The 53,889-nt window shown below is 66.6% G+C and carries 59 protein-coding genes and 1 tRNA gene (2 of these 60 cut by a window edge); 24 read left to right on the plus strand and 36 right to left on the minus strand.

Going from position 1 to position 53,889, the window contains the following annotated elements:
* Positions 1–851: the 5' portion of a DMT family transporter gene (locus LIX00_RS12565; RefSeq protein WP_227353529.1), read on the minus strand. It extends 34 nt beyond the left edge of the window; 851 of the gene's 885 nt are visible here — the first part of the coding sequence; its start codon is at positions 849–851; the stop codon falls past the left edge of the window.
* Positions 852–937: 86 nt separating this feature from the next.
* Here LIX00_RS12565 and LIX00_RS12570 point away from each other — a divergent pair, with 86 nt between their 5' ends.
* From LIX00_RS12570 to dacB, 8 genes are all read left to right on the plus strand, one after another.
* The gene (locus LIX00_RS12570; protein ID WP_227353530.1) at positions 938–2,200 is read left to right on the plus strand and encodes a diaminopimelate decarboxylase family protein; all 1,263 of its coding nucleotides are present in this window, start codon (positions 938–940) and stop codon (positions 2,198–2,200) included.
* Between the two features lie 36 nt (positions 2,201–2,236).
* Positions 2,237–2,725 carry a DUF7974 family protein gene (locus LIX00_RS12575; RefSeq protein WP_227353531.1) on the plus strand — a complete coding sequence of 163 codons (489 nt, stop codon included), beginning with the start codon at positions 2,237–2,239 and terminating at the stop codon, positions 2,723–2,725.
* Between the two features lie 81 nt (positions 2,726–2,806).
* Positions 2,807–4,504: an ABC transporter substrate-binding protein gene (locus LIX00_RS12580; RefSeq protein ID WP_227353532.1), complete on the plus strand. Its 1,698-nt coding sequence runs from the start codon at positions 2,807–2,809 to the stop codon at positions 4,502–4,504.
* Between the two features lie 39 nt (positions 4,505–4,543).
* The gene (locus LIX00_RS12585) at positions 4,544–5,494 is read left to right on the plus strand and encodes an ABC transporter permease (protein WP_227353533.1); all 951 of its coding nucleotides are present in this window, start codon (positions 4,544–4,546) and stop codon (positions 5,492–5,494) included.
* Position 5,495: 1 nt separating this feature from the next.
* Positions 5,496–6,560, plus strand: coding sequence for an ABC transporter permease (locus LIX00_RS12590; protein WP_227353534.1), 1,065 nt, complete (start codon positions 5,496–5,498; stop codon positions 6,558–6,560).
* The gene (locus tag LIX00_RS12595) at positions 6,557–7,567 is read left to right on the plus strand and encodes an ABC transporter ATP-binding protein (RefSeq protein ID WP_227353535.1); all 1,011 of its coding nucleotides are present in this window, start codon (positions 6,557–6,559) and stop codon (positions 7,565–7,567) included. Before LIX00_RS12590 ends, LIX00_RS12595 begins: the two co-directional genes overlap by 4 nt.
* A complete protein-coding gene (locus LIX00_RS12600; RefSeq protein ID WP_227353536.1) occupies positions 7,564–8,844 on the plus strand; it encodes an ABC transporter ATP-binding protein in 1,281 nt (426 codons plus the stop codon). The genes LIX00_RS12595 and LIX00_RS12600 overlap by 4 nt, the downstream gene beginning before the upstream one ends.
* Positions 8,748–10,073: a D-alanyl-D-alanine carboxypeptidase/D-alanyl-D-alanine endopeptidase gene (gene dacB / locus LIX00_RS12605; protein ID WP_227353537.1), complete on the plus strand. Its 1,326-nt coding sequence runs from the start codon at positions 8,748–8,750 to the stop codon at positions 10,071–10,073. The genes LIX00_RS12600 and dacB overlap by 97 nt, the downstream gene beginning before the upstream one ends.
* Before the next feature lie 30 nt (positions 10,074–10,103).
* On the opposite strand, the gene LIX00_RS12610 is transcribed toward dacB, so the two are convergent.
* The 5 genes from LIX00_RS12610 to LIX00_RS12630 all read right to left on the minus strand — a co-directional run bounded on the left by LIX00_RS12610 (position 10,104) and on the right by LIX00_RS12630 (position 14,461).
* Complete coding sequence (locus LIX00_RS12610; RefSeq protein ID WP_227353538.1) at positions 10,104–10,403, minus strand: hypothetical protein; 300 nt, start codon at positions 10,401–10,403, stop codon at positions 10,104–10,106.
* Positions 10,400–12,367, minus strand: coding sequence for a S9 family peptidase (locus LIX00_RS12615; protein WP_227353539.1), 1,968 nt, complete (start codon positions 12,365–12,367; stop codon positions 10,400–10,402). Before LIX00_RS12615 ends, LIX00_RS12610 begins: the two co-directional genes overlap by 4 nt.
* Before the next feature lie 84 nt (positions 12,368–12,451).
* Entirely contained in the window at positions 12,452–13,177 is a 726-nt protein-coding gene (locus LIX00_RS12620; protein WP_227353540.1) for a helix-turn-helix domain-containing protein, read from the minus strand.
* 46 nt (positions 13,178–13,223) lie between these two features.
* Positions 13,224–13,421: a DUF7977 family protein gene (locus LIX00_RS12625; RefSeq protein WP_227353541.1), complete on the minus strand. Its 198-nt coding sequence runs from the start codon at positions 13,419–13,421 to the stop codon at positions 13,224–13,226.
* Positions 13,421–14,461, minus strand: a complete 1,041-nt coding sequence (locus tag LIX00_RS12630; protein WP_227353542.1) for a zinc-binding dehydrogenase — start codon at positions 14,459–14,461, stop codon at positions 13,421–13,423. The genes LIX00_RS12625 and LIX00_RS12630 overlap by 1 nt, the downstream gene beginning before the upstream one ends.
* An 84-nt stretch (positions 14,462–14,545) precedes the next feature.
* On the opposite strand from LIX00_RS12630, the gene LIX00_RS12635 reads away from it, so the two are divergent.
* The gene (locus tag LIX00_RS12635; protein ID WP_227353543.1) at positions 14,546–15,148 is read left to right on the plus strand and encodes a MogA/MoaB family molybdenum cofactor biosynthesis protein; all 603 of its coding nucleotides are present in this window, start codon (positions 14,546–14,548) and stop codon (positions 15,146–15,148) included.
* Between the two features lie 9 nt (positions 15,149–15,157).
* Here LIX00_RS12635 and LIX00_RS12640 read toward each other — a convergent pair whose 3' ends face one another.
* The 6 genes from LIX00_RS12640 to LIX00_RS12665 all read right to left on the minus strand — a co-directional run bounded on the left by LIX00_RS12640 (position 15,158) and on the right by LIX00_RS12665 (position 19,677).
* Positions 15,158–15,964 carry a TrmB family transcriptional regulator gene (locus tag LIX00_RS12640; protein ID WP_227353544.1) on the minus strand — a complete coding sequence of 269 codons (807 nt, stop codon included), beginning with the start codon at positions 15,962–15,964 and terminating at the stop codon, positions 15,158–15,160.
* Between the two features lie 89 nt (positions 15,965–16,053).
* The gene (locus LIX00_RS12645) at positions 16,054–17,688 is read right to left on the minus strand and encodes a DUF255 domain-containing protein (protein WP_227353545.1); all 1,635 of its coding nucleotides are present in this window, start codon (positions 17,686–17,688) and stop codon (positions 16,054–16,056) included.
* Between the two features lie 52 nt (positions 17,689–17,740).
* Complete coding sequence (locus LIX00_RS12650; protein ID WP_227353546.1) at positions 17,741–18,505, minus strand: creatininase family protein; 765 nt, start codon at positions 18,503–18,505, stop codon at positions 17,741–17,743.
* Positions 18,506–18,604: 99 nt separating this feature from the next.
* Positions 18,605–19,123, minus strand: coding sequence for a peptidylprolyl isomerase (locus tag LIX00_RS12655; RefSeq protein ID WP_227353547.1), 519 nt, complete (start codon positions 19,121–19,123; stop codon positions 18,605–18,607).
* A gap of 39 nt (positions 19,124–19,162) precedes the next feature.
* Positions 19,163–19,423, minus strand: a complete 261-nt coding sequence (locus tag LIX00_RS12660; RefSeq protein WP_227353548.1) for a DUF8006 family protein — start codon at positions 19,421–19,423, stop codon at positions 19,163–19,165.
* A 41-nt stretch (positions 19,424–19,464) separates the two neighbouring features.
* Positions 19,465–19,677 carry a DUF7996 family protein gene (locus tag LIX00_RS12665; RefSeq protein ID WP_227353549.1) on the minus strand — a complete coding sequence of 71 codons (213 nt, stop codon included), beginning with the start codon at positions 19,675–19,677 and terminating at the stop codon, positions 19,465–19,467.
* 115 nt (positions 19,678–19,792) lie between these two features.
* Here LIX00_RS12665 and LIX00_RS12670 point away from each other — a divergent pair, with 115 nt between their 5' ends.
* Together LIX00_RS12670 and LIX00_RS12675 are read left to right on the plus strand one after the other, a co-directional pair.
* Positions 19,793–20,797 carry a DUF7490 domain-containing protein gene (locus LIX00_RS12670; RefSeq protein ID WP_227353550.1) on the plus strand — a complete coding sequence of 335 codons (1,005 nt, stop codon included), beginning with the start codon at positions 19,793–19,795 and terminating at the stop codon, positions 20,795–20,797.
* Entirely contained in the window at positions 20,794–21,132 is a 339-nt protein-coding gene (locus tag LIX00_RS12675; protein WP_227353551.1) for a DUF8060 family membrane protein, read from the plus strand. The genes LIX00_RS12670 and LIX00_RS12675 overlap by 4 nt, the downstream gene beginning before the upstream one ends.
* Here LIX00_RS12675 and LIX00_RS12680 read toward each other — a convergent pair.
* Positions 21,129–22,448 carry a cytochrome P450 gene (locus LIX00_RS12680; RefSeq protein WP_227353552.1) on the minus strand — a complete coding sequence of 440 codons (1,320 nt, stop codon included), beginning with the start codon at positions 22,446–22,448 and terminating at the stop codon, positions 21,129–21,131. The two genes, LIX00_RS12675 and LIX00_RS12680, sit on opposite strands and share 4 nt — an antisense overlap.
* 187 nt (positions 22,449–22,635) lie before the next feature.
* On the opposite strand from LIX00_RS12680, the gene LIX00_RS12685 reads away from it, so the two are divergent.
* Positions 22,636–22,896, plus strand: coding sequence for a hypothetical protein (locus LIX00_RS12685; protein ID WP_227353553.1), 261 nt, complete (start codon positions 22,636–22,638; stop codon positions 22,894–22,896).
* 189 nt (positions 22,897–23,085) lie between these two features.
* Here the strand turns inward: LIX00_RS12685 and LIX00_RS12690 are convergent.
* Together LIX00_RS12690 and LIX00_RS12695 are read right to left on the minus strand one after the other, a co-directional pair.
* Positions 23,086–23,159, minus strand: a tRNA-Ile gene (locus LIX00_RS12690).
* A gap of 35 nt (positions 23,160–23,194) precedes the next feature.
* On the minus strand, positions 23,195–23,746 hold the full coding sequence (locus tag LIX00_RS12695; RefSeq protein ID WP_227353554.1) for an FxsA family protein: 552 nt from the start codon (positions 23,744–23,746) through the stop codon (positions 23,195–23,197).
* A 221-nt stretch (positions 23,747–23,967) separates the two neighbouring features.
* Between LIX00_RS12695 and carB the strand changes: the two genes are divergently transcribed.
* Together carB and LIX00_RS12705 are read left to right on the plus strand one after the other, a co-directional pair.
* Positions 23,968–27,150 (plus strand): carbamoyl-phosphate synthase large subunit, encoded by a 3,183-nt coding sequence (carB, locus tag LIX00_RS12700; RefSeq protein ID WP_227353555.1) that lies wholly within the window; start codon positions 23,968–23,970, stop codon positions 27,148–27,150.
* Between the two features lie 90 nt (positions 27,151–27,240).
* Positions 27,241–28,983 (plus strand): outer membrane protein assembly factor BamB family protein, encoded by a 1,743-nt coding sequence (locus tag LIX00_RS12705; RefSeq protein ID WP_227353556.1) that lies wholly within the window; start codon positions 27,241–27,243, stop codon positions 28,981–28,983.
* Positions 28,984–29,079: 96 nt separating this feature from the next.
* On the opposite strand, the gene carA is transcribed toward LIX00_RS12705, so the two are convergent.
* Entirely contained in the window at positions 29,080–30,144 is a 1,065-nt protein-coding gene (gene carA / locus LIX00_RS12710; protein WP_227353557.1) for a glutamine-hydrolyzing carbamoyl-phosphate synthase small subunit, read from the minus strand.
* Between the two features lie 102 nt (positions 30,145–30,246).
* On the opposite strand from carA, the gene LIX00_RS12715 reads away from it, so the two are divergent.
* The gene (locus tag LIX00_RS12715) at positions 30,247–30,660 is read left to right on the plus strand and encodes an Lrp/AsnC family transcriptional regulator (RefSeq protein ID WP_227355702.1); all 414 of its coding nucleotides are present in this window, start codon (positions 30,247–30,249) and stop codon (positions 30,658–30,660) included.
* Between the two features lie 42 nt (positions 30,661–30,702).
* Here the strand turns inward: LIX00_RS12715 and LIX00_RS12720 are convergent, their stop codons facing one another.
* Positions 30,703–31,407 carry a CehA/McbA family metallohydrolase gene (locus LIX00_RS12720; protein WP_227353558.1) on the minus strand — a complete coding sequence of 235 codons (705 nt, stop codon included), beginning with the start codon at positions 31,405–31,407 and terminating at the stop codon, positions 30,703–30,705.
* Between the two features lie 54 nt (positions 31,408–31,461).
* Here LIX00_RS12720 and LIX00_RS12725 point away from each other — a divergent pair, with 54 nt between their 5' ends.
* Positions 31,462–32,418, plus strand: coding sequence for a diacylglycerol/lipid kinase family protein (locus tag LIX00_RS12725; protein WP_227353559.1), 957 nt, complete (start codon positions 31,462–31,464; stop codon positions 32,416–32,418).
* A 9-nt stretch (positions 32,419–32,427) separates the two neighbouring features.
* Here the strand turns inward: LIX00_RS12725 and LIX00_RS12730 are convergent, their stop codons facing one another.
* Entirely contained in the window at positions 32,428–33,384 is a 957-nt protein-coding gene (locus LIX00_RS12730; RefSeq protein ID WP_227353560.1) for a formyltetrahydrofolate deformylase, read from the minus strand.
* Between the two features lie 295 nt (positions 33,385–33,679).
* Between LIX00_RS12730 and purS the strand changes: the two genes are divergently transcribed.
* Both purS and purQ read left to right on the plus strand, forming a co-directional pair.
* The gene (gene purS, locus LIX00_RS12735) at positions 33,680–33,931 is read left to right on the plus strand and encodes a phosphoribosylformylglycinamidine synthase subunit PurS (RefSeq protein WP_227353561.1); all 252 of its coding nucleotides are present in this window, start codon (positions 33,680–33,682) and stop codon (positions 33,929–33,931) included.
* Complete coding sequence (purQ, locus tag LIX00_RS12740; RefSeq protein WP_227353562.1) at positions 33,928–34,602, plus strand: phosphoribosylformylglycinamidine synthase I; 675 nt, start codon at positions 33,928–33,930, stop codon at positions 34,600–34,602. Before purS ends, purQ begins: the two co-directional genes overlap by 4 nt.
* Positions 34,603–34,611: 9 nt before the next feature.
* Here purQ and LIX00_RS12745 read toward each other — a convergent pair whose 3' ends face one another.
* Both LIX00_RS12745 and LIX00_RS12750 read right to left on the minus strand, forming a co-directional pair.
* Positions 34,612–35,541 (minus strand): DMT family transporter, encoded by a 930-nt coding sequence (locus LIX00_RS12745; RefSeq protein WP_227353563.1) that lies wholly within the window; start codon positions 35,539–35,541, stop codon positions 34,612–34,614.
* A 241-nt stretch (positions 35,542–35,782) separates the two neighbouring features.
* Positions 35,783–36,283: a CBS domain-containing protein gene (locus tag LIX00_RS12750; RefSeq protein WP_227353564.1), complete on the minus strand. Its 501-nt coding sequence runs from the start codon at positions 36,281–36,283 to the stop codon at positions 35,783–35,785.
* Positions 36,284–36,450: 167 nt separating this feature from the next.
* Here LIX00_RS12750 and LIX00_RS12755 point away from each other — a divergent pair, with 167 nt between their 5' ends.
* Together LIX00_RS12755 and LIX00_RS12760 are read left to right on the plus strand one after the other, a co-directional pair.
* On the plus strand, positions 36,451–37,329 hold the full coding sequence (locus tag LIX00_RS12755) for a homoserine kinase (protein ID WP_227353565.1): 879 nt from the start codon (positions 36,451–36,453) through the stop codon (positions 37,327–37,329).
* Between the two features lie 45 nt (positions 37,330–37,374).
* A complete protein-coding gene (locus tag LIX00_RS12760; RefSeq protein ID WP_227353566.1) occupies positions 37,375–37,584 on the plus strand; it encodes a hypothetical protein in 210 nt (69 codons plus the stop codon).
* 26 nt (positions 37,585–37,610) lie between these two features.
* On the opposite strand, the gene LIX00_RS12765 is transcribed toward LIX00_RS12760, so the two are convergent.
* From LIX00_RS12765 to LIX00_RS12775, 3 genes are all read right to left on the minus strand, one after another.
* On the minus strand, positions 37,611–38,498 hold the full coding sequence (locus LIX00_RS12765) for a Vms1/Ankzf1 family peptidyl-tRNA hydrolase (RefSeq protein WP_227353567.1): 888 nt from the start codon (positions 38,496–38,498) through the stop codon (positions 37,611–37,613).
* 59 nt (positions 38,499–38,557) lie between these two features.
* Positions 38,558–38,794: a hypothetical protein gene (locus LIX00_RS12770; protein WP_227353568.1), complete on the minus strand. Its 237-nt coding sequence runs from the start codon at positions 38,792–38,794 to the stop codon at positions 38,558–38,560.
* A 76-nt stretch (positions 38,795–38,870) separates the two neighbouring features.
* Positions 38,871–39,404, minus strand: coding sequence for a DUF5815 family protein (locus LIX00_RS12775; protein WP_227353569.1), 534 nt, complete (start codon positions 39,402–39,404; stop codon positions 38,871–38,873).
* Positions 39,405–39,577: 173 nt separating this feature from the next.
* Here LIX00_RS12775 and LIX00_RS12780 point away from each other — a divergent pair, with 173 nt between their 5' ends.
* Positions 39,578–39,820 carry a hypothetical protein gene (locus LIX00_RS12780; protein WP_227353570.1) on the plus strand — a complete coding sequence of 81 codons (243 nt, stop codon included), beginning with the start codon at positions 39,578–39,580 and terminating at the stop codon, positions 39,818–39,820.
* Between the two features lie 6 nt (positions 39,821–39,826).
* On the opposite strand, the gene LIX00_RS12785 is transcribed toward LIX00_RS12780, so the two are convergent.
* From LIX00_RS12785 to LIX00_RS12800, 4 genes are all read right to left on the minus strand, one after another.
* On the minus strand, positions 39,827–40,240 hold the full coding sequence (locus tag LIX00_RS12785) for a DUF7124 domain-containing protein (RefSeq protein ID WP_227353571.1): 414 nt from the start codon (positions 40,238–40,240) through the stop codon (positions 39,827–39,829).
* 57 nt (positions 40,241–40,297) lie between these two features.
* The gene (locus tag LIX00_RS12790; protein WP_227353572.1) at positions 40,298–40,531 is read right to left on the minus strand and encodes a DUF7979 domain-containing protein; all 234 of its coding nucleotides are present in this window, start codon (positions 40,529–40,531) and stop codon (positions 40,298–40,300) included.
* 96 nt (positions 40,532–40,627) lie between these two features.
* Positions 40,628–40,828 (minus strand): DUF7979 domain-containing protein, encoded by a 201-nt coding sequence (locus tag LIX00_RS12795; RefSeq protein WP_227353573.1) that lies wholly within the window; start codon positions 40,826–40,828, stop codon positions 40,628–40,630.
* 221 nt (positions 40,829–41,049) lie between these two features.
* Positions 41,050–42,291: an NAD(P)/FAD-dependent oxidoreductase gene (locus LIX00_RS12800; RefSeq protein ID WP_227353574.1), complete on the minus strand. Its 1,242-nt coding sequence runs from the start codon at positions 42,289–42,291 to the stop codon at positions 41,050–41,052.
* A gap of 122 nt (positions 42,292–42,413) precedes the next feature.
* Between LIX00_RS12800 and LIX00_RS12805 the strand changes: the two genes are divergently transcribed.
* Entirely contained in the window at positions 42,414–43,001 is a 588-nt protein-coding gene (locus LIX00_RS12805; RefSeq protein WP_227353575.1) for a DUF6149 family protein, read from the plus strand.
* 64 nt (positions 43,002–43,065) lie between these two features.
* On the opposite strand, the gene LIX00_RS12810 is transcribed toward LIX00_RS12805, so the two are convergent.
* The 6 genes from LIX00_RS12810 to LIX00_RS12835 all read right to left on the minus strand — a co-directional run bounded on the left by LIX00_RS12810 (position 43,066) and on the right by LIX00_RS12835 (position 49,025).
* A complete protein-coding gene (locus tag LIX00_RS12810) occupies positions 43,066–43,506 on the minus strand; it encodes a universal stress protein (protein WP_227353576.1) in 441 nt (146 codons plus the stop codon).
* Between the two features lie 132 nt (positions 43,507–43,638).
* Positions 43,639–44,286, minus strand: coding sequence for a DUF5828 family protein (locus LIX00_RS12815; protein WP_227353577.1), 648 nt, complete (start codon positions 44,284–44,286; stop codon positions 43,639–43,641).
* A 115-nt stretch (positions 44,287–44,401) separates the two neighbouring features.
* Entirely contained in the window at positions 44,402–45,571 is a 1,170-nt protein-coding gene (locus tag LIX00_RS12820; RefSeq protein ID WP_227353578.1) for an inorganic phosphate transporter, read from the minus strand.
* A 97-nt stretch (positions 45,572–45,668) separates the two neighbouring features.
* On the minus strand, positions 45,669–47,033 hold the full coding sequence (locus LIX00_RS12825) for an NAD(P)/FAD-dependent oxidoreductase (RefSeq protein ID WP_227353579.1): 1,365 nt from the start codon (positions 47,031–47,033) through the stop codon (positions 45,669–45,671).
* 162 nt (positions 47,034–47,195) lie between these two features.
* Complete coding sequence (gene mptA, locus LIX00_RS12830; protein WP_227353580.1) at positions 47,196–48,152, minus strand: GTP cyclohydrolase MptA; 957 nt, start codon at positions 48,150–48,152, stop codon at positions 47,196–47,198.
* A 48-nt stretch (positions 48,153–48,200) separates the two neighbouring features.
* Positions 48,201–49,025: an NAD(+)/NADH kinase gene (locus tag LIX00_RS12835; RefSeq protein WP_227355703.1), complete on the minus strand. Its 825-nt coding sequence runs from the start codon at positions 49,023–49,025 to the stop codon at positions 48,201–48,203.
* Positions 49,026–49,198: 173 nt separating this feature from the next.
* Here LIX00_RS12835 and LIX00_RS12840 point away from each other — a divergent pair, with 173 nt between their 5' ends.
* Positions 49,199–50,278 (plus strand): KaiC domain-containing protein, encoded by a 1,080-nt coding sequence (locus LIX00_RS12840; RefSeq protein ID WP_227353581.1) that lies wholly within the window; start codon positions 49,199–49,201, stop codon positions 50,276–50,278.
* Between the two features lie 70 nt (positions 50,279–50,348).
* Here LIX00_RS12840 and LIX00_RS12845 read toward each other — a convergent pair whose 3' ends face one another.
* Positions 50,349–50,777 (minus strand): universal stress protein, encoded by a 429-nt coding sequence (locus LIX00_RS12845; RefSeq protein ID WP_227353582.1) that lies wholly within the window; start codon positions 50,775–50,777, stop codon positions 50,349–50,351.
* A gap of 128 nt (positions 50,778–50,905) precedes the next feature.
* Entirely contained in the window at positions 50,906–52,714 is a 1,809-nt protein-coding gene (locus tag LIX00_RS12850) for an ATP-binding protein (protein ID WP_227353583.1), read from the minus strand.
* A 154-nt stretch (positions 52,715–52,868) separates the two neighbouring features.
* Between LIX00_RS12850 and LIX00_RS12855 the strand changes: the two genes are divergently transcribed.
* A complete protein-coding gene (locus tag LIX00_RS12855; protein ID WP_227353584.1) occupies positions 52,869–53,204 on the plus strand; it encodes a DUF7113 family protein in 336 nt (111 codons plus the stop codon).
* Here the strand turns inward: LIX00_RS12855 and LIX00_RS12860 are convergent.
* On the minus strand, positions 53,198–53,889 hold the 3' portion of the coding sequence (locus tag LIX00_RS12860; protein WP_227353585.1) for a DNA double-strand break repair nuclease NurA. Its footprint extends 559 nt past the window's final position; the window shows 692 of its 1,251 coding nt (coding positions 560–1,251); the start codon falls outside the window, past its right edge; it ends in the stop codon at positions 53,198–53,200. The two genes, LIX00_RS12855 and LIX00_RS12860, sit on opposite strands and share 7 nt — an antisense overlap.

The raw sequence follows: 53,889 nt of genomic DNA on the forward strand, positions 1-53,889 counted from the left end.
ACGCCCATCACGACGCCGCCCGCGACGAATCCGGGACCGAGCGACTCCGAGAGGAAGAGCGCGCCGAGCGCCGCCCCGACGACCGGTTGGGCGAAGAAGAAGACCGCGACGACGCCCGCGTCCAACGCCTCCAGTCCGCGATACCAGAGGAACCACGCCGCCGCGGTGCTGAGGACGCCGAGGTACAGCACCGCGCCGACGACCGCGGGGGTGACCGGCGCGACGAACGGGGACGACGCGGCGGCGAGTTCGAGGGGCACGAGGACGCCGACCAGCGGAATCGACGCGAGCGTCGAGTAGGTCGCGGTTTCGAGCGCGGAGTAGGTTCGCACGAGCGGTTTCCCCCAGACCGTGTAGCCCGCCCAGCCGAAACTCGCGGCGAACAGGGCGAGGACGCCGAGCAGGTTTCCGCGACCGATGGCGGCGAGGTCGTACCGTCCGGCGAGGACGACCAGCGTTCCGACGGCGGCCAGCGCCATCCCGCCGACCTTCCTCCCGGAGAGCGATTCGCCGAGGACGACGACGCCCAGCGGGAGCGTGAAGACCGGCGTGAGCACCGTCAACAGCGACCCCTGACTCGCGTTCGTCAGGTCGGTGCCGACGAACTGCGTGACGATGGTGAGCGCGATCCACCCGCCGAGGACGACGAACCGCCGCCGCTCCGAGCGCGAGAACGAGCGCTTCGGGGCGGTCAGCCGAACGACGAGGAGGAGCGTCGCCCCGCCGAGGACGACCCGCAGGAACGCCAGCGTCACGGGCGGTATCGCGGCGAACCCCCACTTGCTCACGACGTACATCCCGCCCCAGAGCGTCGCGGCGGAGAGGGGTGCGAGCGAATCGGCGCGCGCCATGTCCGGGTGGTGTCGCTCTCGTCGTAAATCGCTATCCCTATCATGCGAGGGCCAATCGTTATCGGCCGCTTGCGGGACGTTCGGGTATGGACATCGAAGCCCGTCGCGAGCGACTGCGCGACCACGCCGACGAACTCGTCTCCGAGTTCGGGTCGCCGCTGTACGCCTTCTTCGAGGACGATCTGCGCGCGAACTACGGGACGCTCCGGCGCGCGCTGGACGACCACTACCCCGACTCCGAGATTCACTTCGCGGTGAAGGCGAACTACAACCTCGGCATCCTCTCGGTGCTCCGGGACGCCGGGTGCAAGGCGGAAGCCTACGCCCGGTGCGAACTGACCGCCACCCGGCGGGCCGGATTCGCCGCGGGGGACGTGCTCCTGACCGGGATGAACCGCGCCCCGGAGGACATCGAACGCGCGCTGGACTGGGGCGTCTCGCACCTGCTCGTGGACAACGCGGCGGAGTTGGAGAAGGTCGTCGTGGCGGCGAACGCGACCGGTACGACCCCCGACGTGCTGATTCGCGGTAATCCCGCGATGGACGTGCCGACCCACCCCGAGGTGGCGACGGCGACCCGCGAGAGCAAGTTCGGCCTCGACATCGAGAGCGGACGAGCGATGGCGGTGGCCCGTCGCGCCGCCGAGTCCGACGCGGTCTCGCTCGCCGGCGTCCAGTTGCACGTCGGAAGCCAGATTCGCGGCGTCGAACCCTACGGCGTCGCGGCCCGCGAGATGCTCGGCTTCGCGGGCGAGGTACGCGACGAACTCGGGGTCGAAATCGAAATCCTCGACCTCGGCGGCGGCTTCCCGGTTCCGTACGACGAGGACGTGCCGGCCACCGAGGAGATCGTCTCGCACATGGCCGAGTCGGTTCGGGCCGCCTGCGCCGACCTCGACCTCGCGGAACCGCGACTGTTCGTCGAACCGGGGCGCAGACTCGTCGGGAACGCCGGCACCTTCCTCGCCACGGTCGGCGTCGTGAAGGAGACGCCGTACGCCGACTTCGCGGTGCTGGACGGGGGAACGAACGCCGTCTCGTCGTACTGGCCCTACCCGGTCTACGCGCTGAAGGACGGTCGGCGAAATCGGGAGTACCACGCCGCCGGGCCGCTCTGTTACTCCGGCGACGTGATAAGCGAGAGCGTCGCGCTCCCCGAACTCGGCCCCGGCGACCTCGTCGCCGTCGACAGGATCGGCGCGTACTCGCTCGGGAGCGCGAGTCACACCAACGCCGAACCGAAACCGCCGGTCGCGCTGGTGCGAAGCGACGGGAGTCACGACCGCCTGCGCGCGCGCGAGACGTGCGAGGACGTGCTCGGGCGCGACCGGATTCCCGACGGACTGTGAGAAAGACCTTTGACGCGGGCACGCCGTGACCGATTCATGAAACCGGCGGACGCGCTCGCCCCCGACCCGGCGGGCGGCACCGACGACGCGGGCGGTTGGTTCGCGGGACTCGTCCCGAACGCGGTCGCGCTCCGGTGTCTCTCGGTCGAACTTCGCGCGCCGAGGGAGGTCGTGGTCGGGGAACCGGCGAGGTTCCTCGTTCGAGTCCGCAACCGCGCGCCGCTCCCCGTGAGCGTTCGCCTGCCGACGAGTCGGCTGTGGGGCTGGGAGGTGGACGGGATCCCGGAGGCGGACGAGCGGGGCTTCGAACCGCCGGCGACGCCGCGTCGAGTGGCGTTCCGCAGGCGCGGTATCCGGCAGTTCGAAGGGCGGTGGGACGGACGGGTTCGCCGCGCCGGGCGCGACGGCGACGTGTGGGAAGCGACGCCGGGAGAGCACACCCTCACCGCCTACCTCGCGACCGGCGACGCGCCGCGGAAACTGAGCGATAGCGTACGAGTCACGGTGACGACCGGTCAACCCTAGTATGAAAGGGCGGCCCTATATGCCACCGCCTTCTTTGCTATTAGGTATCACGAAACGGGCGATTCCCGTGACAATAAAAACATGACTGGCAACAACGATACCTACTTGGACCGGCGACGGTTCCTGACGATGAGCGCGCTCGGCGGAGCCACCGCGCTCGCCGGGTGCGGCGGACAGACGACGAACCCCGACGGGCCGGGCGGTACCGGCACGGCCGACCCCGGAAACACCGACGGCAACGGCGGCGCGAAGGGCGGCACGTTCGTCAACACCACGGCGGAGGACGCGACGACCCTCGACCCCCGGATGAACGAACTCGCGTGGGTCAACGGGATGATGCACTACCTCTTCGACACGCTCCTCGCCGTCAAACCCGACGGGAGCGACATCGTCCCGCACCTCGCCAAGGAGAAGCCGAAAAAGCAGGACGAGACGACGTACACCATCCCCCTCAAGCAGGGCGTGAAGTTCCACAACGGGAACGAGTTGACCGCCGAGGACGTGGCCTACTCGTTCAGTTGGGTGCTCGATCCGAAGAACAAGTCCACGAATCAGGAGAACCTCTCGTTCGTCGAGAGCGTGAAAGCCTCGGGCGATTACGAAGTTACCTTCAACCTGAAACACCCCTACGCGCTGTTCGAGTTGACGCTCGCGGGGATGAACGCGGCCATCGTCCCGAAGAAAGACGCGGAAAAGAAGGGCCAGAAGAAGTTCGCCCAGAAACCGATCGGAAGCGGGCCGTTCCAACTCAAGGAATGGAAATCCGGTTCCCACCTCACGCTCGAACGGTTCGACGACTACTTCCTCAAATCGCCGAACCTGAAGCAGATTAAATACCGGGTCATTCCCAAGGCGGAGGTTCAGTTCGTCGAACTCGCCACCGGGAACGTCCATCAGGCGTCCGTGCCGAAGACGCTGCTCAGCAAGGCGCAGGGTCGGAAGAACCTGCAGATGAAACGCATCTCGCAGTTCGACTACAACGGTCTCATCTTCAACTCGCTCCACGAACCGTTCGGCAACCGAAAGGTGCGCGAGGCGATGCAGTATCTCGTCGACTACGACCAGATGCTGCAGGCGACGAAGGGGAAACTCGGCAAGCGCTCCTACGGGTTCATGCCCCTCGAAGTGAACAAGGCGTGGGACTTCCCGTGGCAGGAGTGGAAGAAGAAGTACTACCCCGACAAAGACCACGAGAAGGCGAAGCAACTGCTCGACGAGGCCGGCTACGGCGACGGCTTCGACGTGAAGATGTCCACGCACTCCTCTGGAAAGTTCAAAAACATGGCCATCATCCTCCAGAACGAGATGGAGAAGGTGGGCATCAACGCCGAGGTGCAGGAAGTTACCATCGGCCAGTGGTTGAACCAACTCGACACCGGGGAGTACGACGTCACCTTCTACGGCTGGTCGGGCGGCCAGGACCCCGACGGGTTCTACTACTACCTGTTCCGCAACCTGCGCAACGACGACAGTCCGCTGCCCGACAACTACGTCGGCAACGCCTCCGCCGGAATGCTCCACGAAGCGTATCCGAACAGCGAGAAACTCAAGAAGGCGGACGAGAACGTCCGGAAGGCGCGAGAACTCCAAAGCAGGGACGAGCGACGGAAACTGTACGTCCAGGCCGCGGAAGCGTTCCAGTCGGAGTTCCCGCACATCCCGGTGTACTCCGAGCAGTCCGCCACCGCGTGGAGCACCAAGGTCGAGGGATACGAGCCCACCGCGTTCGCGGCGCAACCGCTGTGTAACCAGTGGTCGAACGCGTCGCTCAAGAACTGACGTTCGACCCTTCCAGACGAAATTTCAGTACACGAAATCATGAGTATGTACCGTTACACCGCCCGGCGGCTCCTGCAGATAGTGCCGGTCCTGCTGGGCGTTTTCACCCTCACGTTCGTGATGATGCACGCGCTCCCGGGCAACCCGGTGCGGATCTACCTCGGGCTGAATCCGAGTCAGGCGCTCGCGGATCAACTCATCCACCAGTACGGCTTCGACCGACCGCTGTGGCAGCAGTACCTGGACTACCTCGGGCGACTCCTCCACGGGAACCTCGGCGAATCGTTCATGCGAAAGCGACCGGTGAGCGACCTCATGCTGGAGCGACTCGGCCCCACGCTCACGCTGATGGGGCTGTCGTACGTCATCGCGCTTCCCATCTCGCTCCTGCTCGGCGTCTACGCCGCCTCGCGGCACAACGAACTCGGCGACCACGTCTCGCGGTTCTTGGGGCTGGCGGGACTCTCGATGCCGAACTTCTGGCTCGGGCTGATGCTCATCCTCCTGTTCGCCTACCAGTTGGACTGGCTCCCGGCGTCCGGCTACGTGCCGTTCGCGCAGGACCCGGTGGAATCGGCGAAGCGACTCGTCATGCCCGTCGTCACGCTGACGACCGCGCAGACGGCGACGCTGATGCGGATGACGCGCTCCAGCATGATCGAGGAGCTATCGCAGGACTACGTCCAGACGGCTCGCGCCTACGGCCTTCCGGAGCGGCGCATCCTGCTCAAGCACGCCTTCCGCAACGCGCTGTTGCCGCTGGTGACCATCATCGGCCTCCAGCTATCGTTCCTGTTGGACGGGAGCGTCATCGTCGAGCAGATTTTCGCCATTCCGGGCATGGGTCGGCTGTTCTTCGTGGGCATGTTAAAGCGTGACTACGGCGTCATCATGGGGATGACGCTGTCTTTCTCCATGTTGTTCCTCGTGGGCGTCCTGCTGACCGACCTCGCCTACGCCTACATCGACCCGCGGATCAAGTACGACTGATATGAGTACGAACCAACCACTTTCGGAGACGGGAATCGACACCGAGAGCCGACTGATGGGGACGATTCGGGAGCTTCGCTACAGCCCGACGGCCATCGCCGGCGCGCTCATCGTCGGCACGCTCGTCGTGCTGGCGGTGCTCTCGACCATCGACGTCGTGTTGTTCGACAAGGCGCTCATCACCGCCGTCCACGCCGACCCGCACGCGATGAACCCGACCGAGACCTACTCGGCACCCTCGCTGGAACACCCGATGGGAACGGATAATTTCGGTCGGGACGTGCTGGCGAGGGTCATTTACGGCAGTCGGATCGCGCTCGCCGTCGGCGTCATTGCGGTGGGAATCAGCTTCCTCGGCGGCATCGCGTTCGGCGCGACGGCGGCGTACTTCGGCGGCTACGTGGACGACGCCATCATGCGCGCGCTGGAGGTGCTGTACTCGATTCCGGGGCTCATCCTCGCCATGACGATGATGGCAATCATGGGGACGAGCGTCTACAACCTCTTTATCGCCTACGGCATTATCGGCATCCCGGCCTACGCGCGGGTGATGCGCTCGGAAGTGCTCTCCATCCGCGAGGCGGAGTACGTCGAGGCGGCGCGCGCGGCGGGCCTGTCGAACCGCACCATCCTCTTCCGCGAAATCGTGCCGAACGGACTGGCCGCGGTCGTCGTGCAGGCGACGCTCTCGATGGGCGGCGTCATCATCGGCGCGGCGGCGCTGTCGTTCCTCGGCTTCGGGGTCCAACCCCCCACGGCGTCGTGGGGACGGATGCTGAACGGGGCGACGGAAGCCATGATCATCGCGCCGTGGGTCGCTGTCTTCCCCGGCTTGATGATATTCATCACGGTGATGGGGTTCAACATGCTCGGCGACGGCCTGCGGGACGCGATGGACCCGCGGACGACGCTCTGGAAGGCCGACTGGGACGAACTGGGGGACGACCTCCTCCCCTCGGAGGGCGCGTCGCTCGACGACCCCGACCCGGTCGCCGACAGTCCGGCGACGGACGGCGGCGTCGAGCGCGACGGAGGAAACGCGACCGAACGGGGGCAAAACGAATGAGCCTCCTCGAAGTCGAAAACCTGCGGACGTACTTCTACACCCAGGAGGGCATCGTGCAGGCGGTCGACGGCGTGAGCTTCGACGTCGAGCGCGGCGAGACGCTCGGACTGGTCGGCGAGAGCGGGGCCGGAAAGAGCGTGACCGTAAAGAGCCTGCTCGGTCTCATCAACCCGCCCGGCAAGGTGGTCGACGGGACGGTTCGGTTCGACGGGCGCGACCTGACCGCCTGCTCGGAGCGCGAACTGCGACGGGAAGTGCGGGGGAGCGAGATTTCGTTCGTCTTCCAGGATCCGATGTCGGCGCTGAACCCCGTCTTCACGGTGGGGAACCAGATCGCCGAAATCGTGGAGTACCACACCGACCGCACCGAAGCGGAGGCCCGCGACCGAGCAGTCGAACTGCTGGACGACGTGGGCATCCCCGACCCGGAACAGCGCGTCGACCAGTACCCCCACGAGTTCTCCGGCGGGATGCGCCAGCGCGCGCTCATCGCCATGGCGCTGTCGTGCAATCCGAAGCTCATCATCGCGGACGAGCCGACGACCGCGCTCGACGTGACCATCCAAGCACAGATTCTAAATCTGTTCGACGAAATTCAGGAGGAGTACGACACGAGCGTCGTCTACGTCACGCACGACCTCGGCGTCGTCCGCGAGGTGTGCGACCGCGTGGCCGTGATGTACCTCGGCAAGGTGGTCGAGCACGCCCCGTACGACGAACTGTACCGGAATCCGAGACACCCCTACACCCAGTCGCTGCTGCGGTCGGTCGTCAGACCCGACGAGCGCGCGGACGACCTGGACCCCATCGCCGGGACGATGCCGAGCGCCATCGACCCGCCGTCGGGCTGCCGATTCCGAACCCGCTGTCCGGTCGCCATCGACGACTGCGCCCGGGTCGAACCGCCGCGGGTCGACGTCGGCCCGAACCACGACGCCGCGTGCATCCTCCACGAGGACGAGTACGGATACGACGAACCGGCGCTCCACGAACGAGGTCGCCCATGAGCCGAAGCGTACGCCCCCCGAATCAAGCCGACGAACCGCTACTCAGGGTCGAGAACCTGACGAAACACTTCCCGGTCAACACGGGGTTCATCAATTCGATTCGGTGGAACTCCGGCGACGGATTCCCGCTCGAACTGGACGACAGCAGCGTCAGGGCGGTCGACGGCGTGAGCTTCGACCTCTACCCGGGCGAGACGCTCGGCGTCGTCGGCGAATCGGGCTGCGGAAAATCGACGCTCGCCCGGACCCTGCTCGGCCTGACCGACCCGACCGACGGCGCGGTCGAGTTCCGCGGGATGCGGACGACGACGTTCGGCCGCGACGAGAAACGCGAGTTCCGACGGAACGCCCAGATAGTGTTTCAGGACCCGCAGTCGAGCCTCAATCCGCGCCGGAAGGTCGGAAACATCGTCGCCGACCCGCTCGAAGCGGCGGGGTGGAGCGAGGAAGAGCGCAGGGAACGCGTCGTCGAACTGCTGGGGCAGGTCGGCCTGAAAGAGGAACACTACGGACGCTACCCCCACGAGTTCTCGGGCGGCCAGCGCCAGCGCATCAACCTCGCGCGGGCGCTCTCCATCAACCCCGACCTCGTCATCGCCGACGAACCCGTGAGCGGCCTCGACGTGAGCGTGCAGGCCCAGATACTCTCGCTGATGCAGGATTTACAGGACGAGTTCGGCCTGACCTACCTGTTCATCACGCACGACCTCTCCGTCATCAGGAACGTCGCCGACCGCGTCGCGGTGATGTACCTCGGCGATTTCGTCGAGACCGGGCCGGTCGAGCGGCTCTTCACCGAACCGCACCACCCCTACACCCGCGCGCTCCTCGAAGCGGTGCCGAACCCCGACCCGGACGTGGGCGGGGTCGAACCGAAGCTCGCCGGCGACGTGCCGAGTCCGAGCGACCCGCCGTCGGGCTGTAAGTTCCACACGCGCTGTCCGGAACTCATCGTTCCCGACCCGTTCACGCGCGAGGAGTACCGCGAGTACGCGGCGTTCCGAAGCGACGTGCGGGACGAGAACCTGCAGACCGACGTCGAACCCGCGGCGGTTCGCGCCCACTACTTCGGGGGTGACCTCCCGCCCCGGGTCGAGCGCACCGTCGAAGCGGCCGTCTCGCACGCGGCGGACGGCGACTGGGAGGACGCCCTCGCCGCGCTCGCGGAGTACCGGTCGCCATGCGAGGCGGAGGTGCCCGAACTGCGGTCGGTCGCCGACGGACAGCTATCGGCCTGCCACCTCGACGCCGAGGAGCGCGAAGCGTTCACGTGGTGACGATTCCGGACTCCGTCGGCGCGAGCGCGACGGCGCGCGAACTCGGCGGCGTCGAACTCGTCGCCCGCGACCCGGACGTTCCGCATCCGCCGGCGTCGAACGCGAAACTGCTCACCGCCGCGCTCGCGCTCCACCACCTCGGGCCGGACTACCGCTTCGAGACGAGCGTCTCCCGAGCGGGCGATTCCCTCGCGCTCGCCGGCCGGGGAAACCCGTCGCTCTCGCCCGTCGAACTGTCGGCGCTCGCCGAGGGCGTCGGAAACGCCGGAATCGACGCCGCGGCGCGTCTCGTCGCCGACGCGGGCTGGTTCGCCGGACCGTCCCGCGGACCGGGGTGGACGTGGGAGGACGGGAAGTACGGCTACGGCGCGGAGAGCACGGCGCTCGCGCTCGCCGGAAACGCGGTCTCGGTGACGGTGTCCGGCACCGACGTCGAGGTGACCCCAGAGACGGACGCGGTCGAACTCGTCGCCGATTTCGACCGGTCGGCGGACGAGTTGCGGGTGTACCGGGACCCCCGCGACGGGACGATTCGCGTCGAGGGGCGACCGCCCGACCAACCGCGGACCGAAACCGTCCCCGTCGACGACCCGGTTCGCCACTGCCTGCTCGCGTTCCGCGACGCGCTCGCGGACGCGGGCGTGACCGTCTCCGAGAACCCCCGAACCCCGGCGGACGCGGAAACGAGCGCCGCCGGCGAGACGATAGCGACGGTGAGGTCGCCGCCCGTCTCGGAACTCGTCCGGGAGATGAACGTTCCCTCCGATAACTTCCTCGCGGAGCAACTCGCCCGAACCGTCGCCCGCGAGGTGCGCGGCGAGGGGTCGTGGGAGGCGTGGGAGGACGTCGTCGGCGAGTTTCTCGAAGAACGCGGGGCGGGCGGTTTTCGCATCCGCGACGGCTCCGGCCTGTCGCGCTACAACCTGATATCGTCCCGGGGACTGGTCGGGGTGCTCGAATGGGCCGCCGAGCGGCCGTGGTCCGCGACCTTCTTCGACTCGCTCCCCGCGCCCGGCGAGGGAACGCTCGAAAATCGACTGCTCGACGCGGACCGCGAGGTCCGTGCGAAGACGGGAACGCTCACCGGGAGCAGAACCCTCTCGGGAATCGTCCGCCGGGACGGAGAGCGCGACGTGGCGTTTTCGATACTGCTGAGCGGGTTGACCGGAGCGGACGAGGAGAACGCCCGCGAGACGATCGACGAGTTCGTGCGCGAGTTGGCCGACTGACCGCGCGAACCTTTTTACGGGAAGACGGAACTAACGCGGGGCGATGCGCCGTCCGCTCGAACTGCTCGTCTCGGTGCCGTTCGAATCGCCGGAGACTCGCGCCGATAGCGGTGCACATCTCGTGGGCGCGGCGGTTCGGAGCGACGAACGGCGAGCGGACCGCGCGAAACCGAGAATCGCCGACTCCGGTCCGCCGCCTCCCCGTACTACCCGTTTCGCCCGACGCCGCCGCGCAACATCGCCGCCGCCTCGAACGCCGCGACGTAGGAATCGGCTTCGACGCGGGTCGGCGACGCCGGCGACGCGCTCCATATCGGCGGAGACGTTCACAGCTCCGCCTCCAGCGCCCGCTCCACCTTTCGCAGGGTTCGCTCCCACGTCGCCCGCTTCGAGAAGACGTGGTTCTCGTCGGGGTAGTGGTCGGCGTCGAACTCCTTGCCGAGGTCGGTGAGCGTCTCGACGACGAGGTCGAGCTGTTCGAAGTTGACGTACCGGTCGCCGGTCCCGTGGAAGTTGTAGAGCGGAACCTCGTAGGCGTCCATGTGGGTCACGGGCGACGCCTCGGCCCATCGCTCCGGTACCTCCCACGGCTCGCCGCCCATCCGGAGCACCTCCGCGGAGGTGGCTGGCGGGTACTTCGTCTCCTCGGCCCAGTCTCGGTACAGTTCCATATCCGCGAGTCCCGCGAGATTGACGCCGAGCGAGAACGTCTCGGGGTGCGTGCCGAGCACCTGGAGCGTGGCGTAGCCGCCGTAGGAGAGGCCCCAGACGGCGACCGATTCGGCGTCGACGTAGTCGAGGTCTTTCAAGTACTCCCCCGCCAGCGCCACGTCCGCTATCTCGTCTTTCCCGCGAGCGCCCGCGATGGCCTGCCGGAACTCCCGACCGTAGCCGATTCCGCCGCGGTAGTTGACGAACAGCCCGACGTACCCCTTCGCGGCGAGGTACTGGTGGAACGCGTAGAAGAGGCCGTACGACCGCGAGGGGTGCCAACCGTCGCGCATCTGGCGCATCGGCCCGCCGTGAACGCAGACGACGGCGGGGAGGTCGGACGCGGTCGCGTCGACCGTATCGGACTCGCGCGGGTCGAGCAGGTAACCCTCGATGCGGCGTCCTGCGCTCTCGAACTCGATTCGCTCCGGTTCGACGGGCGACGCGGGCCACGATTCGACCGCCGAGCGCGTGAGTCGCCGGGTGTCGCCGTCCGCGTCGACGCGGAGTTCCGGCGAGCGTTCGCGGTCGGCGTGGAGGTACGCCAGCGCGTCGCCGTCGGGCGACGGTCGGGGGTGGACGTTCGTCCCCGACGTCTCCACGAGGGGCGCGACGTCCCCGTCGAGCGTAACCGAGAAGAGTTGGCGCTGGCCGCGGTCGCGGCGGTTCGAGGCGAAGACGAGCGTCTCGTCGTCCACCCACCGCGGCGTCGCGTCGGCGACGCCCTTGTCCTCGAACGCCCCTTCGGTCAGTTGCGTGCGCTCGCCGGTTTCGGCGTCGACGACGTGAACGTGCTCCCAGCCGTCGAGCGGGAGGGCGAGAGCGACGCGGGTACCGTCCGGGGACACCTCGGGCGCGCCCTGCGAGACGACGCCGCGCTCGCGGTCGACCTCTCGCGCGAGGACGCGCTCCTCGCCGGACGCCGGGTCGGCGGCGACGATTCGCCGGACCGTACCGCCCTCCCCCCGCTGGTCGACGACGACGCGACCGTCGGCCAGCCACGCGGGGCTGTGGCTCGCCGTCTCGCCCCGCGTGCGCCACGCCAGTTCGCCGGACTCGACGTCGACGACGCCGACCTGCGTCGCGTCGTCGTCGACGAACCGGTACGCGAGGCGGGCGTCGTCGTCCGACCACGCGAACATCCGTGATTCGCCGAGGAACGGGCCGCGCTCCGGCGCGTCGTACGTCCGTTCGTCGCCGGTCGCCGCGTCGCGGACGACGGGGCGTCCGTCGCGGTAGAACGCGAATCGGGTACCGTCGTTCGACCACGTGTACGCTTCCCGGTCGTCCGGACCGGAGAGGAGCCGTCTGGTCGTCCGCGCTTCGGGGTCGGCGAGCAGCAGGTCGCCCGCGTCGGTGGCGACGAGCAGTTCGGTCGCCGTCGGCGACCACGAGAACTCGGTGACGTGTCCGTCGTCCGGCGCGAGTCGCCACGTCGATTCGGCGTTCGAGTCGGAGACGAACAGCGCGTTGCCGTCGTCCTCGTACATCGCGGCGGCGAGAAAATCGCCGTCCGGCGACCACGACGGCGGACCGGGATACTCCACGTCCAGCACGTCAGAAAGAGTCGGGGTTCGTGACATACCGTCACATTCTGTTACACCCCCAAAGCGGTTCGCAATCCGGCTAGTCGTTCGTCCGGCGACTCTTCGGCGGTCGGTTTCCGCTCAGTAGTTCCGTCCGGCGAGTTTCGTGAGGAAGGCGTCGAGCACCTTCTGTTCGCCCTTCCGGAGGTGTTCGAGGTAGGTCGGCCCGCTGATGCCGAGGTCGGCGGCGATGTCGTTCGCGGCCACGTCGCGGGGCCAGTTGTAGTAGCCCGCCTCGTGTGCCTCGAAGAGACATTCGGTCTGGCGAACCGACAGGGAGTCGTAGATTCTGTCGCTGGTGTCGGCGAACTCGACGTTGTCGTTGGGGTCGACCTCGTGGATGGCCTCCAGTTTCACGTCGTACTCCTCTTCCAGTTCGGTGAACACCGATTCGAGTCGGTCGGAGCGCACGAGCACCGTCCAGTACTCGAATCCCCCGGTGATGTGGACCGGCTCGATGGGCATGAACTCCGAGTTGACGATTTCGGGGACGATGCTGGACGAGCGGTCGTACGTGACGACGACGCGGGCGCGGTTGCCGCCGTCTTTCAGGATGGCGGTGCTCTCGACGACGCGGTGGGCGTCGATGGCCTCGACGAACGACTCGATGTCTCGGTCGCCTTCGGAGACGAGGATGAAATCGCCCTTGACCGTCTCGTCGGTCGGGTACAGCGATTTCTCGATGATGTGCGTCTTCTCGTACTCGTCGGTCACTTCGAGCGTCCAGCAGCCGGGGTGTCGCAGTTTGAGTTCTACCTGCCGGTGTCTCGTCCCTTCCCCTTGGTCTCTGACGTGGATGACGCTCATAGTACGTGATGCGACCGCACACTAAAGAATTTGTATAATATCTGAATTACATTTTCTTCTGCGCTGACCACACAGCCGTCGCGCCGAGCAGGAGCGCCGGGATAAGCGGGAGCACGAGGTACGAGAATTTGAACGGAAGGGCGGGCGGTCGGAGGTAGATGAGCAGCGGCGCGACGACGAACGCGAGCACCATCACGCCGACCAGAATCCACCCGCTCCGTCCGAACTCTCTCTCGTCGCTCATCACAACTCGCTGTCGGGTTTGACGACGACCTTGCCGAAGCCCTCGCGGTTCTCCAGCATCTCGTGGGCCCGCGCCGTCTCGCTCATGGGCAGCACCTCGCGGATGGCCGGTTCGAAGGTGCCGTCCCAGACTAGTTCCATCACGTCGTCCGCCTCGCCGTGGCTCGCCATCGTGGAACCGACGACCGACAGCTGATTCCAGAAGATCCGGTTGATGTCGGTCTCCGGATTTCCGCCCGTCGTCGCCCCGCAGGTGAGTACCCGGCCGCCCTTGGCGAGGCTCTTCAGGGAGTCCCGCCACGTCGCCGCGCCGACGTGGTCGACGACGACGTCGACGCCGCGTTTGCCCGTCAGCTCCCGAACCCGCCGGGCGAAATCTTCGTCGTCGTAGTCGATGACGTGGTCCGCCCCCAGTTCGCGGGCGTGTTCGAGTTTCTCCTCGCTGCTCCCCGTGGCGTACACCGTGGCTCCGGCGTAGTCGGCGATCTGGACGGCGGCGTGGCCGACGCCCCCGGACGCGCCGAGGACGAGGACGTGCTCGCCGGGGGTCACGTCGCCGCGCGTGAGGAGCATCCGCCACGCGGTCTGGAAGACCAGCGGGGCCGCCGCCGCGGTCTCCCACGGGACGTCGTCGGGAACCGGGAGCAGGTTGTCCTCGGGTATCGCCGCGAGTTCGCTGTGGATTCCCCGCGCGTGCTCGCCGATGATGTAGTAGTTCGCGCACATCGAGTGCTGGCCGTGGCGGCAGAACTCGCACTTCCCGCAGTTGACGCCCGCCGAGAGCGCGACGCGGTCGCCGGGTTCGAAGCGCGTCACGTCCTCGCCGACTTCGAGCACCTCGCCCGCCCCGTCGCTGCCGGGGATGTGCGGCATGTCGAGCGAGAGGCCGGGCAGCCCCCTGCGCGTCCACACGTCGAGGTGGTTCAGCGCACCTGCCTTGACGTCGATCAGAACCTCGTCGCGCTCGGGTTCCGGGTCGGGGAACTCCCCGTAGTCGATGACCTCGGTTCCGCCGTGGGATTCGAACTGGACGGCCTGCATACGGGTTCGTTGCGGGGGAGGGAGTAAAACTGTGTTCACCGCGGTTCGCGTGGACTTTTGGGAGCGCGACCCGAAGGTCGACGCATGACCGATCACGCTCGCGACGACGGGGACGAGGACGCTCCCCGTGCGAACGACGACCACCGCTCGCACGACCGCTCCGACGAACACGACCGCCCCGACGACCACCCCGATCACCACGCCCACGACGTCGACGAACTCGGCTTCGGCGTCGTCACCGTCTCCTCCTCGCGCTCGCTGGACGACGACCCCGCGGGCGACGCCATCGGCGAACTGGTCGAGGACGACGGGCACGACATGGTGACGCGGGAACTCGTCTCGGACGACTACGACTCCGTCCAGAAGACCGTGGACAACCTCGTCGGGCGCAAGGACGTGGACGTGGTCGTGACGACGGGCGGCACGGGCGTCACGCCCGACGACGTGACCATCGAGGCGGTGCAACCGCTGCTCGAAAAGGAGCTACCGGGGTTCGGCGAACTGTTCCGCACCCTCTCCTACGACGAAATCGGAACGAAAGTCGTCGGGACGCGCGCGACGGCGGGCGTCGTCGACGGCGTCGTCATCTTCTGTCTCCCGGGAAGCGAAAACGCGGTTCGGCTCGGGACGGGCGACATCCTCCTCCGCGAGGCGAGCCACCTCGTCGGCCTCTGCGGACGCGAGTGAGGGAACGATTCAGAGGCGGAGCGGTTCGGCCGTCTCCCACCGCGACCTGAACTGGCCGTCGACGTTCGTGGCGAACTCGGGGTCTTTGAGGTCGATGAGCGCGAACGCCTCGCCGGGCGAAAGCGGGTTCGCCACCTCGATGCAGACCTCCACGTCGTCGATGAGGTTGAAGGTCCCTTCGAGGTTCGGCGTCGTCCGCACCGAAAACCGCGGGTGGTCGGAGAGCGTCGTGGCGTAGCGGTCGCCGACGCTCGGCGGGAGCGTTCGGACGAGTTCCGGCGACATGAGCACCGCCACTTCCACGCCGCGGTCGAGCGCCGCTTCGAGGTGTTTGCTCACCGTCTCGCCCACGCTGCCGATGTCGAACGTCGGCGACACCCGCCCGGCGACCATGACGATGCGCTCCTCCGCGGCGTCGAGTCGCTCGACCAGCAGTTCGAGCGACTCGTCCGGGCCGACCGCCGCCGTCCAGAACCCTTCTTCGATGGGCGGTTCCGCGGTGTCGAGTTCGGTGCTCAGGTCGTCGACGATGTCCTCGTACTGCTCGGCTTTCGCGTTCAACTCCGCCAACTTATCGTCCAGCAGGCGGTCGAGTGCGGTTCCCGGCTCCACGGCGATGTACTTCTTCGGGCGACTCGCGCTCTGACTTCTGACGAGGTTGTGCGTCTCCAAACTGTTGAGCACGTCGTAAATTCGTCCCATCGGGACCTCGCTCGCTCGCGAGAGGTCCTTGGCCGTCGTCGGTCCGGTGTTCAACAGGGCCCGGTACGCCCGTGCCTCGTATTCGGAGAGACCGAGGTCGCGGAGACTTGCCATGTCTGTTGACATTACGCCCCCCGTATAAAAACGCTACGTGCATTGCTGGTAGTTGCAAAATCGCGTCTTATTTTATCGGGTCATCGAAGTCAGAAGAAATCCGACGCGAGTTCGCTCAGTTCCGCGGGCGTGCTCGCCGGATCGGAGACGGTTCCGTCGGCGACGAGTCGGGCGGTGCCGCGTTCGTACTCGTCCGCGTTCGGAACGACGACCTTCTCGTGGTCCGCGACGCGGAGCGCGGCCCGGTGGAGGTCGGACTCCGGCGGGGCGGCGACGGCGATCCGCAGCGGCGGGCGAACGAGTCGAGACGCGGCGGTGGCGTAGCCGGCGACTTGCACGCCGATTCTGTCCGCCGCCCCCGCGAACGCGCCGACGGCGTCGCGCGCCGCCTCCTCGTAGGACGACGCTCCCGTCAGGATGGAGAGATCGATCAGCGCGTCGGCGAGCGCGGCGTTCCCGTCGATGGGGCGAAGCGGTCGGTCGAGCAGTCCCGGCCCGTCGGTCGGTCCGTCCACGAACGCGCCGTCCTCCCGCTGGAGCGTCTCGACGGCGTGGTCGGCGACGGTTCGGGCGGCGTCGAGGTATCCGTCGCCGAGCACCTGCGCGGCGGTGGCGAAGGCCCGCGTGACGTGGGCGTGGTCGGCGAGCAGGCCGCGTTCGCTCCCCGCTCCGTCGCCGTCGCGGTAGTGGACGACCGCGCCCTCCTCGACGAGCGAGGCGAGAAAGTCCACGGTGCGCTCCCCGTACCGTCGGGCGCGTTCGTCGTCGGTGTAGGCGGCGAACGTGAGCAGGGCGTCCGCGGCGAGCGCGTTCCAGTCCGCGAAGGCGGTCGGGTCGACGGGGGGCGCGTCTTCGCTCTCGCGGTCGCTCGCGTCCCCCTCGTAGTACTCCTCGCCCGGTTGCTGACTCCCGCCGAAGGCGTCGTCCCGCCAGAGCGTCGTCGTCAGGTACTCTATCGTCTTCTCGGCGGGGTCGCGGTAGCGCGCCTCGCCCGTGTACAGGTAGGCGTTCGCGTAGGCGCGGACGAGCGCGGCGTTCGAGTCGAGGGTCTTCTCGTGGTGTATATCGCGCCAGTCGCGGGTGCCGGCGTAGCGGAAGAAACCGCCCTCGTAGTCGTCGAAGAGGTTCGCCGTGATCGGCGACAGGGTGGCGAGCGCGCGCTCTCGGTCGCGTTTGAGCGCGAACTCGATGGTTCGGGGGAGCGGAAACTTCGCGTCGTCGCCCCACCCGCCGTGGGTCGAGTCGAACCGGTCTTCGACCTGTCCGACCAGCAGGCGCTCTATCTCCTCCGTCACCTCGCCGGACGGGGGATTCTGGTCGCGGACGTTTCGCGGGACCTGCGCCGCGTCCTCGCCCTTGTGCGTCCAGAGGTCGCGCACCTGTCCGACGACCTGCCGCATCGTCTCCGGGTCGAGGAACGTCGCGCCGGTCAGGTGTTCGCCCTCGGGCGTGAGGAAGACGGTCGACGGAAAGCCGCCCACGTTGTACCGCTCCCGAACGCGCGGATGGCGGTCGATGTCCACCCGAACCGGGACGAACGAATCGTTGACGTTCGCCGCCAGCGTCGGCACCGAGTAGGTCGTCTCGTCCATCTCGTGACACCACGAACACCACCGCGCCGAGAGCGAGAGCAAGACGGGCTTTCCGGCGCCTCGGGCCTCGGCGAAGGCCTCTTCGCCCCACTCCCGCCACTCGATCTTCGTGCGTTCCGCTGACTCGTCCATGCGCGGGGATTGGCGACGAACGGGGAAGTGGTTTCGGAATCGCGCGTCGATCTCACTCTCGAACGGCGTCGCGTTCGGCTTCGATTCGCTCGGCGTACTCGCTCGCGATGGTGTCGAGAATCGCCTCGCCTGCCTCCGGCGTCCCCTCCCGCGGGTCGCCGAGAACGCCGTTTCGCGCGATGGACTTGAACCCCTCGCCGAGCAGTCGGGAGACGGAAACGTCCCCTTCGTAGCCCGCGTCGAGTTCGTCTGTTCTGACGAGTCCCTCGTTCACCGCCAGCACGACGGCGGTTTCGGCGGCACCCGCGTGAATCACGTCCTCCTGGTAGTCGACGCCGCCCTCCCGAAGGCCCTCGTTCTGTAGTTCCATGAGGTCGGAGAGGTCGGCGAGCGCGATGACGTTCGCGTCGATGTCGCGAGCGACTTCCGGCGCGACCGCGTTGACGGGGGCGAAGTTTCCGCCGTGGGTCGGGACGAGGACGACGTGTTCGAACCCGTGTTCGTCCAACGACTCGCAGTACGATCGAATCGTGTCCATGAGAACCGTCGCGGGGACGGTGATGGTTCCGGGGAACTCCATGTGATGGCCCGAGCAACCGGGGCGAATGGTCGGTGCGACGAGCGCGTCGCCGAGTTTTTCGGCGATGCGCGCCGCTAGTTCGTCGCCCGCCAGCGTGTCCATAATAAGCGGTAGGTGCGGGCCGTGTTGTTCGACCGACCCGACCGCGACGATAGCGGTTCGTTTCCCGTCGTCGAGCGCGGTTTCGACGTCCGGCCACGTGCAGTTCGAAAGACGTACGTTCGAAGCGGAGGTCACGGTGGCTTCACGGTCGAGGAAGGACGTAAACCTGTGGTCGGGAAGCGTCGCGGTATCCGTCCACCGGGTCTCGACGCCGCGGACGCGGGAACCGGACGTTCAGTCGTGGACTTCGACCGATTCGAGCACCACGTCGTCTTTCGGTTTGTCCTGCGCGTCGGTCTCGACGGAACCGATTTCGCGCACGACGTCCATCCCGTCGACGACCTCGCCGAAGACGGAGTGGCGGTTGTCGAGGTGCGGCGTGGCGTCGAGCGTGATGAAGAACTGCGAACCGTTGGTGTTCGGGCCGGAGTTCGCCATCGAGAGGACTCCCTCGCTGTCGTGGGTGAGTTCGGGGTGGAACTCGTCGTCGAACTGGTAGCCGGGGCCGCCGCGGCCGGTACCGGTCGGGTCGCCGCCCTGAATCATGAAGCCCTCGATGACGCGGTGGAAGAGCACGTCGTCGTACAGCGGTTCGTCCGTCTTCCGCTCGCCCGACTGCGGGTCGGTCCACTCCCGGTCGCCGGTCGCCAGTCCGACGAAGTTCTGGACGGTGCGGGGCGCCCGCTCGTCGAACAGTCGAACCTCGATGTCGCCGTGATTCGTGTGAAGCGTGGCCGTCAGGTCGTCTGCCATGGTCGGACCGTCGGACTCCAAGGAAAAAAGCGGTTCTATCTATCTGCTCGCGGTCGTGTACAGGAGCGGTGCGATGACCAGCAGCGCGACGCCGAGGTACGCGTAGTGGGGCGGCGCGCCCATCGACACCACGAGCATGAACAGCACGCCGAACATGATGGCGTTCAGCGACAGCACCTTCCGGGATTTCAGCGGAATCGCGCCCAGCAGCGAGAGCGCGAATAGGACGAAGACCGCGTGTCCCACGTTGTATTTGATGAGGAAGTCGTCGATGAGTGGGAGAGGGACGAATTCGAACATTCCTGCCCGAAAATCGGGGTGAGTTCTCCTTTAAACTTCCGCTATGCCCCGCTCGACCCCGTTAGCTCCAGCGGTCTGACCCAGATGTACCAGATGAGAACGGCGGCCGTGAGGTAGCCCGTGTAGAAGACGACGGTTCCCACCGAACCGTACCCCATCTCGGTCAGCGCGTACTTCGCCATTCCGGGGACGACGACGCCGAGCGCCAGCGCCAGCCCGAAACGAACCTTCCCGGCGGCATCCTTCGTGCCCATACTCCCGCTTCGCGCTCCACCGGGGTCAATCGCTCGATTCGCCCTCGCGGTCCGCCGACGATTCCTCGAACTATCAGACCACAAAGTATTTGCTCGAACGTTCCGCGAATCGAACATGAATCGCGAAAGAGCACTGGCGGGCGGCGTCGCCGTCATCGTGACGGCGGCCTTGCTCGCCGCCGCCGTGGTTCCCGGCGCGATCGCGGAGTCGTCACCCGACGACTTCCGCGCCAGTCACCTCCGCCTCGAAGAGGTGACCATCTCGCCCGGCGAGGTGTCCGGCGGCACCGCGACGCTGACCGTCGACACCCGACTCGGCCACCGAGGTGGGCCGGCGAACAACGTCACGGTGCTCGTCCGGGCCGTCCACCTGGACTCCGGGCTGGTCGAGACGACGACCGAAACGCGCGTCCCGACCATCGAGGGGGAGCGCGAGACGAGCGTCACGCAGAACGTCTCCGTCGAACGACGGGGCGGCTACCGAATCGAGACCATCGTCTTCCGCGACGGCGAACGCGTCGCGGAAGGCGGGAAGGAAGTCCGCGGCGTCGGCACCCTCCGACCGGCCTACGCGCGAACCGACGTCGCCTTCCACTGGCGGGGCGAGGGGAGCGAGTTCCCGTCCGTGGAGTACGCCATCGCCGACGCGACGAACAACCGCACGACGCTCGACGTTTCGACGTACCTGACGAATCGGGGCGACGCGCCTTCGGAGAACGTTCGCGTCGTGTTCGCGGCGCGGCAGGCCGATTCGAACATCGTCGCCGACCGCGCCACCGTTCCCGTCGGTAAAATCGCGGCGGGCCGAACCGCGAACCCGTCGGCGACGCTGACGGTGCCGGACGGCTACAACTACTATCTCGACGCCGTGCTCTGGAAGGACGGCGCGGTGGTCGGCTCCGCCCGGAGCGCGGCCAACCTCGACCCGTCGGCGACGCTCTCGGTCAACGAAACGCGACGCGAAGTCGGCCTGTCCGTCTCTGATTTCGAGGATAGCTCTCCGCGATCGAAAGACGAGGGGACGGTCACCGCCAACGACGCCGGACAACCCGGCTTCACGGCACTCGCGGGAATCGCCGCGCTGCTCGTCGCGGGCGCGCTCGCACGGAGAAAACCATGACTGACACCGCCACCGCCGACACCGACACCACGACCGTCCGAGAACCGACCGACGACCGCGACGCGCGAATCGACGCTGACCGCGCCCCCGACGACGCGCGGGGCGGTCGCAACGAGCGAGACGAACGCATCCGAGCGTACCTCTATCGGGGTGCGCTCGTGCTCCTCGTGCTGTTCGCCGTCGTGGCGCTCTTCCAGTTCTACACGAGCGCGCTCGCCGTCATTCGGACCTTCGTCGCCGACCGGTACCGACCGCTGTTCAACGCGGCGTTCAACCTCGCCGTCCTCCTGACGACCGGAATCGGCATCTCCTACGTCGTCCGCCGGATGGATTAGCGCGTTCGAACGGTCATCTCGACCGGATTTTCGGGGTGGACGGTGACCAGCGGAACGAGTTCGAGCGGCGCGTCCGAGACGAGTTCGAACTCGAACCGGCGTCCGAGCGTCGCCAGCACGAGTTTCGCCTCGCGCATGGCGAACCCGTCGCCGATGCACCTTCGCGGCCCGCCGCCGAACGGGAAGTAAGCGAAGTCGGGGAGCTCGCGGCGGAACTCGTCCGTCCACCGCTCGGGACGGAACGCCCACGGGTCGTCGAAGAAGCGCTCGTCGTGGTGGACGACCCACTGCGGCGTGGCGACGACCGTCTCGGCGGGAACGTGAAATCCCGCGAGTTCGTCCGCCGCCTCGGCCTGTCGGTAGACGACGTAGGCGGGCGGATAGAGGCGCATCGACTCCATCACGACCGTTTCGAGGTAGTCGAGGTCCGCGAGGTCGGCGACCGTCGGCGGGCCGTCGAGCACCGAGTCGAGTTCGTCGCGGAATCGGCGTTCCTTCTCGGGGTGTTTCGAGAGGAGGTACCACGAGTAGGTGAGCGTCAGAGCGGTGGTGTCGTGACCCGCCAGCAGCATCGTCATCATCTCGTTTCGAATCTGCTCGTCGTCCAGCGCGTCGTCGTCCCGCAGTCGGAGCAGCGTCCCCAGCAGGTCGTCCTCGCTCCCGCGACGCTCGTGCTGTCTGCGGATGTCGCGCAGGATTCGCTCCAGTTTCTCCACCGAGCGTCGGTAGCGCAGGTTTCTGGGCGTCGGAACCTCCTCGGGAACGAACCCTTGCGGGCCCGGTTGGAACCGCTCGCCGACGTCGAGCAGGGCTTCGCGGGCGGCGCGCTCCATCCCGTCGAGTCGCGCCCCCAGCAGGCTCTCGACGACGATTCGAAGCGTGAGTTCGGACATCTCGCGGTGGATGTCGACGTACTCGCCGTCGCGCCACGAGTCGGCCAGTTCCTCGGCGTCGCGGACGATAATCTCGGCGTACTCGTTCAGTTTGTCGCCGTAGAAGGAGGGTTGCATCGCCCGGCGCTGGCGCTGCCAGTGCTCGCCGTCGCTCGTGAGCAGGCCGTCGCCCAGCAGGCCCCCCAGCCCCTCGTCGCCGCCCAGGCTCGGCTTGCGGTAGTTCGCGGCGTTCGTCACGAGGACGCGTCGTATCGCCTCCGGGTCGGTGACCTGATACACCTCCTGTCCGTACACGTCGATTCGCGCCACGTTGCCGTACTCGCGGGCGACGCGCTCCATGAACCCCAGCGGGTCGTCGGCGTACTGGAGACTCGAACCCAGAAACGGTACTCCCTCCGGCCCCGATGGCACGCGGTTCGCCATGGGTGTGATTCGGTCGCACGGAGTAAGTACCCCTCGCTCGGGAGCGCGGTACGATACGTCGGGGGAGACGCTCCGCCAAGGGGCGAATCGCAACGGTGCGAGAAAGTTCAGAGTTCACGTACTTCTAAGACGACCGCCGACGTACGTTCTTTCGCACCGCCGTCGCGGTGCGCGTGAGGGGAAACCGATGAACGATAAATCACGGAACAAACGGATACTGGCGATACTTCTCGTCCTGTTGATGCTGTTGGGGGGTGCGGGGGCGATCCTCTCCGTGACCGACGCGAAAGAAACCGCCGACGACCGGGACGGTGAATCGACGACCGGCGCTTCGAACGCGGCGAACGATCACGACGCGGTTTCGAGAGCGGTGACCGAGAACCGCGAGCGAGGAGCGGCGTTCGGGCAGTCGTCGGCGAACGGTCCCGTCGAAAACGCAATCGCGTAAAATCGGCGGTCGAGTTCGCAACTCGACGTCGCCCTCGACGGAACGACCGGGTCGCTCGCTACGCTCGCCGCTGGAGCGGCGCGTATCCGCGCTCCCGTTAGCTTCTGTGAGGAAAAACGCGTAGCTTCTGGAGGTAACGAACCGCAAGATTAGGTGGCTGGGGAGTTGTCCTCGGCCCCCGTCGATAGGTGGGCCAACGCGGATTTGAACCGCGGACCTCCCGGTTATCAGCCGAGCGCTCAACCTAACTGAGCTATTGGCCCAATTGAGCGCGTTTACCCGTTGCCCGTTGTGAGTTTTAAGGGTTTCCTTTCTCCTCGCTCTCGTCGTCGAAGTCGATGTCGTAGGCGTCCGAATCCATCCTGTAGGTGTCGCCGGTTCCGGCGGAGTCGTTCGGACCGCCGGAACCCCCGCCGACGACGTCGCCGGGGTTCGGGAACCCGAACGTGTAGACGCTGCCCGAGGCGAATTCGCCGGTCTGCTTGTCGACGTACGGCGTGATGACCCACCGCTTCGCGGCTTTCCTGAAGACCGCCCGCGTCACGGGGAAGGCGAGCAGGAATCCGAGCGTGTCGGTTATCAGTCCGGGCGTGAGCAGGAACGCCCCCGCGACGAGCAGGAAGCCGCCGTCGATGATGCGGTCGGTGGGGATGTCGCCCCGCGCGAGATCCGACTGTATCTTCTGGATGGTGTGTCGCCCCTCCGCGCGGACGAGCAACATCCCGAGGAGCGCGGTCAGCACGACGAGCGCGACCGTGAGTTGCCAGCCGATCTGTCCGGCCACGAAGACGAGAAACAGTCCGTCGGCCAGCGGAACCAAGAGCAACAGCACCAGCAGCCGTTTCCACATGCTCGGACGTAGTGGTCCCGACTGTAAAACGCTTTACCTACCGGCGGGTCGCCGGAGAACTCGACCTCGGACCTCGTCGGCGGCCCGCCGCCCTACGGTCGCGGCGAATCGCCGTCGTCTTCGTCCCCGCTCCCCCCGTTTCCGAAATTCGAAATTCGGTTTCGCACCTCGTAATATTTCGTGGCGCTTATTACGATGTACGAACTTAGCCATGATAACCAATGAGTGAGGAAGCCGAGGACAGGACGATTTTGCTCATCGGGAGCGGCCCAATCCAGATCGGACAGGCAGCGGAGTTCGACTACTCCGGCGCGCAGGCCTGCCGCGCGCTACGGGAAGAAGGAGCGCGAGTCGTCCTCGTCAACTCCAATCCGGCGACCATCATGACCGACCCGGAGATGGCCGACGAGGTGTACATCGAACCCATCACCACCGACGCCATCGCCGAGATAATTCGGACGGAGCGCCCGGACGGGGTCATCGCCGGACTCGGGGGTCAGACGGGGCTGAACGTCACCGCGGAGTTATCCGAGGAGGGCGTGCTGGAGGAGTACGACGTGGAAATCATGGGAACGCCCCTCGACACCATCTACGCCACCGAGGACCGCGACTTGTTCCGCCAGCGGATGCACGACCTCGGACAGCCTATGCCGCGCTCGACGACCATCACCCTCGACGAGGGCGAGTCGGTCGCCGAGTTGGACGAGGACGCCCTCCGCGACCGTGTCGAGGCCGCAGTCGAGGAGGTCGGCGGCCTGCCCGTCATCGCCCGCACGACCTACACCCTCGGCGGGTCGGGGTCGGGCGTCGTCAACGAGATGGACGAACTCGTGGACCGCGTTCGCAAGGGTCTCCGCCTCTCCCGGAACCACGAGGTGCTCGTCACGGAGTCCATCGCGGGATGGGTCGAGTTGGAGTACGAGGTGATGCGCGACGCCGACGACTCCTGCATCATCATCTGCAACATGGAGAACCTCGACCCGATGGGCATCCACACCGGGGAGTCGACCGTCGTCACGCCCTCGCAGGTCATCCCCGACGACGGTCACCAGGAGATGCGCGACGCCGCCCTCGAGGTCATCCGCGATTTGGGCATTCAGGGCGGCTGTAACATCCAGTTCGCGTGGCGCGACGACGGCACCCCCGGCGGGGAGTACCGCGTGGTGGAAGTGAACCCCCGCGTCTCGCGCTCCTCGGCGCTCGCGTCGAAGGCGACCGGCTACCCCATCGCCCGCGTCACGGCGAAGGTCGCGCTCGGCAAGCGCCTCCACGAAATCGAGAACGAGATTACGGGCGAGACGACCGCCGCGTTCGAACCGGCCATCGACTACGTGGTCACGAAGGTGCCGCGCTGGCCCAAGGACAAGTTCCGTGACGTGGATTTCGAACTCGGCACCGCGATGAAATCGACCGGCGAGGCGATGGCGATCGGCCGAACCTTCGAGGAGAGTCTGCTGAAGGCCCTCCGCAGTTCGGAGTACGAACCCGGCGTGGACTGGGCCGACGTGAGCGATTCGGAACTCGAGACCGAGTACCTCGAAAAACCCACCCCCGACCGCCCCTACGCCATGTTCGAGGCGTTCGACCGCGGCTACACCGCCGAGCGGGTCGCCGACCTGACCGGCATCGAGGACTGGTACGTCGAGCGCTACGAGCGCATCGCGGACGCGGTCGAGGCCGCCGAAGCGGGCGACTTCGCCCCCGCCGCGGAGAAAGGGTTCACGAATCGCGACGTCGCGGCGATGGCCGGCGCGGAGGTGGGCGCGGTCGAAACCGGCGCACCGGAGCGCGCGTTCAAACAGGTCGACACCTGCGCGGGCGAGTTCGCCGCCTCGACGCCCTACTACTACTCCGCCCGCACGGCCCGCGAGACGAGCCTCTCGGGCCGCGACGAACTCCAAGTGAACCCCGACGTGGAGAGCGTCGTCGTGGTCGGCGGCGGTCCCATCCGCATCGGGCAGGGCGTCGAGTTCGACTACTGTTCGGTGCACGCGGTGCGCGCCCTGCGCGAACTGGGTATCGAAGCCCACGTCGTGAACAACAACCCCGAGACCGTCTCGACCGACTACGACACCTCCGACGGCCTCTTCTTCGAACCCATCACCGCCGAGGAGGTCGCCGACGTCATCGAAGCGACGAACGCCGACGGCGTGATGGTGCAGTTCGGCGGCCAGACCTCGGTTGACATCGGCCGCCCGCTCGAAGCGGAGATCCAGCGCCGCGGCCTCGACTGCGAGGTGCTCGGGACGACCGTGGACGCGATGGACCTCGCGGAGGACCGCGACCGCTTCAACCGCCTGATGGACGACCTCGGCATCGCACAGCCGACCGGCGGCAGCGCGACCAGCGCGGAGGAGGCCCTCGAACTCGCGCACGAAATCGGCTACCCCGTGCTCGTGCGCCCCTCCTACGTCCTCGGCGGGCGCGCCATGGACGTCGTCCACGACGACGACGAACTGAAAGAGTACATCGAGGAGGCCGTGCGCGTCTCGCCGGACAAACCCATCCTCGTGGACGAGTTCCTCGCCGACGCCATCGAGTTGGACGTCGACGCCGTCTCGGACGGCGAGCGCACCGTCATCGGCGGCGTGATGGAGCACGTAGAATCGGCGGGCGTCCACTCCGGCGACTCGGCCTGCACGATTCCGCCCCGGTCGCTCGACGACGAGACGATGGCGCGGGTGCGCGAAGTCACGGAGGACATCGCCCGCGCCCTCGACACGGTCGGGCTGATGAACGTTCAATTGGCGGTGCGTGACGGGGAAAGCGAGGCGCAAAGCGCCTCGGATGCGAGCGGTGAAACCGCGAGCGAAGTGTACGTCCTCGAAGCGAATCCGCGCTCCTCGCGCACGGTCCCGTTCGTCTCGAAGGCGACGGGCGTCCCCATCGCCAAACTCGCCGCGCAGGTGATGGCCGGGAACACGCTGGACGAACTCGACGTCCGCGAGCAGATTCCCGAGCAGACGAGCGTCAAGGAGGTCGTCCTTCCGTTCGACCGCCTGCCGGGTTCCGACCCCCGCCTCGGCCCCGAGATGAAATCGACGGGCGAGGTGATGGGCACCGCCGACTCGTTCGGCAAAGCGTACGAGAAGGCGCAGGCCGCCGCCCACAACGACCTTCCGGACGGGGGAACCGCGGTCGTGGAACTTCCGGTGGACGGCTTCGGCGACTACTACGACCTCGCCGAGTTCGAGGACACCGCCGCGGCGGTTCGCGCGGGTAACGTCGACTTCCTCGTCACCGACGACCGGGAGGCGCTGGAGACGGCGGTCGAAGAGGAGGTGCCGTACTTCACGACCGCGGCGAGCGCGAGGGCGGCGGTCGAAGCCCTCGCCGCGCGCGACGAACCGATGTGCGTCGAATCGGTGGGCGACAGGCCGAAGCGCGAAGCGGACTGGGGATAGCCGGGCGGAGTTCCCAGCCGTACTCGGCTGGCCGTTCTCGAATCCGATACCAGTCAGTGGATTTATTTATAAATACTGATAGCAGTCGGTATGAACGGACGGCTGACGCGGCGACGGTTGTTACGGACGACGACCGTCCCCGCGACGATACTACTCGCGGGGTGTAGCGAAATCGGGGCGGTAACCGTTCACAACGCCTCGGTCGAGAGGAGCGACGTGTACGCGGGGGACGAAGTCGCGGTCGAAGTGGTCGTGAAGAACACCGGGATTTCGTCCGACGACGCCCGTGTCAGCGTCTCGGTGAACGGGACGGTCGTCGACGAAACGATGGTCAGGGTGGGCGCGAGGGGGCGGAAGACGGTTACGCTCACGCACCGCTTCGACGAACCCGGAACGCACTCCCTCGCCGTCAACGGAGTTACGGCCGGGACGGTCACCGTCGAGCCGGTGGTGTCGGTCGCGACGGCGAGCCTTTGCGAATCGACGGCGAATCTCGGAGAGGCGGTACAGATCGACGCGACGGTTCGAAATCGAGGCGAGACGCGGGAGAACGCTTCCCTCGTCCTCCGAGCCGACGGTTCCAGCGTAGAACGGAAGGAGATGACGGTGCCCGCCGACGCCGAAACCGACCTCACGCTCCGATTCTGTCCCGCTGCTGCCGGTACGTACGACGTGACCGTGAACGACACGGCACTCGGTACGCTGACCGTCGCCGACGCGTGGCAACAGTTCGGATACGACAGCGCGAACACCGGCCACGACGACGGGGCGACGATGCCGTCGGAACGACCGTCGCGGGAGTGGTCCGCGTGGCTCGGCGAAGGGTCGCGCTCGTCACCCGTCGCCAGCGGCGACACCGTCTTCGTCGGTGTCGGCAATCCGTACGGAGCGTCAGATGTCGGTGCTGTCGCCGCATTTCGGTGCCACGACGGCAAAGCGCGATGGCGAACGGAGACCGAAGGGCCGGTCTTCGGTTCCCCGGCGCTCGCCGGCGGTCGAGTGATCGTCGGAACTACGGACGGAGCCCTACGAGACGTCGAATCGTACCGCGACCTCGGTGGCCACATCTCCGCGTATTCGATGGACGATGGTACCAGCGTGTGGTCGCGTTCCGTCGAGAGCCCCGTGCTCGGGTCGCCGACCGTCGACGGTGACGGAGTGTACGTAACCGTCACCGACGGGACGGTGCTCGCACTCGACGCCGTCGATGGGCACCAACGCTGGCATCGGTCGGTCGCCGAACCGGGGTATTTGACGCCCGCCGTCGCCGACGATACCCTGTTCGTCGGTGGATCGGGCGGAACCCTTCGCGCGCTGGACGCGGCGGACGGAAGCGAGCGATGGCAGCACGACGCCGGAGGGATGATCTGGAATTCGCCGACCGTCGCCGACGACACAGTGTACGTCGGCGGCGGGAGCGGAAGCATCGAATCGTCCGGATCGACGCTTCGCGCCGTCTCGGTCGCGGACGGAACCGGACGGTGGAAACGGAAACTCGACGGTGTGATGAGCGGCTCGTTCGCGGTCGACGACGACGGACTCTACGCGAGCGTCGGCATCTCCGTCTGGGGAATCGACCGCGAGGACGGGAGGGTGCGCTGGCGAGGCCCAGATGCGAGGGCGGGGGCGAGCGGAGGCTCACCGGCAGTCGTCGACGGAACCGTCTACGCTGGCGTCGGTCGAGTGAACGGCGGCCTCATCTTCGCGTTCGACACCGAATCCGGAGACGTCGAGTGGCAACGCGAGGTCGATGCGGGAGGTAATTCACCGGCGGTTCACGACGGTACGGTGTACGCGACCGTCGGCTTTGGCAACCTGCTCGCGCTCCGATAACTGGCGATAGCAGAACTCGAACGAACCGGTTTCGGTCGAGAAAACGACCGAATTCGAAGACCGAGTCGCTGCGGGTAGGCGGAGTCGAGCGCGACGTTAGTCCGCCGCGACGAGTCGCTTTCGGGGTGCCATCGAAAGCACGTCGTCGAAGAAGTCGAGAGTGTCGTGCGGGCCGGGGTTGGCTTCGGGGTGGTACTGGCGGGTGATGACGTTCAGTTCGTCGCTCTCGAGTCCTTCGGGCGTGTCGTCGTTGACGTTGACCTGCGTGACTTCGAGGTCGCCGGGTTCGGCGACTGTGTAGCCGTGATTCTGGGTGGTCATGACGACCGTGCCCGATTCGAGGTCGAGAACCGGCTGGTTGACCCCGCGGTGACCGAAGTCCATCTTCTCGGTCGTGCCGCCGAGCGCGCGGGCGATGATCTGCTGGCCGAGGCAGATGCCCGCGAGCGGGAGTTCGCCGACGTACGTTTCGACGAGTCGCTGGGCCGCTTCGAAGTTCGCAGGATCGCCCGGACCGTTCGAGACGAAGAGCACGTCGGGGTCGACGCTGTCCACGTCCTCGGGCGTCGCGTCGTAGGGAAGGACGTGAACCTCAGCCCCGCGTTCGACCAGCGAGTCGATGATGCTCCCCTTCGCGCCGCAGTCGACGAGCGCGACGCTAGGCCCGTCGCCTTCGCTGAGGTGTATCTCTCGCTCGCCGACGCTGACCTGCGCGCCGATGTCGCGGTGGTCGCTCATGCCCGGACAGCGTTCCAGTTCGGCGAGGGCGTCCTCCGGCGTCACGTCGTCGCCGACCGCGATGCCGCACTTCATCGCGCCCTCCTCTCGAATCCCGCCGACGATGTCGCGCGTGTCGAGGTGGTCGACCGCGGGAACGCCCTCCGATTCGAGCCACTCGGCGACGTCGTCGGTTAGCTCCCGCGCGACCACGGCGCGCGGGTGGACTCGGTCGCTCTCGAATCGCTCTTCCCTGACGCCGTAGTTTCCGATGAGCGGGTACGAGAAGGTGAGCACCTGTTCCTCGTAGGACGGGTCGGTGAGGCTCTCCTCGTATCCCGTGTAGGCTGTCGTAAAGACCAGTTCTCCGCATGACGTGCCTGGAGCGCGACCACGTGCTTCGACCACGTTGCCGCCCTCCAGCGCGACGTAGGCACCCGGCATTACGAGATTCATATGGATTCCGGCCCTATAAACCTTGCTTTCGTAACATTGTTACGAAATTCGTAATCGTCAAGTAGCGGGCGACTGTAGGTGCACATCTCCATGGACGCCCTCGACCGACAGATACTGAATCTCCTGCGACGAGACGCCCGCACACCGTACACGGAGATAGCGGACAGGGTCGGCACGTCCGAAGGGACGGTTCGAAACCGGGTCGAACGGATGACCGAAGACGGCGTCATCGAACGGTTCACGGTCGCGACCCACACCGGGAACGTGAAGGCGATGATCGAAATCGGCGTCGACGTGGCCGTCGACACGACGCAGATTTCGGACAGGCTCGCGGAGTGGGAACAGGTCGACTTCGTCTGGCAGGTCAGCGGCGAGGACGACATCGTCCTCGTCGTGGACGCCGCCGACACGCAGGGAGTGAATCAACTCATCACTCGCGCGCGGGAGTTGGAGGAAGTCGTGAGCACGAAGACTCGACTGATTTTGGACGAACGCCTCGGCTGAGTGACGACGCGCCGAGAAGAGTCGAGGACCGATTCGACCCAGTCAATCCTCCGGCTGCGGCGGTTCCCCGACGCCCGGCGACTCCTCTTCCGGACGGTGCAGTTGCTCTTTCCCCTCGTGGATGCGCCGGTAGAGGCGACGGACGGTCTGGTCGAACGTCCCGCGTCGAACCCGCGGTTCGACCCGTCCCTCCCGAATCGCCTCGACGACGCTCTCGGGCGTGAGCGTATCGGCGTCCACCCGCGTGAACGCGCGACCGACTTCGACGGGGTAGTGGGCGTCGCTCCCCCCGACCATCGGCAGGTCGTGTCGCTCGGCGAGCGCCTGCACCCACGACTCGGTACGGGGGTGCTTCCCGTTCACCTCGATGGCGTCGAAGTCCGCGTCCACCTCGCGCACCGTGCTGTTGCGGTACGGGTGGGCGATGATGGCCGCACAGCCGCGGTCGTGCGCGAGGTCGACCGTCTCCTCCGGCGTGAGCGTCGCCGGTTCGGTTCGGGTCGGCGGGTCGGGGCCGACGACGAGGACGTGGCCCTTCGTCGTGGAAATCTCGATGCCGGGAATCGCTCGAACCGCACCGGCGGAGAACGACCGGTAGTAGTCGTGGTTCGTCAGCGCGACTCCGTCCAGTTCCCGGTAGCGGGCGGCCAAACCGAGGAGGCGGGCGCCGACGGGGTCGTACACCTCCGCGGCCCGGGAATGGCCGTGGAAGAATCGGGTGTGCGTGTGCAGGTCGAGTGTGAACACGTCCGTAGATACGAGGCCGACAGACCTTTGGTTTTTCCGCCGGCAAAGTACCGTATGGATGCCGACGAGGCCGGTATCGCCGGCGACCTCGCGGCGAACGACGACATCGAGTACGACCGCGTCGTCGTCATGAACCCGGTCAGTGGGGACGGGAGTCACCGCGAGCAGATTCGGAACCTCGCCATCGAACACGATTTTACGGTGCTCGAATCCCGCGAAGAGGGCCACGCCGTCGAACTCGCTCGACACGCCGCCGAGAGCGACGTGTCGATGGTGGCCGCGGCGGGCGGCGACGGAACGATAAACGAGGCCGTCCGGGGTCTCGTCGCGGCGGACGCGCTGGACGACGTGACGTTCGGCGTCGTTCCGACCGGGACGGGGAACAACTTCGCCGGAAACGTGGGCGTGACGGACGTCGAACGAGCGTTCGAAGTGCTCGAAAACGGCGAGCGCAGGCGAATCGACCTCGGAACGACGAACGAACGGGTGTTCGTCAACTCCTGCGTCGGCGGACTGACCGCGGATGCGAGCGGCGAAACCGACTCCGAGCAGAAAGAGCGCCTCGGCGTGCTCGCCTACGTCGTTAACACGCTCCGCCTGATGACGGACTTCGAGGGCGTTCCGCTCGCCGTGAAGGCCTCGACGGAGGGCGAGGTGTCGTGGTCCGGCGAGGCCGTGTTCGTGCTCGTCGGCAACGGGCGGCGGTTCCCGGTGAAAGGGCGCACGCAGGCGAACATGGAGGACGGTCTCCTCGACGTGACCATTATCGAACAGATGCCCGCCGCGAACCTCGTCGGCGAGGCCGCGATCCAGCGGCTGTTCGGCCAGGAGACCGAAAACGTGACGCGACTGCAGACGCCGACGCTCGACATCGAGGTCGAGCGCGACGAACCGATCCGGTTCAGTCTCGACGGCGAAATGGGCGAGTGGAACGAACTGAGCCTCGGCGTGATACCGCACGCGCTGGAACTCTGCGTCGGGCCGGAGTACGAACCGCTGCCGGACGAGTAGGCGGACGCCTCAATCGTCGGATTCGCCGACAGCGAGCGCCTCGTCGACGGGGTCGTCGGGCGTCACCTCGTCGAGTTCGGGCGGCATCCCGAGGCGATAGTTCTCGCCGTCCGCGCCGTCCTCGCGGAGTTCCGTGCGACCGCGGCGAATCGCCACGTCGTCGTTCAGGTGCAGGCGGACGGCTTCGAGCAGCGCGTCGGCTTCGAGGGGTTGGCCGCGCTCGCGCAGCTCCTCGACGCTGGCGTCGTCGGGGACGTTGAAGGCGCGCTGGGTGAGTATCGGCCCCTGGTCGAGGTCGGTCGTCACGTAGTGCGCGGTGACGCCCGCGACGCGGACGCCCGCTTCCTTCGCCTGTCGGTAGGCTTTCGCGCCGGGGAACGCCGGGAGGAGGCTCGGGTGGACGTTGACGATGCGCCCCTCGTAGCGGAAGACGACCTTCGGGCTGAGGATGCGCATGAATCGCGCGAGGACGACGAGGTCGACGTCGTAGTCGTCCAGCAGGGAAAGCAGGCGGTCCTCGTCGTGGACGCCCTTCTCGTCCCCCACGTCGTGGAAGGGGATGCCGTGGCGCTCGGCGACCGGTCGGAGGTCGTCGTGGTTACCGATGACGACGCCGATATCGGCTCCGAGGTCGGCGCGAGCGTCGAGCAGTTTGCGGAGGCAGTGCGACTCCTTCGTGACGAGGACGGCGAGCTGTCGGGTGTCGCGCTCCTCCGGAAACCGGACTCGCACGTCCAAGTCGAGGTCGTCGCCGAGGGCGGAGAGGTCGCGCCGGAGGCGGTGTTCGCTCACCGCCATCCCGCTCGTGTCGACGCGCATCGTCATCCGGAAGATTCCGTCTCGAACCGCTTGGTCGACGTCCTCGATGTTGACGTCGCGCTCGAAGAGGAGGGTCGTGACGCGAGCGACGAGTCCGGTGTCGTCGTCGCCGACGACGGTTATCTCGGTCAGTTCGTGCGGATTCATCGTCTCACCTGTCGCGTTCGGGGAACCAGCATCGGAAATCTCTTCCGTCCCGGAGGGACAAAAGCGTTTGTTCCCGCGCAATTCTTCCATCGCGGCCTGCGGCGTTCAGGCGGAGCCTGAACGAAATCGGCGACGAACAGGCCGCCGTTACCGTTCCTCGTACCGGGCCCGCGCCGCCGACCCCGCGACGCGACGAATCGGGACGCGGTCGAAACAGCGCCGTCCGAATCACACGAACGTGCATAACGACATCGTTCCAAAAGAGCTTTTGAGCACGGACGCGCAGGGACGGGTGATGACTGCCTACACCGCGACGGTGACGGTTCGGCTGAAGCAGGGCGTCCTCGACCCCGAAGCCGAGACGACGCGACGGGCGCTGGAACGACTCGGTTTCGAACTGGAGTCGCTTCGCTCGGCGGACGAGTTCGAAATCGACCTCGACGCCGACTCCCCGACGAACGCCGAAGACCGGGCCGGAGAGATGGCGGAACGCCTGCTCGCCAATCCGACGATTCACGATTACACGGTGGCCGTCGAGGAACGATGACGGTCGCCATCGTCCGGTTCGGCGGGAGCAACTGCGACCGCGACGCGGAGCGCGCCCTCTCGCACCTCGGAATCGACGCCGAACTCGTCTGGCACGAGGACGGCCTGCCGGCGGACGCGACGGGCGTGATACTCCCCGGCGGATTCTCCTACGGCGACTACCTCCGAGCGGGGGCCATCGCCGCCAACTCCCCGGTCGTGGACGAGGTGCGCGAGGCCGCCGAGTCCGGCGTTCCCATCCTCGGCGTCTGCAACGGCGCGCAAATCGGGTGTGAGTCTGGCCTGACCCCCGGCGCGTTCACCACCAACCGGAGCGCCCGGTTCCAGTGCGAGGGCGTCCACCTGCGCGTCGAGAACGCCGACACGCCGTGGACCGCCGCCTACGACGAGGGCGAGGTCATCGAGGTTCCCATCGCCCACGGCGAAGGCCGATTCGAGATACCCGACGAGGAGTACGACGAACTCGACGCCGCGGGGCGCGTCCTGTTCCGCTACTGCGACGCGGCGGGGAACGTCACCGAGGACGCGAACCCGAACGGGTCGAAGGGAAACGTCGCCGGCATCCTCGGCGAATCGGACACCGTCGCGGTCATGATGCCCCACCCCGAGCGCGCGACCCTGCCGGATATCGGCGGCACCGACGGCGGCGGCGTCCTGCGCGGCTTCGCCTGAGTCTCCTTTTCACCGACCGGACGAGAAGGCGGCGCGCAGTCGCGGGAGTTCGCGCGAGATGGCACGTCGCTTCAGCAGACAGAACCCAGCGAAGATGACGAGGAAGCCGGCGACGGTGAGCGGCGTCACCGGTTCTTCGAGGAAGTACCAGCCGGAGAGCGCGGCGAAGACGGGGGCGACGTAGGAGACGAGGTTGATCTCTATCGGGCCCAAGCGCTCCAACAGGTCGAAGTAGACGAGGAACCCGAGCGCGCTGGCGACGAGCGAGAGGTACACGAGCGCCGCGAGCGCCTCGGGCGTCCACCGGATGGCGGCGAACGATTCGCTCGGACGGGCGATACTGACGGCGTGCATCATGAGCGCGCCGAGCAGCATCGACCACGCCTCCATCGTCTCGATCGGCAGCTCGGCGTCGATTCGTCGGGTGAGCACGCTCCCGAGGGCGAACGAGACCGCGGCGGCGAGCACGAGCAGTTTCCCGACGAAGTCCGCGGCCAGCAGGTCGTTCGGGTTCGGTTGGCTCAGCACCGCGACGCCCACGAGTCCGAGGAACAGGCCCGCGATTCCGGCGGGTTCGAGGCGTTCGCTGGGGAGGAGGACGCGCGCGAATCCGGTGGTGAGAACCGGGCTGAAACTCACGATGATGGCGGCGACGGCGCTCGTCGTCTCCTTCTCGCCGACGAAGAGGAAGGCGTGGTAGCCGGCGATCATCAGCGCGCTCCCGACGAGGACGAGTCGCCACTCGCCGCCGGTTCGCGGCCGCCAGCGGTCGGTGGCGTAGACGGCGTAGGCGAGCATCAGCACGCCCGCCACGTCGTAGCGGATGGCCGCGAACAGCACGGGCGGGAAGTACTCGAGTCCGGCCTTGATGGCCATGAACGCGGAGCCCCACGCCGCGGCGAGCAGGACGAACAGGAGCGCGTTTCGAGAGCCGGTCACTGTGGAGAATCCACGTCGGGCAGGGGAGTACCTTTCGAAATCCCCCCTCGAATGCCGACTTCGGCCGCGCTTCCGACTCGGCGGACCCCCGGTCGCGGTTCGAACGCTCGCATAGATTTATCATTCCTCGAAGACAAGTGCCGGACGAACCTCCGTCGAAAAAACGGTGGTTCATGGGTGAAACGGGCTGGCATCCCGCGACCACTGCTTTCGAGCGCGGTCGCTCGACGATACTCCGACGCTATCGCCGCGAGCGTCGCTCGTCGCGAACCGCCCGAAGAACGTCCTGTCGCGCGATGATACCGACGAGCGCGCCGTCTTCGAGCACGGGGAGGCGGTTGATGTCGTTCTCGGCGTCGGCCAACAGGTCGAGGATTCGGTCGAGGTCGGCGTCCGGCGCGACCGTCACCACGTCCTCGGTCATGATGTCGCTGACCGGCTTTCTCGCGTTCTTGGCGAGGTCGATACTCGCGTCGAGTTCGTCCCACGAGAGGTCGATTGCGTACTCGAGGCTCTCGAGGAACGGGGGGAACCCGACCGGAATCCACAGCGTCCTGTCGCTCGGCTGGAAGAGGTGAACGAGGTCGTGTTGGGTGACGATACCGACGAGTCGCCCGTCGTCGACGACGGGGTAGCCGTTGAACTCCTCGCGCGCGAGGCGGGTCAGCACCTCGCCGATTTCGTCGTCCGGCGCGACGGTCTCCACGTCGGTCGTCATCAGATCGCGGGCCGTGATTGCCATACGTGGGAGAAGGGAGGGTTACGGTGTAAGCCTTGTTGCGAGGGGCGCGGGTTCGCCGTTCTCGGCTCGTCGCGGTTCGGACGCGAACCGCCCGACGACCGCTCTTTCACCCGACGCGTTTCCGGGTCGAAGCGAAGGTTTTTGCCCGTGCTTTCGATACCTTCCCCATGGTCACAGTGCGGGCACCCGCGACGAGCGCCAACCTCGGAAGCGGGTTCGACGTGTTCGGATTGGCGCTGGAGCATCCCGAAGACGTCGTGCGGGTCGAGCGCGCGCCCGAGACGACGATAGAGGTCACGGGGGTCGGACGACAGTACGTTCCGGAAGACCCGGCGAAGAACACCGCCGGCGTCGTCGCCGAGACGCTCGACGCGCCCGCCCACATCCGAATCGACAAGGGCGTCCGCCCGTCCTCCGGGTTGGGGTCGTCCGCCGCCAGCGCCGCCGCCGCCGCGGTCGCGCTGAACGAACTCCACGGCTGCGGGCTCTCGCCCCGCGAACTCGTCCGGGTCGCCGCCGAGGGGGAAGCCGCCGTCTCGGGCGAGGCCCACGCGGACAACGTCGCGCCGGCCATCCTCGGGGGATTCACCGTCGTCACCGAGGACGACGTCACGCAGGTGGACGCCTCGATTCCGGTCGTCGCCTGCCTGCCGGAACTCGTCGTCTCGACCCGCGACGCGCGGCAGGTCGTCCCCCACTCCGTCGATATCGGGGAACTCGTCGAAACCGTCGGCGACGCCGCGACGCTCACGGCGGGGATGTTCCGCGACGACCCCGAACTCGTCGGTCGCGGTCTCCGCGACAGTTCGGCCACCAGTTCGCGGGCGGCGCTCATCGACGGGTTCGACGCCGTCCGCCGGGCCGCCCTCGACGCGGGCGCGACCGGCGTCGCCGTGAGCGGGGCCGGGCCGAGCGTCCTCGCCGTCTGTCGCGACGAGACGCGAGGGCCGGTCGCGAGCGCGATGCTCGACGCCTTCCTCGACGAAGGCGTGGACGCGCGAGCCTACCAAACCGCTATCGGCGGCGGGGCGACGGTGGTACGGTGAGGGAGATGCGTAACTGTCACGCTTCTACGTTCCGAAACAGGACGCATGGCTGACCTGAAACGCTGTTCGGACTGCGGCGTCACGCTCGAAACGGTCAAATTCGGCATGAACGATGCGTGGAGTCCGCACGTGAAGACGAGCGAGCGCCGAGAGGGACTCCTCGGGTCGCTCGGGATGAGCGAAAAGAGGGAAGTTCAGGCCCGCATGTGTCCCGAGTGCGGACGCTTATCGTTCTACGCGAAACTGGACGAGTAGCGTCTCGACGCTCGATCTCACGGAGTTCAGATACGATAGAGGCGAGTCGCCCAGAACTCGTAAAACGCGTCGTCCAGCGCCTCCTCGGGGTCGCCCGTGGCGTCCACCGGTTTCGTCCGGTCGGCGGCCTCCCGAAACTCGGAGAGGAGCGTCCGCTGGCCGACGACGTACAGTCGTTCCGCGTCGCGTCCGTCGATCTCCTCCCGACAGCGTTCGAGGTGTTCGTCTATCTGGGCGTCCCGCCTGCGCTCGAACCGCCCCTGCGAGAAGCCCCCCTTCGAGTGGTCGCCTTTCACGTCGCTCTCGAATCCGGAGAGCGACCGCCGCTCGCGCCCCTCGTACTCGCCGATGGCGAAGAGGTCGGAGCGAACGAGCGCGAAGGCGAACCGCCCATGGGGGCGGAACCACTCGGGGTCGACGTCGAAGCCGTCGTCCCACGCGACGAACGCCTCCGGCGGGTTCGGCGGAACGAGGGCGGCGCTGACGAGTCCCGCGTCGTCGGCGACGACCAGACAGGGGGCGGCGCGCGCGACGAGCGGCGCGTGGTCGCCGAACGCGGCGCGCACCTCGTCGGGGGGGTCGCCGTCGATCATCGCGGTCAGCGCGCCCTCCGGTTCCGTCTCGAAGCTCGCCAGTCGGTTCCTGACGCGGTCGAGGCGCTCCCCGCGGAGCGTCTCGACGCCGCGGAAATCGAGGGTCGCGTCGTCGCCCTGCAGTCGCTCGACCCGGTCTTCGAGTTCCGCGATGCGGTCTTCGAGTCGGTTGCCCCGCTCTTCGGCCGCCTGCCTCGCGGTGACGGCCTCCGCGCGGCGCTCCTGTTCCCCTTCCACCCGTCGTTCGAGGTGGCGCTTCTCTTCTTCGAGCGCTTCGATTCGCTCTTTCAACTCCGCGCGCCCGAGCAACTCGTCCAGCATCGACTCGAAGGGCGCGTTCGGGACCCTTGTAGTTTGTCGTGTCCGAAAATCGAGCGGACTCACGCGCCCTCGCCGAGTTCGCAGAGCGTGTACCGGTACGGCAAGGAACGAATCACGGTCACGTCGCCGTTCCGGGCCTGTCGACCGAGCACGGTCGCGACCTCGTGCGCGCTCTCGAACTCCTCGCCGCGCTCGTCCAGCAGATCGAGTATCTCGCGCGCCGTGAGGGGTTCGTCGGTTTCGGCCTCCGCGACGACCTCCCGAATGCGGTCGAACTCCTTCCCCCGAGCGTACATATTCGATAGAGAACGTGTATTTGTATTTAAAATTAAGTCAGACGTCCGTCAGACGCCGCGCCGTCTCGCGGAATCGTCACGCGGGGCGGTCGTGCGGTCCGGTGAAATCGCGCTCCCGCCGGTACTGTTCGACGAACTCCGACACGTCGAAGTTCAGCATGTCCGCCTCGAACCGGCTCATCGCGTCCTCGTCGTCGGCGTGGCTGACGGCGTGTTCCATCAGTTCGACGATGAGTTCGACGACCACCTCGTGGAGTCGCCGCGAGTCGAAGTCGGTGACCCACACCATCGCGTATCCCAGGTCGGGGTCTTCGGCGACGTCCTTGCTCGCCACCTCCTCCGGGAACTCCTCCATCACGACGCCCATGATGTGCACCGTCCCGAACTCGCCGTGGTCGTCCGCCGTGTCGACGGTCTCTCGGAGCACGTCCACGAGGAACTCCGGGACGAATCGGGAGGGCGGGTGGACGTCCAGCACGACGGCGTGGGAGTCGCCGCAGTGGCAGTCGTACTCCCGCATCCCCATGTCGAAGGCGTGCGTTTTCACCGACTCGCCGCAGGGAAGGTCGAGCGTCGCACCCCTCCCTCCCGGTACGCGCGGTTCTGCCATGGTTTTCGTTTCGTCCTTTACGAGTTTAAACGGCGTGATTGCGGTTCGGGCGAATCGTTCGAACGCGGCCGTTCGAACCGACCGGGTGGGCGTACATAGCGCTCCGGAGGGAACGTCCTCGGTACGTACCGCTCTTAGCGAGCTACTTGTGGATCGCCGGGAGACGACCGAGCATGGCACAGGTCAGCAGGGTTCCCGACCGACTGCGCCCGATAGACGAACGAATCCTCCGCCTGCTCGACGCCGAGGGGATGTGCGTTCGCCTCGACATCGAACGACGGCTCTCGCTGTCCGGTTGCGTGACCGCGAGTCGCTGTCGCCTCCTCGCGGAGCGCGGACTCGTCCGGAATTCGAACTGGTGTTGCTACGAGATAACGGAGCGCGGACGCCGCCGCCTGCGGCGAGGTCGCGAGTAGACGCACTCAGGGCCAGTCGTCGCGCACGTCCTCCTCGACCGTCCGCTCGTCGTCCGCGTCCTCCGTGGCGAGCGTCCACTCCGCCGCCTCCGCCGCGTCCTCGACGTGGAGGAACTCCCAATCGTGCGCTTCGGCGAGTTCGCGGTCCTCGTCGGTCGTTCCGACGAAGACGTGACGGTCGGTGTCGAACTGGGCTTTCACGCTGTCCAAACTCTCGGCTTTTCCTTTCGGTCCGGAGAAGAAGTCCTGCCGAATGCGGTTCTTTCGGGTGAAGTTCGTCACCACGTAGGTCGGCTGGTCGGAGATGACGCCGACGTACCGCGTCCAGCGTCGGGCGTCCTCGAACACCGTCCCGGGACTCGACAGCGTCTTGAGCGCCGACAGCTCGAACGCCAGCGTCATCTCTCCGCTTCCGTTCATGTTCCTACTTCCAGTCTTGCCGGAGAAAACGGCTTCGGTTACTCCGCTCCGTCGCGCTCAGACGACAGTGACGCGGTAGTAGTCGGTGAACACGACGGTCGTGTCCGTCGTGACTTCGTCGGCCAACCGGCGAGTCGTCGGGACGACGGCCTCCTCGCCGTCGCACTCCGCGACCACCTGCTGGAGTTCGTCGGAGAGCTCGTCGAAGTGACGCACTCGCGTCTCGGGCGAGACGGTGTCGGTTCGGCGGACGACGAGGGTGCTCGTCTCTCCGGTCGGGGGGGACCCCACGCTACTTGTCGTGTTCGAAGCCATTGATATATGTTACCAATTGTCGCAATTCATCTTAAAGCTTCCGGCGGAATCGTCGGAAGGCGGGGAGGTCGGCTACGCGAGGAGAACCCGATAGTAGTCGGTGAACTTTACGAACTCGCCGTCGCGGAACTGGAGAGCCGTCTCTGCATCGATGTTCTGTTCGCCGTGTTCGACGACGTTCGGGAAGCGCTGCTTGGCGCAGTGTTCGAGTTCGTCGTAGTGCCGGACGCTCGCGTCGTCCGGAATCGTCTCCGTCGGTTCGACCGTTATCATCGGGTTCACGTTACCACAGACCGTTACTGGTCTATGGTAACAAATGACTCGGCACCGCTTAAACCTTACCGTCGTTACAAATATTTCTATCGCGCCGAATCGGGAGCAATACGGGTACGACGCGAGAACCGTCGCGGGAACGACGACGAATCGGTAGATCGGATCCGGGAACGAATCCGCGCACTTCCCCGCGATACCGCGGTTCGAAAATCGGTTCGACGCTACTGTTCCTGCGGGAGCGCCAGTTTGTCGGGGTCGAACTCCTTTTCGAGGAGGATGTCCTTCTGGTCCGCGACGTCGACCTCCTTCCGGATGAGGTCTTTGTACTTGCCCTGCGGGGCGATGTCGCCGATGAGGACGCCGCCGATGAGTTTGCCGTCCTTGAACGCCAGTCGCCGCCACTCGGTGTCGCTGTACTTGCGCTCGCAGTCGTCGTCGCCGAGCGTCGGGAAGCCGAAGCTGAGGAACGGGAAGTCGAAGTGGGTGATGGAGTAGGAGGTGACCCAGCGGAACTCCTCCGCTTCGTCGTCGGCGACCATGTTCTTGGCGGCGATGACGCCCTGCTGTTTCGCGCTGCCCCACGACCCGTTCTGCGTGTACTCGCCGAGGATGACGTCGTAGAAGCGCGTGATGTCGCCCGCGGCGTAGATGTCGTCCACGCCGGTCTGCATGTACTGGTCGACGACGACGCCGTTGTCCGTCTCGACGCCCGTCCCCTGGAGGTACTCGGCGTTGAAGTTGAGACCGATGGCGATGCCGACGAACTCGCTGTCGTACTCGTTACCGTCCGCGTCCAGCGTGGCGACGACGTTCCCCTCGTCGTCGGTCTCGAAGCCGTTGACGCCGCTCTCGAGGACGGGGGTGACGCCCTTCTCTTCGAGCGCGTTGTGAATTATCTCCGCGCCCTCCAAGCTCAGACCGTAGCGCCACCAGCGGTTACCGCGCATGATGTAGTGGGCGTCGACGTCCTGTTCGCCGCAGATGGCGGCGAGGTCGATACCGAGGAGGCCGGCACCGACGACGACGCCGGTCTCTGCCTGCTCCGCGTGTTCCGCGATGCGGCGGGCGTCCTGGAACGTCCAGAAGTGGTGGATGCCGTCGGCGTCACTGTTGTCCACGGGAAGTTGGGTCGGCGTGCCGCCGGTGGCGACGAGCAGTTTGTCGTATTCGAACGTGCCGCTGTCGTGGGTGTGGACTTCGTGCGCGTCGGGGTCGACGTCCGTGACGAACGTGTTCAGTTCGAGGTCGATGTCGCGCTCCGCGTACCAGTCTTCCTCGTGTATCGAAATCGGCGCTTCTGGGAGCTTCCCCTTGGCGAACTCCTTGATGAGAATTCGGTTGTAGAGGGCTTCGCCCTCGTCGGTGATGACGGTTACGTCGGCGTTGGGTTTCGCTTCACGGATCGTCTCCGCGGCGGAACTACCCGCGATACCGTCACCGATAATCACGTACGACTCGCTCATGTGGTGGAACTTCTTCGTCGGGGTTAAAGTGGGTTGCTATCTCGAAATCGTGTCGACGGACGACGGACGCCGCCGCCGGGGTAGTCGGGACGTTGAAGGCGCTCGCGTTCCAACTCCCGACCATGAAGATCCGTCAGAACGCTCGTCACTTCGCCTCGAAGAAGGCGCTCGAACTCCCCGTCGTGGGGGACGCGGTGAAACGGAAGCTGGTGGACATGCACACCGACATCTTCCTGAACAAGGCCGACCCGGACCACCGCGAGGAGCGCCGCGAGCACTTGGACGCCTTCTTCGGCGCGACGATGGACACATATCTCGCGGCCCTGCAGGAGGGCGCACCCGAGGCCGAGGCCCGCGAAATAACGCATATCCAGGCCAACTTCGACTTCTTCAACCACGGCTGGACGGAGATGATGGAGTTCCCGAGCGACGAACTCGGCGACCACTACGACCGGTACGAGACGTTCTTCTCCCGCCACGGCGTCACCATCGCCGACCCCCTCGGCGAGTTCGCGCCCGCCGACGGCGTTCCGGAAGCCCCGTCCACCCCCGAGAAACTGGACGACCCCGAGCACCCCTACGCGGAGGGCGGCTTCGCCGACGACGTGTACGTGCAGGGCGACGACGGCGAGATTCGCGTCGGTGGACAGGACGAACCCGAGGACGTGAGCGTCGACGACGCGCCCGGCGCCGACGAGGGCGAAGCGTAGTCGGTCCGCGATTCGAGGAACAAGAGCGTCGTCGACGAGTCGAAGCGCGGTCGGCGCTTCGAACTCACTCCTCTTCGCGCTCTTGGAGGCGAACGGTCACCACCGGAACGGTGGCCCGCCTGACGACCTTCTCCGTGACGCTGCGGCGGAGCGGGCGTAGTATTCCGCGCTGACCGTACGTTCCCATCACGATGAGGTCGATATCCTGATCGACCGCGTACCGGAGGATCGCGCGGTGCGGTTTCCCCTCGGCGATGGAACCGGCGGTCGTTCGGACGTCCCGCGCTTCCGCCCGGCGGATGACGTCCTCCACCATCTCCTTCGACTCTCGCTCGTACTCTTCGAACATCGCCTCGCGCTTGTCTCCGTCCTCCCGCTCGCTCGTATCGACGACGGAGACGGTGTAGAGGGCGGCGTCGTACGTCTCCGCCAGGTCGAGGGCGTGCGGAATCGCGTTCTCCGCCGCTTCGCTCCCATCTATCGGAACGAGGATTCGTCGGTACATGCTACCGCGTCGTTCGCGACTGTCGTGCATAGAGATGTCGTGTATTCGACCGTACCGTACCCCCACTTAGAACAACGCGGGGACGTGTCGATGATCGGTGGCGACCCCACCGGTGGAGCGATTTCGACCGAATCACTCGAGCGACTCGGTTCCCTCCGCCGCCTCGACCGAGTCGGTCCGCTTTTCGGTCTCTCCCCGCCACCGCTTTTCCCCCTCGTACTCGGCGAGGCGGTCGCGGACGCGGTCTTTGAGGTCGTCGTCGTTGACGTTCACCTCGAACGCGTACCCCTCGTCGCGGTCGCGAGTGCGTTCGACGTTCGCGCTGACGAGTTCGTTGTCGAAGTACACCGGCGAGACCTTCGTCATGACGCGTTTGTACACCGTCTCCTCGACCGTGCGCAGCGCTTTGCGCCCCGCCGTGTCCACCGCCCGCGTCGCGCGTTCGAGGGACTCCTGTCCCTCCTCGATCGCGTCTTCCACGTCGCCCTCCGCGAGTTCGGCGACCGTGTCTCTCAGTTCGTCCCCCGCCGCGTTCACGTCCTCGCTCGGCGATTTCCCGGCCTTTTCGCCCTCCCCTTCCGACGGGCTGGCCTGCTCCGCCGCCTTCTCCGTTACGTCCTCGCCGAGGCGTTCGTGCACCTTCGGCCGCCACTCGTTCCACTCGTCGAAATTCGAACCGTCGACGCCTTCCTCTTCGAGGGCCCTCGTGATGCGCTCGCCGTGCTCGACGATAGCGACCCAGTCCCCGCGCTCTTTGAACCCCGCGACGCTCTCTTCCATGGTACAGAGAACGCCGGCCAGTCGTTTCTACATTTTTGACGATTCCCGAGGGAGAGGGCGTTAGCGTAATCCGCGGCGGCGAAGCAACATCGCGGTGCCGGCGAAGGGAGGGCGGTCACAACGTCTCCACCGCCGTCAGCAGTCCGAAGGCCAGAACGAACGAGAGGAGCAGCGAGACGATCCAGCCGAGGACGGTGTAGAGGATTTTCGCCCTGCTGATTCGCTCCCCGCCCGCGGCGTAGCCGCTTCCGACGATCGAACTCACGATTATCTCGTTGAACGAGACCGGCACGCCGAACAGCACCGCGGTCTGTGCGATGGCGAACGCCGGAATCAGCGCGGCGGTCGCCCGCCGCGCCCCGAGCGAGGAGAAGTCCCGAGCGAGCGCCTTTATCATCCGCGGCGCACCCATCCACGCGCCGAACATGACCCCGAGACCGCCGAAAACGAGGACGACGAGGAGCGGCAGTTCGAGCGGCGTGAGCATCGGGACGAGCGGGCCGACCGCGAGTCCGACTTGGCTGCCGCCCGCCGAGAACGATACGAGCGCGCCGATGCCGAACAGCAGGTGCCGCTGACCCCGCCCGACGCTCGCCCGAACTTCCGCCAGCAGGACCAGTCCGACGACGGCGCCGACCGCCAGCGTCACCCCGACGAGTCCGACGGTCGGCGAGAGGGGAAGTTCCTCCGAGAGAACCGCCGCGATGGACGCGCCGCCTTCCGCGGGCGCGAGGAGGGTGAACGGCGAGTTCGCGAGGATGAGCCCGACGAGTCCGCCGAAGAGCGGAATCGTGTACTCGTCGGGCACGTCGTCGCGGCGAATCAGTCGCGCGAGACCGTACGCGCCTCCACCGCAGACGAACGGCGTTACGATCCACAGCGACAGAATCTGCGCGTACTTCCCGTACGCCGGCCGCCCGCCGAGCGCGAGTCCGACCCCGACGACCGCCCCCGTCGCGGTGAACGCGGTCGCCAGCGGGTAGCCCGCGAAGATGCCGACCGCGACGAGACCCGCCGCGACGACGAGCGCGATAACCGCCGCCGTCGGCGAAATCGCCACGCCTTCGATCAGCCCCGCCGCCATCGCTTCCGTCACGTTCGCGCCCTGTAACACCGCCCCCGCGATGCCGAACGCGCCAGTGAAGAAGGCCGCGCGCATTATCGTCATCGTTCGCGCACCGACGCTAGGAGCGTACGGTGTCCATCCCGCCCCGACGGTCCACGCCATGAAGAAACTGGCCGCCGCTCCGACGACCAGAAGGAGCAATCGCTCGACCCCCACCATGGATGTCACGTTGGCGACGAACCGTCAAAAATCCGCGCACGGAATCGCCCTTTCGGCGACGACGCGGCACCGCTCGCCGACCGAGGACGGTTTTCGGTTATCTCGGACTCACGACTTCCTTCTTCCCGGCGATTCTGTCGGCGCACTCGTAGCCCGCGACGATGCCGCCGTTGAGGCTGCGCTCCGGATACTGCGCCTTGCTCGCCATCCCGGCGTAGTAGACGCCGTCGGCGATGTCGTCGCCGAGGTCGAAGGGGACGACCATGTCCAGATAGCCGCGCTCGTAGACGGGCGCGGCGCGGGGGTTGCGCGCGAGGCGGAACTCCTTCACCGAGTCGCGGTTCCAGTCGGGGAACATCTCCTCGATGTGGCCGAGCCACAGCTCCTCTATCTCGTCGTCGTTCATCTGCCAGAGGTCCTCCGCGTAATCCTGGATGTAGCTCGCGACGTAGAGGAGGCGGTCGCCGCCGTACCGTTCCGGCGGGACGTAGTTCGTGTGTTCGATGAGCGCGCCGAAGGGCGCGTCGTGGCCGATGTTGAGCCAGTAGGTGTCGGTGAGCGACTCCTCCATCGTCACGAGCGCGCAGACTGCACCCTGGAAGTCGATGTCGCACTCGTAGCCGGTCAGGTCTTCGAGGACGTTCGGCATCGCCGCGACGACGACGTCGTCCACGTCGTGCGTCTCGGTCGTCCCGCCGTCGGCGGCGGTCGCGACCTCGGTGGTCCCCATCGCTTCCGTCGTGAGCGACCGCACCTCGCCGCCTTCGGTGTCGAGGTCGGTCACGCGCACGCCGGTCGTGATGTTCTCCTCGCCGACGTCCTCGACGAGCGCGTCGATGAGCCGACCGAACCCGCCGCGGAGGTAGCCCAGCGGTTCGCCGCGAAGCAGGTCGCGCTCCCCGCGGAACTTGATTCGTCCGAGGAGCCACGCGGCGCTCACGTCCTCCTTTCTGCTCCCGAACTTCGCGTCGAGCAACGGTTCGAAGAAGTTCTCGTAGACGCCGCGGGAGGTGTGTTCGAGCAGGAACCGCTTGATGGGAACGTCCTCGAAATCCTCGAGGCGCTCGTAGCTATCGAACTTCGGAATCCCGCCTCGAACGTCGATCTCCTGGGTAAGCAGGGCCAACCGGAACTTGTCGTAGGCGCTCATGTGCGGGTACGCCAGAATCTCCCACGGCTTGTCGAGCGGGTGGACGACGCCGTCGACGTAGTAGGCGTTCTTCCCGATGGGCCACTCCAAGTCGCCGCCGAGGCCGAGTTCCTCGATGAGGTCGATGATGGTCTGCTCGGACGCGGAGAGGTGGTGGTAGAACTTCTCGATGCGGTCGCCGTTCGTCTCGTAGGTCGCGGCGAGTCCGCCGAGTTCGTCGCTCGCTTCGAACACCTGCACGTCGTAGCCGTGCCGTTGGAGGCGGCGGGCGGCTGCCAGTCCGGCGATTCCTCCCCCGACGATGCCTATCATGCGCGACAGGTTCGGCACCCGGCGGAATACGTGTTACGACCGCGCGATTTGAAAGGTACAGCTATCTTACAGGTACCGATTCGTCGGCGCGAGTACCCCGTCGCGATTCCGAAAATCGGCGCACGCTTTCCCCGCGCCCGGTTCGCCGCACTTCCGACGCCGTCACTCCGACGAACCGTCCGCTTCGCCTTCCGACTCGGCGACTTCCTCGCGGAGCGTCCCGACCTCCGCGACCCGCTCGGCGTGGGCGTTGTGCTGGTGGATGGACTCGTCGTTGCTCTGTTTCATCGTCACCACCGCGTCGTCCGGCAGGTCGGGGAACGACTCGACCACGCCGTGGGCCATGTCGCGCACGCAGTCCTCGACGAACTTCGCGTTGGCGTGGGACCGGTAGGTCATGTGGTCCTCGTCGGGGCGCTTTGCGAGGTTGTAGATGCGCGCGCTCATCGAATCCCGCGCGACCTCGATGAGTTCGTGGAGGTCGACCTCCGGCGCGTCCGCGCTCTCGACCGTCAGCGTGGCGTGCCCGCGCTGGGAGTGTCCGGCCTGCGGCACGTCGCGCAGGAACTCCGCGACCTCCCGCTCGCCGACGCCGAGGTCGCGGAGTTTCTCCCTCGCGCGTCCGCTCATCATGCCCTGCGAACAGGGACAGACCGTCATGCCGGTGACGCGCGCCCCGATTTCCTCTTTCGTCTCCTCCGCCGTGGCCGTGGCGCTGGCGACGATGTCCACCATGGCCTGCGTCGGACGCTCGCTCTCGGGCGTCGTATCGCGCACCATGAACTCCGCTTCCATGCTGACCTCGGCTTTCGTCGTGTAGTCGTGCTTCTCCAGCAGGCGCTCCGCGGCGTCGCCGCAGACGTCTTCGACGCGGTAGGTCGGCTCGCTGACGGCGTCCTCGAGCACCTCGTCGACGACCTCCATGTTCCGGCTCATGTCCGCGCCCTTGCGCCAACTCGGCAGGTCGACCAGCACGTCGAACTCGGCGGTCAGGACGTAGGGTCGCTTGTCGGGCCGGGCGATTTCGACCAGCTTTTCGACCCCCGTCACGCCGACTCGGTTCAGCCCGACCGTCACGTCGGGTTCCGTCGCCTGCACGTCGGGAAGTTGCTCTTTCATTGTCCCTCTGTTGTAAGAGGCGGAATTAGAGGTTTGCGCTTCCGGCACTCAGTCCAGTTTCGAGAGCGCCTCGAAGAAGTTCGGCGACGGTCCGGCGATTCGGGCGGGTTCCGACGCGAGCGAGACGGTGACCGTCTCGGGCGGGTCGATTCTGGCTTGCGTTCCGTCGCTTCCCACCACCGCGAAGGGTGCGTTCGTCACCCGAATCTCGACCTCGTAGCCCAGTTCGAACACGAGCGGCGGCATGGGGTCGGTTCCGCACATCTCCGTGAGCACCAATCCGCCCACGCTGGGATGGACCAGCGGACCGCCCTCGCCGAGGTTGTAGGCCGTGCTCCCGGTCGGCGTCGAGACCAGCACGCCGTCCGCGTGCCCCTCGCTGTACCGCACGCCGTGGACGCGAACCTCGTAGTCGAGTCCCTGTCCGTGTCCGCGCTGTGCGCCCTGCACGACGATTTCGTTCAGCGCGGGGTGCACCGACCACTCGCCTTCCCCCGTCGCGCGAAGTCGGGGAACCTCCCGCGACGGAATCTCGCCCGACTCGCGGTACGTCTCCACGACCGTGCGCACCTCGTCGACCGCGTCCTCCGGCGTGACGGCGTTGAGAAACCCCACTTCGCCGAGGTTCACGCCCAGTATCGGCGTGCCCTTCGCGCCGCTCGCGGCGAAGAGGAACGTCCCGTCGCCGCCGATGCTCACGACGAGGTCGTTTTCGGCCATCCGCGACACGTCAACTCCGTCGGTGTCCAGGCGCTCGGCGGTCGCGGCGTCGATGCGAACCGTCACGTCCTCGTCTCGGAGCGTCTCCCGCAGTCGCTCTGCGAGTGTCGCGGCCCGCTCGTTGCCTCTCTGGGCGACGATGCCGACGTTCATCACCCCCCCGTTCTCTCCGGGCACGCAAAAAGCCGCCGACACCAACATTAATTTGCACCGGGTTCCAGTGACAGGACGATGAGAATAGTCCCCCGCCCGGCCGACGCAGTGAACGCGAGCGGAACCAGCGCGGGTCGCGTCCGGGAGCCGTGCGGGCCGAGGGTGGTGACGCCGTGACCGAGGACGACGACTGGTTCGAGGCCGCACTCCGCCGGGACGACGGAAGCGAGGACGAGAGCGAGGGCGACGGCGATGATTCGCCGGAATCGCCGGAGTCGATGGCGGACGACACCTCGGAACCGCCGGCGGACGGAACGACCGACGTCCCCGCGGACGATCCCGCGACGGCCGGCGCGAGCGCGCCGACGGCGTTCGGTACCGACGACGCGACGGGGTCGGACGGGGACGCGCCGCTGTTCGACGACGACTTCGCGACCGCGTTTCGGAACGCGCCGGGGACGGGACTCGACGACGAACCGGACTTCGGCGGCGGGTTCGGCGACGCCGGCGGTCTCGACGCCGGGGGATTCGACGACGAGGACTTCGAGTCGAACATCCCGCGAGTCGACGTCGGAATCGAGGGTCTGGACGGCATGATTCAGGGCGGCGTTCCCGAGCGAACGCTGATGGTCGCCATCGGCAACGCCGGGACGGGGAAGACGACGTTCGGACTCCAGTTTCTCGACCGCGCGCTGTCGCGCGGCGAGAACGCCGTCTACATCACGCTGGAAGAGAGCCGGGAGCGAATCCTCGACAGCGCGACGGAGAAGGGCTGGCCGTACGACCGGTACGTCGAGGACGGTCTGCTCGCAGTCGTCGACGTGGACCCCATCGAGATGGCGAACTCGCTGTCGAGCATCCAGAGCGAGCTCCCGGAACTCGTCCGCGACTTCGGCGCGACGCGCCTCGTCCTCGACTCAGTGTCGCTCTTGGAGATGATGTACGAAGACCGCGCGACGCGCAGGAACGAGATATACGACTTCACCCGCAGTCTGAAGGAGGCGGGCGTGACGACCATGCTCACGAGCGAGGCGAGCGACGACAATCCCTACGCCTCCCGGCACGGCATCATCGAGTACCTCACCGACGCCGTGTTCGTCCTCCAGTACGTCCGCGGCGCGGACGACTTCCGGGAGACGCGCCTCGCCATCGAGATTCAGAAGATTCGGGACGCGAACCACTCCCGCGAGATAAAGCCCTACGACATCACGAACGAGGGAATCAGCGTCTACCAGCAGGCGAATCTCTTCTAGCGACCTTTTCCCCGGTCGAGGGCCGAAGCTGCCGAAATCGCCATCGCCCCGAAGTTCCCTCGAATCTCGCTCACCGCACGACGGTCACCGGCATCGGCGAGCGCCGAACGACCGTCTCCGCGACGCTCCCGAGCAGGATGCGCGAGACGCCCGAGCGCCCGTGGCTCCCCATGATTATCTGGTCGAAGTCGTTCTCCTCGGCGTACTCCACGATTGCTTGGGCCGGCCGCCCGAGTTCCGTCGTCGTCGAGAGGGTCGCGCCGTACTCGGCCGCGGTCTCCTGCGCGTCCTCGAACAGCGCCTCGGCGCTCTCCTTGGACTCCTCGTACCACTCCTCCGAGTACCCCGGCATCCCGACCGTCGAGGTGTAACCGACGTCGATGGGGTCGATGACGTTGATGACGGTGATATCCCCGTCGGGAAACTCCGTCAGCACGTATTCTAGCGCCTTCTCGGACTGCTCCGATCCGTCTATCGGCACGAGAATGCGTTTGCTCATGAACGAACCGACGAGCGCCTCGGATAAAGTGTTTTGTCCGCATCCGAACGCGCTGAAGACGACTCGCTTCGAGCGCGCCGAAGGAATCCGCTCCCGTCCGAATCCGCCCCCTTCGGTTCCGCCTCGATTCAGTCCCGTCCGTGTCGGGTGACGCACTTCGAGAGTCCGATGAGCTCGACCGGCTCCGAGTTGTCGGGCGAGTAGACGACCATCTGGCCCTTCTCCATGTACGGAACCTTCTTCTCCAGGTTCGGCGGGATGTTCACGCTCTTGATGGCGTCCTCGTCGCCGAGATTCAGCACGACGGTCGTGTTTATCTGTTTGAACACGGAGTCGGCGATGTCCTGGGGATCTTGCGTGATGAGGAACAGCCCGAGTCGCTCCTTGCGTCCCTGCTTCGCCGCCTCCGTGAACTTCCCGATAACCTTCTCGGCCTGCACGCTCTCCGCGTCCGAGAGGAAGTTGTGCGCCTCGTCCATCCCGATGACGAGCGGCGTCCGCTTGATGCGGTCGAACCGCGGCGCGTTCGAGAGCTTCTCGTCGACGAGCAGGCTGGCGACCGCGAGCACCACCATCTCCTTCGCGCGACTCGTCGGCAGGTGGTACGTCGGAACGACCGACAGCCGGCCGGCGCGGACGAACTGCGGGACGAGTTCGGTTATCGAGTCCGCGGCTTGGTCGAAGACGCTCCCGGGGACCGACAGGGCGCGCCGCTTCACCGCGTCGAACGTGGCCTCGTGAACCCGCCCGCTCTCGTCCAGTTCCTCGCGCAACGCCGGGTCGTCGAGGTACGAGAGGAACTCCTCGTACGTCCCGCCGTCGCCGCGACTGCGGAAGAATCGCTTGAGCAGGAGGCGGAGCGCGCCGTACTGGTTGTCGTTGAGTTTCGCGCCCGCGACGAGCCACGGATTGTCCTTGACCATCGAGAACGGAATCGTGAACTCGATCTGCTCCGCGTCGTGGTGGCTCGCGGAGTACGACTCGCCGCCGACCTTCGGGACGAACGCGACCGTCCCGTCGTGCCCGCCGTGCGAGACGCCCCCGCGTTCCCACGCGCGCTCGTCGTCGGACGTGACCTCGGGATTGTCGTCGTGCATCTGGGCGTACTCGTCCTGCGGGTCGAACTGGACGACGGCCATCCGAGCATCGCGCCCGTCGTCCATCGGATAGGTGCGCGCCTCGGACAGGTACTGGCGGAGGATGTTCTTCGCGCCGTGGGTCTTCCCCGACCCCGTGCCGCCCGCGACGAGCGTGTGCCGGAAGACGAGCGGGTCGCCCGACTCGTAATCGTCCTTCACGCGGTAGTCGATGGTCGGCGGTTCCGCCGCGGTTCGAACCTTCTCGCCGCCGACCGAGAGGTGGCCGAGGAACACGCCCTCCTCGGGAATCTTCAGCCCGGTCTTTATCTCGCGCTTGTCGCTGGCCCGCCGGACGACCGCTTCGGGTTTCGGCACGCGGTCGGTCATCCGCCGTTTCAGCTCTCCCCCGTCCTCGAACAGCACCGCGATGGGCTCCAGCGACGCCATGAACTTGTAGTCCGTCTCGTCTATCGACTCGCTTCGCATCGCCCGCCGAGCGTGAATCTCCGTGGCGTCGTCGCTGTGGAACTCCTGTGCGTACTCCAGCGTCGTGATGCGACAGAACAGTTTCTCGCCGTCCGGGTAGGGGACGAGCAGGTACTTCCCGATTCGCACGTCGCCGCGGTTCGGCGCGGTCACGTAGGCGCGGAGGCAGGTTTCGTCGCCGTCTTCGCCTATCGCCAACCCCTCGGACACCGCGAGACTGCCGATACCGCGGTCGTCACCGACCGGGTCGAGTTCGACGCGCTCGAACTCGTCCGCTCCCCGCCCGTCTTTTCCTTCGGTCTCCGGCGCGCTCCGTTCCCCTTCGTCGCCGGAATCGTTCCCGAAGTCTTCGAAGTTACTTAAATCGCTCATGCGCCTGCCATCTCGGTCGCACGTGAAACACTTTTCGCACGATTTCGAGACGAGGTGCGAGTTCGGACGCGACGGAAATGTGACAGTCGGTCGGCGACGACCCTCGCGAGAGGCCCCCACTTTCCTTTTACCGCTCCGCGCCGTACCTCAACCCATGCTACTCGTTCGCGGCGAGGCGGGGGGAACGACCCTGACGGGGACGGTGTACGAGCGGGGCGAGCGCGCCCCCAGGTTCAAAGGTGCGCCGAACGAGGACGCCCCCTACGTGTGGGTCTGCGACGAGTTCTATCAGGTCGAGAGCGGCGGCAGCGCTCAGACCATCGCCGGAAAGGAGGTCAACGTCGCGTTCGAGACGCCGATGCCGCGCGGGTTCGACACCCGGGAGCAGGCGCTCGACGCCGCGGAAGACCACGTCCGAACGCAGTTCGCGCGAATCGGTATCGACGCCGAAGACGTGGAGGTCACGGTGGAGAAGAACGACCCTCAGTAGTTGAGGCCCCACCGGATGTCGTTGTAGTTCCCGTCCAGTTCGCTCTCGAACGACGCTTCGAAGCTCTTTATCAACGACAACGCGCTGTTTCGGCCGATTCTGGCCAGCGAATCGGCCTTCGAGATGACCAGCGGGGGCCCCTGCGCGACGGCGACCTCCCGAAGAACCTGTCGCTCGATTCGCCGCCGCCGGTCCTCGTCGTCCGTGAAGACGCGCGGCGCTTCGACCTTGTAGAGCAGGTCGCGCCGGGGATCGTAGACGACGCAGAACGTCACCTCGTACCGCTCCGGAGCGAACTTCCGTTCGACGTAGCGGTCCGCCTCGTCGCTTCCGAAGAAGGCGTCCGACCCCGCCCGGGAGACGAACCAGTTCGTCAGCGTCAAATCGTCGGTCCGTCGCTCGTACTCCCCGTCGACGTACTCGCCGCGTTCGAGAACCTGCGAGAAGAACGCGGCGTCGTGCGCCCACGGCGTGTTCACCTTTTTCTCCCGGAGCGTTCGGATTATCGACTTCGCGGAGATGTTCTTGACGAACCCCGCGAGCGGTACGTCGCGCTCGGCGAACCGCTCGACCAGTCGAACGTAGTTTTCGAGGATGGTTCGTATCTCCTCGGACTCCTCGAAGAGGTCGGGGAGCACCGCGCCGCGGTCGCGCCAGCGGATGATACCTTTCGGGTACACCGGTC

It is taken from the genome of Haladaptatus salinisoli, assembly GCF_020614375.1.
Taxonomy (GTDB): Archaea; Halobacteriota; Halobacteria; order Halobacteriales; family Haladaptataceae; genus Haladaptatus; species Haladaptatus salinisoli.

What these genes read in the sequence shown, in the direction of transcription:
- LIX00_RS12570 (WP_227353530.1), top strand. Translation starts at nt 938, where the DNA reads ATGGACATCGAAGCCCGTCGCGAGCGACTGCGCGACCACGCCGACGAA.
- LIX00_RS12575 (WP_227353531.1), top strand. Translation starts at nt 2,237, where the DNA reads ATGAAACCGGCGGACGCGCTCGCCCCCGACCCGGCGGGCGGCACCGAC.
- LIX00_RS12580 (WP_227353532.1), top strand. Translation starts at nt 2,807, where the DNA reads ATGACTGGCAACAACGATACCTACTTGGACCGGCGACGGTTCCTGACG.
- LIX00_RS12585 (WP_227353533.1), top strand. Translation starts at nt 4,544, where the DNA reads ATGAGTATGTACCGTTACACCGCCCGGCGGCTCCTGCAGATAGTGCCG.
- LIX00_RS12590 (WP_227353534.1), top strand. Translation starts at nt 5,496, where the DNA reads ATGAGTACGAACCAACCACTTTCGGAGACGGGAATCGACACCGAGAGC.
- LIX00_RS12595 (WP_227353535.1), top strand. Translation starts at nt 6,557, where the DNA reads ATGAGCCTCCTCGAAGTCGAAAACCTGCGGACGTACTTCTACACCCAG.
- LIX00_RS12600 (WP_227353536.1), top strand. Translation starts at nt 7,564, where the DNA reads ATGAGCCGAAGCGTACGCCCCCCGAATCAAGCCGACGAACCGCTACTC.
- dacB (WP_227353537.1), top strand. Translation starts at nt 8,748, where the DNA reads ATGCGAGGCGGAGGTGCCCGAACTGCGGTCGGTCGCCGACGGACAGCT.
- LIX00_RS12615 (WP_227353539.1), bottom strand. Translation starts at nt 12,367, where the DNA reads ATGTCACGAACCCCGACTCTTTCTGACGTGCTGGACGTGGAGTATCCC.
- LIX00_RS12620 (WP_227353540.1), bottom strand. Translation starts at nt 13,177, where the DNA reads ATGAGCGTCATCCACGTCAGAGACCAAGGGGAAGGGACGAGACACCGG.
- LIX00_RS12625 (WP_227353541.1), bottom strand. Translation starts at nt 13,421, where the DNA reads ATGAGCGACGAGAGAGAGTTCGGACGGAGCGGGTGGATTCTGGTCGGC.
- LIX00_RS12630 (WP_227353542.1), bottom strand. Translation starts at nt 14,461, where the DNA reads ATGCAGGCCGTCCAGTTCGAATCCCACGGCGGAACCGAGGTCATCGAC.
- LIX00_RS12635 (WP_227353543.1), top strand. Translation starts at nt 14,546, where the DNA reads ATGACCGATCACGCTCGCGACGACGGGGACGAGGACGCTCCCCGTGCG.
- LIX00_RS12640 (WP_227353544.1), bottom strand. Translation starts at nt 15,964, where the DNA reads ATGGCAAGTCTCCGCGACCTCGGTCTCTCCGAATACGAGGCACGGGCG.
- LIX00_RS12645 (WP_227353545.1), bottom strand. Translation starts at nt 17,688, where the DNA reads ATGGACGAGTCAGCGGAACGCACGAAGATCGAGTGGCGGGAGTGGGGC.
- LIX00_RS12655 (WP_227353547.1), bottom strand. Translation starts at nt 19,123, where the DNA reads ATGGCAGACGACCTGACGGCCACGCTTCACACGAATCACGGCGACATC.
- LIX00_RS12660 (WP_227353548.1), bottom strand. Translation starts at nt 19,423, where the DNA reads ATGTTCGAATTCGTCCCTCTCCCACTCATCGACGACTTCCTCATCAAA.
- LIX00_RS12665 (WP_227353549.1), bottom strand. Translation starts at nt 19,677, where the DNA reads ATGGGCACGAAGGATGCCGCCGGGAAGGTTCGTTTCGGGCTGGCGCTG.
- LIX00_RS12670 (WP_227353550.1), top strand. Translation starts at nt 19,793, where the DNA reads ATGAATCGCGAAAGAGCACTGGCGGGCGGCGTCGCCGTCATCGTGACG.
- LIX00_RS12675 (WP_227353551.1), top strand. Translation starts at nt 20,794, where the DNA reads ATGACTGACACCGCCACCGCCGACACCGACACCACGACCGTCCGAGAA.
- LIX00_RS12680 (WP_227353552.1), bottom strand. Translation starts at nt 22,448, where the DNA reads ATGGCGAACCGCGTGCCATCGGGGCCGGAGGGAGTACCGTTTCTGGGT.
- LIX00_RS12685 (WP_227353553.1), top strand. Translation starts at nt 22,636, where the DNA reads ATGAACGATAAATCACGGAACAAACGGATACTGGCGATACTTCTCGTC.
- LIX00_RS12695 (WP_227353554.1), bottom strand. Translation starts at nt 23,746, where the DNA reads ATGTGGAAACGGCTGCTGGTGCTGTTGCTCTTGGTTCCGCTGGCCGAC.
- carB (WP_227353555.1), top strand. Translation starts at nt 23,968, where the DNA reads ATGAGTGAGGAAGCCGAGGACAGGACGATTTTGCTCATCGGGAGCGGC.
- LIX00_RS12705 (WP_227353556.1), top strand. Translation starts at nt 27,241, where the DNA reads ATGAACGGACGGCTGACGCGGCGACGGTTGTTACGGACGACGACCGTC.
- carA (WP_227353557.1), bottom strand. Translation starts at nt 30,144, where the DNA reads ATGCCGGGTGCCTACGTCGCGCTGGAGGGCGGCAACGTGGTCGAAGCA.
- LIX00_RS12715 (WP_227355702.1), top strand. Translation starts at nt 30,247, where the DNA reads ATGGACGCCCTCGACCGACAGATACTGAATCTCCTGCGACGAGACGCC.
- LIX00_RS12725 (WP_227353559.1), top strand. Translation starts at nt 31,462, where the DNA reads ATGGATGCCGACGAGGCCGGTATCGCCGGCGACCTCGCGGCGAACGAC.
- LIX00_RS12730 (WP_227353560.1), bottom strand. Translation starts at nt 33,384, where the DNA reads ATGAATCCGCACGAACTGACCGAGATAACCGTCGTCGGCGACGACGAC.
- purS (WP_227353561.1), top strand. Translation starts at nt 33,680, where the DNA reads ATGACTGCCTACACCGCGACGGTGACGGTTCGGCTGAAGCAGGGCGTC.
- purQ (WP_227353562.1), top strand. Translation starts at nt 33,928, where the DNA reads ATGACGGTCGCCATCGTCCGGTTCGGCGGGAGCAACTGCGACCGCGAC.
- LIX00_RS12750 (WP_227353564.1), bottom strand. Translation starts at nt 36,283, where the DNA reads ATGGCAATCACGGCCCGCGATCTGATGACGACCGACGTGGAGACCGTC.
- LIX00_RS12755 (WP_227353565.1), top strand. Translation starts at nt 36,451, where the DNA reads ATGGTCACAGTGCGGGCACCCGCGACGAGCGCCAACCTCGGAAGCGGG.
- LIX00_RS12760 (WP_227353566.1), top strand. Translation starts at nt 37,375, where the DNA reads ATGGCTGACCTGAAACGCTGTTCGGACTGCGGCGTCACGCTCGAAACG.
- LIX00_RS12765 (WP_227353567.1), bottom strand. Translation starts at nt 38,498, where the DNA reads ATGCTGGACGAGTTGCTCGGGCGCGCGGAGTTGAAAGAGCGAATCGAA.
- LIX00_RS12770 (WP_227353568.1), bottom strand. Translation starts at nt 38,794, where the DNA reads ATGTACGCTCGGGGGAAGGAGTTCGACCGCATTCGGGAGGTCGTCGCG.
- LIX00_RS12775 (WP_227353569.1), bottom strand. Translation starts at nt 39,404, where the DNA reads ATGGCAGAACCGCGCGTACCGGGAGGGAGGGGTGCGACGCTCGACCTT.
- LIX00_RS12780 (WP_227353570.1), top strand. Translation starts at nt 39,578, where the DNA reads ATGGCACAGGTCAGCAGGGTTCCCGACCGACTGCGCCCGATAGACGAA.
- LIX00_RS12785 (WP_227353571.1), bottom strand. Translation starts at nt 40,240, where the DNA reads ATGAACGGAAGCGGAGAGATGACGCTGGCGTTCGAGCTGTCGGCGCTC.
- LIX00_RS12795 (WP_227353573.1), bottom strand. Translation starts at nt 40,828, where the DNA reads ATGATAACGGTCGAACCGACGGAGACGATTCCGGACGACGCGAGCGTC.
- LIX00_RS12800 (WP_227353574.1), bottom strand. Translation starts at nt 42,291, where the DNA reads ATGAGCGAGTCGTACGTGATTATCGGTGACGGTATCGCGGGTAGTTCC.
- LIX00_RS12805 (WP_227353575.1), top strand. Translation starts at nt 42,414, where the DNA reads ATGAAGATCCGTCAGAACGCTCGTCACTTCGCCTCGAAGAAGGCGCTC.
- LIX00_RS12810 (WP_227353576.1), bottom strand. Translation starts at nt 43,506, where the DNA reads ATGTACCGACGAATCCTCGTTCCGATAGATGGGAGCGAAGCGGCGGAG.
- LIX00_RS12815 (WP_227353577.1), bottom strand. Translation starts at nt 44,286, where the DNA reads ATGGAAGAGAGCGTCGCGGGGTTCAAAGAGCGCGGGGACTGGGTCGCT.
- LIX00_RS12820 (WP_227353578.1), bottom strand. Translation starts at nt 45,571, where the DNA reads ATGGTGGGGGTCGAGCGATTGCTCCTTCTGGTCGTCGGAGCGGCGGCC.
- LIX00_RS12825 (WP_227353579.1), bottom strand. Translation starts at nt 47,033, where the DNA reads ATGATAGGCATCGTCGGGGGAGGAATCGCCGGACTGGCAGCCGCCCGC.
- mptA (WP_227353580.1), bottom strand. Translation starts at nt 48,152, where the DNA reads ATGAAAGAGCAACTTCCCGACGTGCAGGCGACGGAACCCGACGTGACG.
- LIX00_RS12835 (WP_227355703.1), bottom strand. Translation starts at nt 49,025, where the DNA reads ATGAACGTCGGCATCGTCGCCCAGAGAGGCAACGAGCGGGCCGCGACA.
- LIX00_RS12845 (WP_227353582.1), bottom strand. Translation starts at nt 50,777, where the DNA reads ATGAGCAAACGCATTCTCGTGCCGATAGACGGATCGGAGCAGTCCGAG.
- LIX00_RS12850 (WP_227353583.1), bottom strand. Translation starts at nt 52,714, where the DNA reads ATGAGCGATTTAAGTAACTTCGAAGACTTCGGGAACGATTCCGGCGAC.
- LIX00_RS12855 (WP_227353584.1), top strand. Translation starts at nt 52,869, where the DNA reads ATGCTACTCGTTCGCGGCGAGGCGGGGGGAACGACCCTGACGGGGACG.